This window comes from Micromonospora sp. NPDC005299, from assembly GCF_042872345.1.
GTDB lineage: Bacteria > Actinomycetota > Actinomycetes > Mycobacteriales > Micromonosporaceae > Micromonospora.
Map to the genome: position 1 here is coordinate 1 of NZ_JBIAKG010000011.1, position 57,671 is coordinate 57,671.

Annotated in this window: 48 protein-coding genes and 6 pseudogenes (1 of these 54 running past the window's edge); 29 read left to right on the plus strand and 25 right to left on the minus strand. The window is 68.3% G+C overall.

The genetic code is table 11. The annotated features are described in order from the left end of the window. Window positions 1-93: 93 nt before the first annotated feature. Window positions 94-489 (plus strand): annotated as a pseudogene (locus tag ACFYPD_RS26340) (transposase family protein); the annotation flags it as partial. Between the two features lie 50 nt (window positions 490-539). On the opposite strand, the pseudogene ACFYPD_RS26345 reads toward ACFYPD_RS26340, so the two are convergent. Then, a pseudogene (locus tag ACFYPD_RS26345) lies at window positions 540-878 on the minus strand (alcohol dehydrogenase catalytic domain-containing protein); the annotation flags it as partial. Between the two features lie 219 nt (window positions 879-1,097). On the opposite strand from ACFYPD_RS26345, the gene ACFYPD_RS26350 reads away from it, so the two are divergent. Then, complete coding sequence (locus ACFYPD_RS26350) at window positions 1,098-1,598, plus strand: hypothetical protein (RefSeq protein WP_387118787.1); 501 nt, start codon at window positions 1,098-1,100, stop codon at window positions 1,596-1,598. Between the two features lie 110 nt (window positions 1,599-1,708). Then, the gene (locus tag ACFYPD_RS26355) at window positions 1,709-2,167 is read left to right on the plus strand and encodes an SRPBCC family protein (RefSeq protein ID WP_387118790.1); all 459 of its coding nucleotides are present in this window, start codon (window positions 1,709-1,711) and stop codon (window positions 2,165-2,167) included. Window positions 2,168-2,379: 212 nt separating this feature from the next. Here the strand turns inward: ACFYPD_RS26355 and ACFYPD_RS26360 are convergent, their stop codons facing one another. Then, window positions 2,380-3,123: an alpha/beta fold hydrolase gene (locus ACFYPD_RS26360; protein ID WP_387118793.1), complete on the minus strand. Its 744-nt coding sequence runs from the start codon at window positions 3,121-3,123 to the stop codon at window positions 2,380-2,382. A 57-nt stretch (window positions 3,124-3,180) separates the two neighbouring features. Between ACFYPD_RS26360 and ACFYPD_RS26365 the strand changes: the two genes are divergently transcribed. Then, window positions 3,181-4,203 (plus strand): helix-turn-helix transcriptional regulator, encoded by a 1,023-nt coding sequence (locus ACFYPD_RS26365; RefSeq protein WP_387118795.1) that lies wholly within the window; start codon window positions 3,181-3,183, stop codon window positions 4,201-4,203. A gap of 189 nt (window positions 4,204-4,392) precedes the next feature. Here ACFYPD_RS26365 and ACFYPD_RS26370 read toward each other — a convergent pair whose 3' ends face one another. Together ACFYPD_RS26370 and ACFYPD_RS26375 are read right to left on the minus strand one after the other, a co-directional pair. Continuing rightward, the gene (locus tag ACFYPD_RS26370; RefSeq protein WP_387118798.1) at window positions 4,393-4,614 is read right to left on the minus strand and encodes a hypothetical protein; all 222 of its coding nucleotides are present in this window, start codon (window positions 4,612-4,614) and stop codon (window positions 4,393-4,395) included. Between the two features lie 6 nt (window positions 4,615-4,620). After that, complete coding sequence (locus tag ACFYPD_RS26375) at window positions 4,621-5,034, minus strand: contact-dependent growth inhibition system immunity protein (RefSeq protein ID WP_387118801.1); 414 nt, start codon at window positions 5,032-5,034, stop codon at window positions 4,621-4,623. A gap of 207 nt (window positions 5,035-5,241) precedes the next feature. Here ACFYPD_RS26375 and ACFYPD_RS26380 point away from each other — a divergent pair, with 207 nt between their 5' ends. Next, the gene (locus ACFYPD_RS26380; protein WP_387118804.1) at window positions 5,242-6,507 is read left to right on the plus strand and encodes an MFS transporter; all 1,266 of its coding nucleotides are present in this window, start codon (window positions 5,242-5,244) and stop codon (window positions 6,505-6,507) included. Window positions 6,508-6,611: 104 nt separating this feature from the next. Here the strand turns inward: ACFYPD_RS26380 and ACFYPD_RS26385 are convergent, their stop codons facing one another. Continuing rightward, window positions 6,612-6,833 (minus strand): hypothetical protein, encoded by a 222-nt coding sequence (locus tag ACFYPD_RS26385; RefSeq protein WP_387118807.1) that lies wholly within the window; start codon window positions 6,831-6,833, stop codon window positions 6,612-6,614. A 420-nt stretch (window positions 6,834-7,253) separates the two neighbouring features. Here ACFYPD_RS26385 and ACFYPD_RS26390 point away from each other — a divergent pair, with 420 nt between their 5' ends. The 3 genes from ACFYPD_RS26390 (at window position 7,254) to ACFYPD_RS26400 (ending at window position 14,375) form a co-directional block, all read left to right on the plus strand. Beyond that, window positions 7,254-8,294, plus strand: coding sequence for a LacI family DNA-binding transcriptional regulator (locus tag ACFYPD_RS26390; RefSeq protein ID WP_387118810.1), 1,041 nt, complete (start codon window positions 7,254-7,256; stop codon window positions 8,292-8,294). A gap of 351 nt (window positions 8,295-8,645) precedes the next feature. Then, window positions 8,646-12,479 (plus strand): carbohydrate-binding domain-containing protein, encoded by a 3,834-nt coding sequence (locus tag ACFYPD_RS26395; protein WP_387118813.1) that lies wholly within the window; start codon window positions 8,646-8,648, stop codon window positions 12,477-12,479. Between the two features lie 708 nt (window positions 12,480-13,187). Next, window positions 13,188-14,375 carry a low temperature requirement protein A gene (locus tag ACFYPD_RS26400; RefSeq protein WP_387118815.1) on the plus strand — a complete coding sequence of 396 codons (1,188 nt, stop codon included), beginning with the start codon at window positions 13,188-13,190 and terminating at the stop codon, window positions 14,373-14,375. Window positions 14,376-14,378: 3 nt separating this feature from the next. Here ACFYPD_RS26400 and ACFYPD_RS26405 read toward each other — a convergent pair whose 3' ends face one another. The 6 genes from ACFYPD_RS26405 to ACFYPD_RS26430 form a co-directional block, all read right to left on the minus strand. After that, window positions 14,379-15,563: a low temperature requirement protein A gene (locus ACFYPD_RS26405; protein WP_387118818.1), complete on the minus strand. Its 1,185-nt coding sequence runs from the start codon at window positions 15,561-15,563 to the stop codon at window positions 14,379-14,381. Window positions 15,564-15,949: 386 nt separating this feature from the next. Beyond that, a complete protein-coding gene (locus ACFYPD_RS26410; protein ID WP_387118820.1) occupies window positions 15,950-17,179 on the minus strand; it encodes an MFS transporter in 1,230 nt (409 codons plus the stop codon). Window positions 17,180-17,919: 740 nt separating this feature from the next. Then, window positions 17,920-18,393, minus strand: a complete 474-nt coding sequence (locus tag ACFYPD_RS26415; protein WP_387118823.1) for a GNAT family N-acetyltransferase — start codon at window positions 18,391-18,393, stop codon at window positions 17,920-17,922. Between the two features lie 36 nt (window positions 18,394-18,429). Continuing rightward, complete coding sequence (locus ACFYPD_RS26420; RefSeq protein WP_387118826.1) at window positions 18,430-18,891, minus strand: GNAT family N-acetyltransferase; 462 nt, start codon at window positions 18,889-18,891, stop codon at window positions 18,430-18,432. A gap of 156 nt (window positions 18,892-19,047) precedes the next feature. Then, window positions 19,048-19,965: an NADP-dependent oxidoreductase gene (locus ACFYPD_RS26425; RefSeq protein ID WP_387118829.1), complete on the minus strand. Its 918-nt coding sequence runs from the start codon at window positions 19,963-19,965 to the stop codon at window positions 19,048-19,050. Between the two features lie 218 nt (window positions 19,966-20,183). Then, window positions 20,184-20,354, minus strand: a complete 171-nt coding sequence (locus tag ACFYPD_RS26430; RefSeq protein ID WP_387118832.1) for a hypothetical protein — start codon at window positions 20,352-20,354, stop codon at window positions 20,184-20,186. 405 nt (window positions 20,355-20,759) lie between these two features. Between ACFYPD_RS26430 and msrB the strand changes: the two genes are divergently transcribed. From msrB to ACFYPD_RS26445, 3 genes are all read left to right on the plus strand, one after another. Then, window positions 20,760-21,239 carry a peptide-methionine (R)-S-oxide reductase MsrB gene (gene msrB / locus ACFYPD_RS26435; protein WP_387118835.1) on the plus strand — a complete coding sequence of 160 codons (480 nt, stop codon included), beginning with the start codon at window positions 20,760-20,762 and terminating at the stop codon, window positions 21,237-21,239. Between the two features lie 9 nt (window positions 21,240-21,248). Continuing rightward, window positions 21,249-21,755 (plus strand): peptide-methionine (S)-S-oxide reductase MsrA, encoded by a 507-nt coding sequence (msrA, locus tag ACFYPD_RS26440; protein WP_387118838.1) that lies wholly within the window; start codon window positions 21,249-21,251, stop codon window positions 21,753-21,755. A 596-nt stretch (window positions 21,756-22,351) separates the two neighbouring features. Then, window positions 22,352-23,008, plus strand: coding sequence for a TetR/AcrR family transcriptional regulator (locus ACFYPD_RS26445; RefSeq protein ID WP_387118841.1), 657 nt, complete (start codon window positions 22,352-22,354; stop codon window positions 23,006-23,008). Between the two features lie 7 nt (window positions 23,009-23,015). Here ACFYPD_RS26445 and ACFYPD_RS26450 read toward each other — a convergent pair whose 3' ends face one another. Further along, window positions 23,016-23,342, minus strand: coding sequence for an Ada metal-binding domain-containing protein (locus ACFYPD_RS26450; RefSeq protein WP_387118844.1), 327 nt, complete (start codon window positions 23,340-23,342; stop codon window positions 23,016-23,018). Beyond that, window positions 23,339-23,452, minus strand: a pseudogene (locus tag ACFYPD_RS26455) (Ada metal-binding domain-containing protein); the annotation flags it as partial. The pseudogene ACFYPD_RS26455 and the gene ACFYPD_RS26450, both read right to left, overlap by 4 nt. A gap of 390 nt (window positions 23,453-23,842) precedes the next feature. On the opposite strand from ACFYPD_RS26455, the gene ACFYPD_RS26460 reads away from it, so the two are divergent. From ACFYPD_RS26460 to nhaA, 3 genes are all read left to right on the plus strand, one after another. Next, complete coding sequence (locus ACFYPD_RS26460; RefSeq protein WP_387118847.1) at window positions 23,843-24,271, plus strand: OsmC family protein; 429 nt, start codon at window positions 23,843-23,845, stop codon at window positions 24,269-24,271. Between the two features lie 591 nt (window positions 24,272-24,862). Beyond that, the gene (locus ACFYPD_RS26465) at window positions 24,863-25,081 is read left to right on the plus strand and encodes a hypothetical protein (RefSeq protein WP_387118850.1); all 219 of its coding nucleotides are present in this window, start codon (window positions 24,863-24,865) and stop codon (window positions 25,079-25,081) included. A gap of 80 nt (window positions 25,082-25,161) precedes the next feature. Beyond that, window positions 25,162-27,189 (plus strand): Na+/H+ antiporter NhaA, encoded by a 2,028-nt coding sequence (nhaA, locus tag ACFYPD_RS26470; RefSeq protein WP_387118853.1) that lies wholly within the window; start codon window positions 25,162-25,164, stop codon window positions 27,187-27,189. A gap of 161 nt (window positions 27,190-27,350) precedes the next feature. Here nhaA and ACFYPD_RS26475 read toward each other — a convergent pair whose 3' ends face one another. Continuing rightward, window positions 27,351-28,340 carry a CehA/McbA family metallohydrolase gene (locus ACFYPD_RS26475; protein ID WP_387118856.1) on the minus strand — a complete coding sequence of 330 codons (990 nt, stop codon included), beginning with the start codon at window positions 28,338-28,340 and terminating at the stop codon, window positions 27,351-27,353. A gap of 83 nt (window positions 28,341-28,423) precedes the next feature. On the opposite strand from ACFYPD_RS26475, the pseudogene ACFYPD_RS26480 reads away from it, so the two are divergent. Beyond that, a pseudogene (locus ACFYPD_RS26480) lies at window positions 28,424-28,816 on the plus strand (transposase family protein); the annotation flags it as partial. A gap of 33 nt (window positions 28,817-28,849) precedes the next feature. Here ACFYPD_RS26480 and ACFYPD_RS26485 read toward each other — a convergent pair. After that, window positions 28,850-29,026: a hypothetical protein gene (locus ACFYPD_RS26485; protein WP_387119403.1), complete on the minus strand. Its 177-nt coding sequence runs from the start codon at window positions 29,024-29,026 to the stop codon at window positions 28,850-28,852. Between ACFYPD_RS26485 and ACFYPD_RS26490 the strand changes: the two genes are divergently transcribed. Both ACFYPD_RS26490 and ACFYPD_RS26495 read left to right on the plus strand, forming a co-directional pair. Next, entirely contained in the window at window positions 28,953-29,888 is a 936-nt protein-coding gene (locus ACFYPD_RS26490; protein WP_387118859.1) for an ISAs1 family transposase, read from the plus strand. The two genes, ACFYPD_RS26485 and ACFYPD_RS26490, sit on opposite strands and share 74 nt — an antisense overlap. Beyond that, window positions 29,840-30,043 (plus strand): annotated as a pseudogene (locus ACFYPD_RS26495) (IS5/IS1182 family transposase); the annotation flags it as partial. The gene ACFYPD_RS26490 and the pseudogene ACFYPD_RS26495, both read left to right, overlap by 49 nt. Window positions 30,044-30,092: 49 nt before the next feature. Here ACFYPD_RS26495 and ACFYPD_RS26500 read toward each other — a convergent pair. Then, window positions 30,093-30,770 (minus strand): DUF4396 domain-containing protein, encoded by a 678-nt coding sequence (locus ACFYPD_RS26500; protein WP_387119383.1) that lies wholly within the window; start codon window positions 30,768-30,770, stop codon window positions 30,093-30,095. A 213-nt stretch (window positions 30,771-30,983) separates the two neighbouring features. Here ACFYPD_RS26500 and ACFYPD_RS26505 point away from each other — a divergent pair, with 213 nt between their 5' ends. The 3 genes from ACFYPD_RS26505 (at window position 30,984) to ACFYPD_RS26515 (ending at window position 32,545) form a co-directional block, all read left to right on the plus strand. Beyond that, on the plus strand, window positions 30,984-31,211 hold the full coding sequence (locus tag ACFYPD_RS26505; protein WP_387118862.1) for a hypothetical protein: 228 nt from the start codon (window positions 30,984-30,986) through the stop codon (window positions 31,209-31,211). Window positions 31,212-31,231: 20 nt separating this feature from the next. Next, entirely contained in the window at window positions 31,232-31,666 is a 435-nt protein-coding gene (locus tag ACFYPD_RS26510; RefSeq protein WP_387118865.1) for a hypothetical protein, read from the plus strand. A 510-nt stretch (window positions 31,667-32,176) separates the two neighbouring features. Beyond that, window positions 32,177-32,545, plus strand: coding sequence for a DUF2267 domain-containing protein (locus tag ACFYPD_RS26515; protein WP_387119386.1), 369 nt, complete (start codon window positions 32,177-32,179; stop codon window positions 32,543-32,545). Between the two features lie 359 nt (window positions 32,546-32,904). Here ACFYPD_RS26515 and ACFYPD_RS26520 read toward each other — a convergent pair. After that, window positions 32,905-33,540, minus strand: a pseudogene (locus ACFYPD_RS26520) (extracellular solute-binding protein); the annotation flags it as partial. Between ACFYPD_RS26520 and ACFYPD_RS26525 the strand changes: the two are divergent. Beyond that, window positions 33,492-33,626 carry a hypothetical protein gene (locus tag ACFYPD_RS26525; RefSeq protein ID WP_387119406.1) on the plus strand — a complete coding sequence of 45 codons (135 nt, stop codon included), beginning with the start codon at window positions 33,492-33,494 and terminating at the stop codon, window positions 33,624-33,626. The pseudogene ACFYPD_RS26520 and the gene ACFYPD_RS26525 sit on opposite strands and share 49 nt — an antisense overlap. Window positions 33,627-33,666: 40 nt before the next feature. Here the strand turns inward: ACFYPD_RS26525 and ACFYPD_RS26530 are convergent, their stop codons facing one another. Beyond that, complete coding sequence (locus ACFYPD_RS26530) at window positions 33,667-34,086, minus strand: hypothetical protein (RefSeq protein WP_387118868.1); 420 nt, start codon at window positions 34,084-34,086, stop codon at window positions 33,667-33,669. Window positions 34,087-34,133: 47 nt separating this feature from the next. Between ACFYPD_RS26530 and ACFYPD_RS26535 the strand changes: the two genes are divergently transcribed. The 3 genes from ACFYPD_RS26535 to tnpB are packed head-to-tail and all read left to right on the plus strand — an operon-like array spanning window position 34,134 to window position 36,387. Continuing rightward, complete coding sequence (locus ACFYPD_RS26535; protein ID WP_387118871.1) at window positions 34,134-34,712, plus strand: IS607 family transposase; 579 nt, start codon at window positions 34,134-34,136, stop codon at window positions 34,710-34,712. Then, the gene (locus ACFYPD_RS26540) at window positions 34,712-35,008 is read left to right on the plus strand and encodes a hypothetical protein (protein WP_387118874.1); all 297 of its coding nucleotides are present in this window, start codon (window positions 34,712-34,714) and stop codon (window positions 35,006-35,008) included. Before ACFYPD_RS26535 ends, ACFYPD_RS26540 begins: the two co-directional genes overlap by 1 nt. Window positions 35,009-35,013: 5 nt before the next feature. Then, complete coding sequence (gene tnpB, locus ACFYPD_RS26545; protein ID WP_387119389.1) at window positions 35,014-36,387, plus strand: IS607 family element RNA-guided endonuclease TnpB; 1,374 nt, start codon at window positions 35,014-35,016, stop codon at window positions 36,385-36,387. A 12-nt stretch (window positions 36,388-36,399) separates the two neighbouring features. Here tnpB and ACFYPD_RS26550 read toward each other — a convergent pair whose 3' ends face one another. The 7 genes from ACFYPD_RS26550 to ACFYPD_RS26580 form a co-directional block, all read right to left on the minus strand. Then, window positions 36,400-36,915 carry a hypothetical protein gene (locus ACFYPD_RS26550; protein WP_387118877.1) on the minus strand — a complete coding sequence of 172 codons (516 nt, stop codon included), beginning with the start codon at window positions 36,913-36,915 and terminating at the stop codon, window positions 36,400-36,402. 87 nt (window positions 36,916-37,002) lie between these two features. After that, entirely contained in the window at window positions 37,003-37,443 is a 441-nt protein-coding gene (locus ACFYPD_RS26555) for a DUF4190 domain-containing protein (RefSeq protein WP_387118880.1), read from the minus strand. Beyond that, the gene (locus tag ACFYPD_RS26560) at window positions 37,440-37,841 is read right to left on the minus strand and encodes a hypothetical protein (protein ID WP_387118883.1); all 402 of its coding nucleotides are present in this window, start codon (window positions 37,839-37,841) and stop codon (window positions 37,440-37,442) included. Before ACFYPD_RS26560 ends, ACFYPD_RS26555 begins: the two co-directional genes overlap by 4 nt. Next, a complete protein-coding gene (locus tag ACFYPD_RS26565) occupies window positions 37,838-40,327 on the minus strand; it encodes an AAA family ATPase (RefSeq protein ID WP_387118890.1) in 2,490 nt (829 codons plus the stop codon). The genes ACFYPD_RS26560 and ACFYPD_RS26565 overlap by 4 nt, the downstream gene beginning before the upstream one ends. Window positions 40,328-40,754: 427 nt before the next feature. Continuing rightward, a complete protein-coding gene (locus tag ACFYPD_RS26570) occupies window positions 40,755-41,573 on the minus strand; it encodes a ribonuclease HI (protein WP_387118893.1) in 819 nt (272 codons plus the stop codon). A gap of 10 nt (window positions 41,574-41,583) precedes the next feature. Further along, on the minus strand, window positions 41,584-42,270 hold the full coding sequence (locus ACFYPD_RS26575; protein ID WP_387118896.1) for a hypothetical protein: 687 nt from the start codon (window positions 42,268-42,270) through the stop codon (window positions 41,584-41,586). Between the two features lie 80 nt (window positions 42,271-42,350). Next, complete coding sequence (locus ACFYPD_RS26580) at window positions 42,351-42,884, minus strand: DUF4352 domain-containing protein (protein WP_387118899.1); 534 nt, start codon at window positions 42,882-42,884, stop codon at window positions 42,351-42,353. A gap of 99 nt (window positions 42,885-42,983) precedes the next feature. On the opposite strand from ACFYPD_RS26580, the gene ACFYPD_RS26585 reads away from it, so the two are divergent. From ACFYPD_RS26585 to ACFYPD_RS26605, 5 genes are all read left to right on the plus strand, one after another. Then, window positions 42,984-44,903, plus strand: coding sequence for an N-6 DNA methylase (locus ACFYPD_RS26585; RefSeq protein WP_387118903.1), 1,920 nt, complete (start codon window positions 42,984-42,986; stop codon window positions 44,901-44,903). 180 nt (window positions 44,904-45,083) lie between these two features. Beyond that, the gene (locus tag ACFYPD_RS26590; RefSeq protein ID WP_387118906.1) at window positions 45,084-46,151 is read left to right on the plus strand and encodes a serine/threonine-protein kinase; all 1,068 of its coding nucleotides are present in this window, start codon (window positions 45,084-45,086) and stop codon (window positions 46,149-46,151) included. Between the two features lie 13 nt (window positions 46,152-46,164). Further along, complete coding sequence (locus tag ACFYPD_RS26595) at window positions 46,165-48,966, plus strand: helicase-related protein (RefSeq protein ID WP_387118909.1); 2,802 nt, start codon at window positions 46,165-46,167, stop codon at window positions 48,964-48,966. Next, window positions 48,963-53,882, plus strand: coding sequence for a class I SAM-dependent DNA methyltransferase (locus ACFYPD_RS26600; RefSeq protein ID WP_387118912.1), 4,920 nt, complete (start codon window positions 48,963-48,965; stop codon window positions 53,880-53,882). The genes ACFYPD_RS26595 and ACFYPD_RS26600 overlap by 4 nt, the downstream gene beginning before the upstream one ends. After that, window positions 53,879-57,671, plus strand: the 5' portion of a protein-coding gene (locus ACFYPD_RS26605) for a DEAD/DEAH box helicase (protein WP_387118915.1). It continues 2,636 nt past the right edge of the window; only the first 3,793 of its 6,429 coding nucleotides appear in the window; it begins with the start codon at window positions 53,879-53,881; its stop codon lies beyond the right edge, outside the window. Before ACFYPD_RS26600 ends, ACFYPD_RS26605 begins: the two co-directional genes overlap by 4 nt.

The window sequence follows — 57,671 nt, forward strand, 5'->3', positions numbered from 1 at the left end:
ATGCGTACGGCAACCGATACTGAGCCACACCCGACGCCCCTGGATCTCCCGGACCCTACGACTGGCCCGCTCAACCTTGAAAGAAGGTAGGACCGGTACTCGACGAACCTGCAGGTCGCCATCGACGCCAGCACCCGCCTGGTCATCGCCGTCGGCGACCCACAGCCCGGCAACCGCAACGACACGATCGTCTACCGCAGCTCAGGGATCGAGGAGAAGTTGGACGGGCGGCCGGTGATGGCCGACGGCGGCTACCGCGGCAACCCCGAGGTGATCATGCCGTACCGCAAGCCCTCCGACGGCAGTGACCTTCCGGACTGGAAGCAAGCCCTCAACGCCGAACACAGGACCGTTCGAGCAGGGGTCGAACACGCCCTGGCCAGGATGAAGTGCTTCAAGATCCTGCGCGACTACCGCCGCGCCGCCCACACATTGACCGACGCCGCTTCCGGCATCGCCAACCTCCACAACATCATCCTCGCTGGCTGACCGCCGGTCTGGCCCCGGGCAACGCCTTCACCCAGTTACGAGACGTCCCTTAGGCCGTCCGGCACCGGCATGATCTCCTCGACGTTCGCGACGACTCGTTCGGCGTAACCGGCGCTGGTCCGTACGACCACCTGCCGACCGGTCCATGTCGGGTCCACCCTGTCGCCGGTCTCCACCACCGCGCCCGCTCCGCCACCACCCGGCACGTACGGCAACGTCCGCGGGAAGAAGTCCTGCCCCCAACCGCCGCGAAGCAGGGTGTCGAGGAGAATGACGTCCGCTGCGGCCATGCCGACGACAACCTGACCGGGTCCGGGCACCGGGTCAGGCAGTTCCACGGGCGACAGCACATCCGGATCGCCGAACGCAGCCACCTGGATTGCGCGCATGTGTAGTACCCCTTACGTGAGACAGCATCCTGATCAGTGTTCAAGCTGAACCTTGGTTGAGGTCAAGATGCGCGCCCAGGTCATGATCAGGTGCACACATTTGCCGCCGAGCGGGCGTCGGGGTCCGCACCTGCGAGACCGACAAGTCAGCCGACCGCTCGTGCCGATGAGCGCGTCCCTATGCTGTCGCACTAAGCGCTAGGTGGGGAGGCCGTTGGGGTGTCGGCGATTGCATCGCTGTACGTGCTCCATCGAGATCGGGTGGTGGAACTGGCCGGTCTGGTCGATCGGACGTCGTGGTGGGCTCGATTGTCTCGCTCCAGCGCCACCACCGACCGAAACGCCGCGTTCTTTCAGGTACTGGCTGAGCATGCATGCCCCGTGCGGCCTGGGTACGAGTGGTCGGGATACTGCATGCTGGCGCTGGTGGACTATCTACAGCGTCACGGCGTACGACTGCGGCGCTCTGATCTCAGAGCTGAGTCGTCGGCCATCAACAGGGTCTACGGCGAGACACTCCTGCTCACTCCGGTGCACAAGAAGTATCTGGGCAAGCTCGCTCCCGACGCGCATCGCGAAGACGAGCTCCGGGCCTACTTCGAGAACAAGCGTCTCGGATTCGAGGAGGCCGGGATGGCGGCCATGGATGGCCTGGAGCTTCTCCACGACACGTTGTCCGGATTGCAACCGGACGAGGTCCTGCTGCTCAACGTCGGCTAAGGCTCGCCCACTGCAACGCACTCATTTGCCGCTGATCGCGCATCGCGGAGGCGCGACTTTAGCCGATGTGAGTGAACCTTGATCCCGGCGCCCGGCACTAGATTCACTTCATGTACTCGACCCAGGTATCCCAACTCGTCAAGGCACCGCGCTCAGCCGTCTATCGGGCACTGCTCGACCCGACCGCGGTCGCCAAGTGGCGGGTGCCCACCGGCATGAGCGGCCACGTGCACGAGTTCGACGCGCGCGAGGGCGGCTCGTTGCGCCTCTCGCTCACCTACGAGGCGCCAGACAATACCGGCAAGTCGACGGCACACACCGACAGCTACCACGGCCACTTCGTCAAGATCGTGCCCGACCAGCAGGTGGTCGAGGTCGTCGAGTTCGAGACCGACGATCCCGCGCTGCGCGGCGCGATGACCATGACCACGACGCTCACCGACGTGGACGGCGGCACCGAAGTCGTCGTCGTGCATGACGGCATTCCCGACGCGATCCCGGCCGAAGACAACGAGACGGGTACGCGCATCGCCCTGGCGAACCTCGCCAGACTCGTCGAATTGGGCTAGCGCCGCCCTGTCATAGCCGCCGGTCGGGCGTTGGCTGCTCGGCAGGTGGGGCGCATCCGACCATGCCGATGAGCGGACGTTGATGTCGCGAGACCGTGACCTATAGGGGGTTTGTGGAGGTCGTGAGGCTGCGCGGTTGGTTTCGATGCCCATCCTCGACTGCGCACCGGTGCCCGGGTGACCTCGGTGGGCGGTCACCCGGGCACCGCAGGCTATGCCGTCGGCCTGGCTTGGTGCAGGATCTGGGCCAGCTCGGCCGGTCGGCTGAGCATTGGCCAGTGCCACGTCGGCAGTTCCTCGTATCGCCACGAGTCGCCGGCCATGTGCTGGCACAGCGGCATGGTGGCGGCCATCTCGCGTACCTGCTCGACGGTGAAGCTCGACAGCACGCCGAGGCGGGGCAGCTTCTCCCACGCCCCGGTGAGCCGCACCGGGGCGGTGGCGGTCGCCCACGGTTGGGCCGCCGACCGCTCACCGAGCAGCGCGACGACCGACTCATCCACATCTGCTGCTCTCGCCGCCAGTTCGGCCCACGGCGGGGGCGGCAGCCGCCAGCCATCGCCGTGTTCGGCGACAACCGCCGCGTTGCGTTCACGCTCCTGGGGTGGGCTGAAGTCTTCGTTAGCCATTCCGTCGGGTAGTGGGCCGGTGTCGACGAAAACCAGCTGGGCTATGCGGTCGGTCATGCGGTCGGCGGCGGCGGTCGTCACGACCGCGCCGGCGTAGCTGTGCCCGACGAGGACCACGTCGTGTAGGTCCTCGTAGCGAAGCAGGTTGACCACGTCGGTGACGTGGACGTCGAGGTCGGTGTCCGGGCGGGCCAGGTGGGCGCGCTCGCCCAGGCCGGTCAGACTCAGCGGGTACACCTCGTGGCCGTGCCCACGCAGAGCGGCGGTGACCGGGCGCCAGGCCCACGCGCCGAGCCAGAACCCGGGAACCAGTACGAATGTCGTCATGCCACACACGCTACGATCAATACTGGACAGATTCCGCCCGGATTAGGAGTCAGATCATTGGCCCGGCCCACCGCGCGTGTATTGGCGTTGCTGGAGATCCTCCAGGCCGGTGGCGGCTTCACCGTCGCCGACCTGGCCGGTCGGCTGGGCGTCGACGAGCGCACGGTCCGCCGCTACGCCGGGCACCTCGCCGACCTCGGCATCCCGGTCGAGGCCCGGCGCGGTCGCTACGGCGGGTACCGGCTCGCGCCCGGATACAAGCTGCCGCCACTCATGCTCACCGACGAGGAGGCGGTCGCCGTCATGCTCGGGCTCGTCGCCGCTACCCGGGCGGGGCTGGTCACCGCCGAAGGCGCGGCCGCCGAGAGTGCGACCGCGAAGATCCGCCGGGTACTGCCGGCCGTCCTCGCCCGGCGGATCGATTCGCTGCTGGCAACCGTGGACTTCACCGCACCGGTCCGGAAGCCCGCCCCGCCCGGCATCGAGGTGCTGCTGGTGCTCGCCGAGGCGGCCCGACATCAGCAACCGGTGAGCATCGCCTACACCACCTGGCGCGGCCGGTCCGGCGAGCGGCGGCTCGACCCGTACGGGCTGGTCTTCCACGCTGGCCGGTGGTACGTCACCGGTCACGACCACAACCGCCGGGCCGTGCGGACGTTCCGGCTCGACCGGATCGGGACGGCCCGCCCCGCCCAGGGCAGGTTCGACATCCCGGCCGGCTTCGATCCCACCACGCAGGTACTTGCCGGTCTGGCAGCCGTGCCGTACGCGCACGACATTTCCGTGGTACTACACACCAGCCTGGGGCAGGCGCAGCGACGGATCCCGCCGTCGGTCGGCACGCTTACCGAGGTGCCCGACGGAGTGCGCCTCACAGCCCGGGCCGAACGGCTCGACGGTGCAGCACAGATGCTCGCCGGGCTCGGCTGGCCATTCACGATCGACCGACCGGACAAACTCAAGGATGAGATACGCGCCCTAGCCGCCCGACTGCTCACCGACGCCAACCCGGAGGGTAAGCAGCAGCCGGGCCCCGCCCGAAACGACCCGGGAACCTCCCCCACGACAAGCGACGAGTGAGCCGGCCAATCAGCCTAGAAATGAACGCTCATGCCGCGTACCGCGTGCTACGCGGCGTTACGCCGAGCTGGCCCTGGATGCCGTCTGGACGTCCCGATGCCAGCGCACCCGAGTAAGCAATCGCGACAACGCTGGGGGAGGGACCGCCCCGCTCGACCGGGGGGATAGTGCTGCCCGCACCTCTCGTCGTCAATCCGCTGAAGGGGCGACCGGGCGGCCTGTGCCGACCTCCACGACGTACGCAGTGAAATCGGTCGTGTCCTGGAGTCGAAATGCCTGGTCGTCATACTCGGGCTGTCCGCCTTCGCGCAGGCGCAGCGCCTCACGAAGGACCCTGTGCCAGCGCTCGTCGTAGTAGGAGAGACCCCAGCGGCCTGCGCCCGACTTGGTGGTCATCTCCCCGGTGACCATCCGCTCTCATCGACCAAGAAACCGCACGATGGCATCGCGAAGCAGTCGTTCAGGGTCACGAGACTTGAGGCCAGGGTCGGAGAACGGGGGGCTGGCAACGAGCTCAGCCAGGACAGATGCCAGCCGCTTCCGTTCCGTTCGTAGGCTCGACCACGCGGAGTCAGGTAGCCGCAGCACGTTGGAGAGCAGGTCGCCCGGGTAATAGTCGCCCTCAGCCAACGGATCGCGGAGCAGAACTTGTACCGCGCGGGGCAGCAGGGCGGGCACGCCAATTTCTTGCCCGAGCATGATGCGCAGGTCTTCGACCGTGAACTCAGCCAACGGCTTGCGTCGCAGCTCCGTGCAACGCCTGACGAGAGAGGTGGCGTCCGGGCCGGGGTCCGGCCAGACGTCCCGTTCAAGCTGCTCGATCGTCGTCACGGCGGTCAGGGTAGTCCGCACCGCGATTCTGGGGCCGCCCGGAAGGCTGGCGGGCCATCCACGGGCCAGTAGCCACACGGCCCAGCGGTCACGAGCGGGCACGAGACGTAGTTGAGTCGGCCGTTCGCAGCAGGCGTTTCGGGCATCACGACCGGTTGAGGACGCTCTTCCAAACTGACGCTCGCTTCTAGGGGGTTGACTCAGGGCATGACGAGTACCGCACCGGTCACATACGTCGGGTTGCTCCGCAGCCTGCCGGCGCTGCGCCGGCTCTGGGCGGGCGGCGCGATCTCGACGTTCGGCGACGCCGTGCAGGGCGTCGCGCTGATCTGGCTCGCCACCCGTACCTCGTCGCCCGGCCTGTCGGTGTCGATCATCGCCACGGCGCTCTACCTTCCCGCCGTCGTCATCGGGCCGTTCGCCGGCACCATCGCCGACCGGCTCGACCGCCGGCGCCTGCTCCTCACCGCCGACGTGCTGCGCGTCGCCACCGCGTGCCTGGTGCCGCTCGCCTTCACCCACGCCGGACTGTGGCTGGTGGTCGCGATCACCCTGGTGCACTCGGCCCTCACAGCGCTGTTCAACGCCGCGCAGACGGCCGCGCTGCCCGACCTGACCGGGCCCGGATCGCTAGTGCGCGCGAACGGCCTGCTGTCGTCCACCAACTACGCGATGCAGGTGGTGGGCCCGGCGGTCGGCGGCTTCCTGGTGGCCGGCACGCCGACGGCGATGCCGTTTCTGCTCAACGCGGCGACGTTCGCGTTCTCGGCCGGCGCGGTGCTGCTCATCCCGGCGGCCGCGCTGGCCGGGCCGGCCCGCGACGGGCACGTCACCTTCGTCGCCGACCTGCGCACCGGCGTGCGGTACGCGCGCCACCGGCCGCCGATCGTGCTCTACATGCTGATCGGCATCGTCGCGACGCTCGGTTTCGCCCCTGCGCCCGTGGTCCTGCCGGCCTTCGCGACCGAACTCGACGTGGGCAGCGTCGGCTTCGGCCTGCTCTCCAGCCTGGGCGGCCTCGGTTACGCCGTCGGATCCGTCCTCGTCGGCATGCTGGTCAAGCCGGAGCGGGCGGCGACCGCGATGGCAGTCGGATTCCTGGCGATGGGCGCCGCTACGCTGGCCCTCGCGGTCGCGCCGGGCCTGGCGCTCGCGGCGGTGCTGGTCGCCCTGCGGTCGGGGTGCAACGCCGTCACGCTCGTCACGGGTATCAGCATGCTGCAGCGGATAGTGCCGAGCGCCCTCCGTGGGCGCATCATGACCCTGACCAACAGCGTGCAGGAGCTGCCCCGCCCGTTCATTCTGCCGTTCGCGGGCGTCGTCGTCGACACGGCCGGCGCACGATGGGTCTTCGCCGCCATGGGGTTCTTCATCATGCTGTCCGGCGTCATAGCGGTCGCGGCCCGCGGGACGCTCCAGTCGGCGCAGGACGCCGAGGTCGCCCAGACAACCGAGGCAGGGGGTGCCGCATGACCGGCCCGGCCGTCGTCCACTTCCCGGCGTCCCTGGCCCAGCAGCGCTTCTGGTTCCTGCAGGGTCTGCAGCCGGACAGCCCGGTCTTCAATCTCACCGCGGCGCTACGCCTCGACGGCGAGCTCATCGGAGAAGTCCGTCCATCCGAAGGCACGGGCATCGGGGTTACTTGGCGTGATGCCCACCGATATCCCGCCCAGGACGCGATCGACCTCCACAGTCGCGACCCCGGCCAACTCCTTTGCCAACTGCCTCGCGACTTTCAGAGTTGGTGTCCGGGGCGGCTGGTCGGTGTCGGGTTCGTCTTGGCCGTGCTCATCTGTCACGCGGTGAGTCTGCCAAGCATCAGGGGTAGGGCGGATCCTGCGGTCACGTCTGCTTGTCTCCTGACCGTGCGCGGTCCGCATCTGGTCCGCAAGAGGTCGACGGACGGCGGGGGAGTGGTGTGAGATGTCGAGAGGTGTTTCCGCTGCTAGGACCACTTGCGCCCAGATCATCGGGGCGGGCAGTTTGATCTCATAATCCCCCGGTCGCTGTAGCAACTAACCGTGTCGCTACCTCAGGCCGATGCCACGTCGCTTGGCAGTCACGGTCCGGCCGTCGCCAAGACGCCGCCGCCCCCATCACGGGCAGTATGGTGGCCTGACACCACACACCGACCCTGTCCGTCACAGCGGGTCAACCCCAGTCGTCGGCATTCGCAGGATCTAGGTTGGGAAACGTCCCCGTAACCTCGAGGAGGCCCGGTGGCAGCTTCGACCGGCAGTGACGGGCGGGCGGCGCCAACCATCTACGATGTGGCGCGAGCGGCGGGCGTTGCCGCGTCGACGGTGTCCCGGGCATTCGCCCGCCCGGGCCGGGTCAACGCCGATACCGCCGGGCGGATCCGCAGGATCGCGCTGGAGATGGGCTACCGCGCCAATCCCGTCGCCCGCGCGCTGCTCAGCGGGCGTTCCTCGATGATCGCGTTGGCCATCTCCGACATCACCAACCCGTACTACTTCGAGATCATCCGTGGTGCTCAGGCGGCGGCGATGGGGGCCGGCTTCACGATGCTGCTCGTCGACGCGCAGGAGTCCGACCAGCTCGAGCGGGAGGCGTTGGACCGGGCCGTCCAGACGGTGGAGGGCATCGTGCTGGCCAGCACCCGGATGTCCGACACCTCGATCCGGATGACGGCCAAGCTCCGGCCGCTGGTCGTGCTCAACCGGGCCGTCGCGGGTGTGCCGTCGGTGGTGACCGATCACCGGCGCGGCATGCGGCAGGCCGTGGATCACCTGCACGGCCTTGGTCACAGCCACATCACCTATCTGGCCGGGCCGGAGGCGGCGTGGTCGGACGGGATCCGCTGGCGGGCGTTACGTGAGGCCACCGTCGAACTGGGCCTGCGACTGCACCGTCTCGGCCCGTATCCGCCCACCGTGCTCGGCGGCGTCGCCGCTGCGGACGACTTCTGGCGACGACCGACCAGCGCGGTCATCGCCTACAACGACCTGATGGCCCTGGGCCTGCTGCGCGGCCTCTCGACCGTCGGCCTCCGGGTGCCGCAGGACGTCAGCGTCGTGGGGTTCGACAACATCTTCGGTACCGACCTGGTCACGCCCGGCTTGACCACCCTCGCCGCGCCGCTGCACCTCCTTGGCCGCACCGCCGTACAGGGCCTGCTCACTCTCATCTCCGGCGCCCAGCCGCCGGTCGACAAACCGGTCACGATTCCGACCCACCTGGTGGTCCGCGCCTCCACGGGTCAACGGCGTCCGGCCCGGATCGCACCCCATGCTGACTAGGCGGAACTCCCTGGCCCGCAGCAAGACCGTCGGCCGGGATCACCACCGGATAGGCCAGGCCGGACCCGCAGCGGACCGCCGCCGGCACGGTAGCAACTGAGTGTGAGCGGCCGCCGGCTGCTGCGCCCACTGCCCACGATGTGCGGAGGTCGAGTGTTGATCTCCAGCAGACCTCACCTCCGGGCGCGACCCTTGACCTCCATCCCGACCGGCTGCTCCCGGCGGATCCGGGCGTTCGACGCCCATCCGGTCGCAAGGTACGGCAGCGTCACCACCTCTGGCCTCTTAGCAAGCGCCAGGGCAACTCACGGCAACTGATGGTCTGCGGGCCCGCAGCGGAACTACGGTCACGTGCGACTCCTTCTCGCGGTCGGCGAGCCGACGCTGCCGGGCAGATCGAAGGTGGAGGTCGAAAACGTGACGAACGCCAGCCGCACGACATTCCTGGGAAGCGCTTTGACGGCGCTGGTGCTGTCCATCGCCCCACCCGCCTTTGCCGCAGGCGGGCAGGTGCCTGACGCGGTGCCCGCACCGGTCAGCCGCGCCACTGCCCCAGATTCCGTATCCGTCGTCCCCTCGGCAGAGGGCATCCACATCCTTGACATCTCGAGCAACACGATCACCCTGGCTTCAGGTGGCACGTTCATTTACACAGTGGACACCCCCGAGGGTCAGGGACGCACCACGCTCGAGGTCAACTCGGTGGACCAGCTGCTCAAGGAAATCACCGCCAAGGACGGGTCCACCCAGACCTACACGGTCGAGGACTCGCAGGGTGCTCAGAAGCGGCCCACGGACCGCGTCGTGGCGGGCGACGTCCTCACCGTGACCGCAGGGCACAAGACACACCACTACACGATCGACATCGTCAAGGGCGCCGTGCGCGGCCGGCTCGAGCTGCAACAAGAAGAGATCACGGCGAATGCCACTTCCGACGTGGTCGTGAACTTCACCTCCGGTATGAGAAGTCCCGCCACCGACGTGCGCGTGAAGGTGCCACGGGGAATCCGCGCCACGATGGACAACACGACCGTCAACGTCATCGGTCGGGGAGAGGTCAAACTGTCCGGGCTCGCGACGCAGCCGGTCGGCAGGGTCGGAGCGGGCTACCGGTTCCAGAGGGTTGGGACGGCCACGATCGAGGGCCTTCAAGACGGCGGCCAGATCATCACGTTCCACGGGCTCGACCTCAGGCCGTCGAACGGTGTCGACCTGCAGATCCGGTTCACGCACGTCTCGGTCAAGCAAGGCAGCTACTCGTTCGAAGCCTCCTACACCACCTCGGAGTCCGAGGAACTGACGAGCCCGCCAGCCGCGGCCACCCTCCAGGTCGTCAGGACCGTCAGCGACCTCCACAGGGTGCTGGACAAGAGCCTGACCTACCGGGAAGCCCCGGATACCTACACGAAGGCGCGATTCCGGTGGACGACGCCCCAGCACGCGGCGTCCGTCAGGTTGCTGCAGTCGACGGACCGGGGCGCAACCTGGACGCAGAGCACGGCTACGGTCGACGCCCGCGCCGGCGAGGTCGAGGTCGAGGACCTGACACCGGACACCGAGTACAACTTCAAGCTGGACGTCAGAGGCGGTCGGACCAACGGCGAGTCGAACGTGGCATCGTTCTACACCGGCAAGCTGAACGCCAAGCTGATGGGGGCCAAGGGCGACGGGCTCGCCGACGACACGGAAGCGATCAATCGGGCGATCCGCTACCTCAACGAAATCGGCGGCGGGACCTTGCTGTTCGAGAGCGGCACGTTCACCGTCCGGACCGTGCATCTGCTCAGCAACGTCTACCTGTACGTCGACAAGGACGCGACCATCTCCGCGATCAAGGGCGCCGACGCGCCCGAGGCCCTGTACTTCTCCGACAAGGCCTATCGTTCGGGTACCTCGCCGACCGACCCGGGGCCCTACGAGGATCCCGAGAACTACACGACCAAGCAGGATGTCGGCCACACCTACTTCCGGAACAGCATGTTCTTCGGTGAGAGGGTGGACAACATCAAGATCATCGGGAACGGCCGGATTACGGGCAACGGCAACATCGTGACCACCGACAAGGTCATGGACAATGCCCCGGATCTCAGGGCCGACAAGATGGTGACCCTGAAGCTCAGCACCAACGTCGAGTTCGGCGGGCTCAACAACGGCTTGGACCTCTGGTACGAGGAGACGGACTCACCCACGACCGACCAGCCGTACTACATCAAGAGCCTGGCCAAGGACGGCACAACCGAGTCGAAGCAGACAGACATCAGCAACATGCTGAAGGTCGACAACGCCGGACACTTCGCCCTGCTGGCCACCGGCACGGACCACATCAACACGCACGACTTCTACTACGACAAGGGCAAGGGCGGCCAAGCCCGGGACGTCTTCGACTTCATGCAGAGCAGCTACGTCACCGTCAAGAACATCTACGCCAAGGGGACGTCCGACGACATCGTCAAGCCTGGTAGCGACTCTTCCTTAGGGTTCACCAGGCCGGCGACCGACTTCTACGTCCGGAACGTCATCGGCGACACGAACTGCAACCTCTTCCAGATCGGGAGCGAGACAGCCGACGACATCAGGAACGCCTACGTCGACAACATCTATGTGCTGGCCGGCAACAAGGCCGGGTTCTCCATCTCCACGAACGACGGCGCGACCGTCGAGAACATCTACCTGAACTCGGGTAAGACCGGGCCGGTCCACCACCAGGCGCAGATGCGACGCACGCGGGCACCCTTCTTCATCTCGATCTCCAACCGCGGCCGGGTGATCGGCGGGCAGGCGCAGCGAACGAAGTTCATGGAAAACGGCGTGCAGCGGGACGAGTTGCTCAGCACCAACGTCAACATCGGCCATGTCCGCAACGTTCACATCAAGGACGTCAACATCGAAGAGGTCTACGGGGGCAGCCAGTACAGCGACCCCTCGAAGCGGTGGGTCCCCTACACCAACCAGAACAAGGCGACGCCGATCATCGCCGGCTACAAGGTCGGCGAGGGCGGACCGACCCTCCCGGACGGTCGCACCATCGGCTACGTCGAGAACGTCACGTTCGAAAATGTGAACTTGCTGGTCAAAGGCGGCAACAGCTACGAGGACTCGCAGATCAGCCCTCCGGAGCTGGGCGTGGGCAAGTACAACGTCGCTGACTTCGGGGTGCAGCCCTCCTATGGGTTCTGGGCGAGGCACGTGCAGGGGTTGAGCTTCAAGAACGTGACGACGAACTTCGAGAGCAACGACGACCGCTACGCGTTCGTGCTCGACGACGTCAAGAACGCGGAGCTCGACGGTCTGACGATGGTGAGGGGAACGAACAACCCCAGCGTCATCCAACTGAAAAACGCCAGCAACATCACCCTGCGTGACTCCGCCTTCTACGACGGCACCTGGGGGGAAGAACTGACCCCTCTCCAAGACCTCACCAACGTGACGGTGCCGGACGCCCAGGCCTATCCGCCGATCGTGAAGGACCCGCACAACGTCGCCATCCAGCTCAAGCGGAGCGGGCACGAGAACGTGACGGGCTTGGACACCCCGCCGAGGGTCGTCACGACGGTACTGGGATCCACGGTGGCCGACCTGACCACGCAGATCGAGTCGACGGACGGCACCGCCCAGACGTATGCGGTCGCCGATCCCGACGGCAGGCCGAGGAGCGCGGACGCGTCGCTCGACAGCGGGGACACCCTGGTCGTCACGGCGGAAGACGGCACGACGCGAGCGGAGTACCGGATCGTCGTCACACCTGACTTGGTGATCGAGGGAGAGTCGCAGCTCGGCTTCGTCGAGAGGAGCGTCCCCAGCATCACCCTGTCAACCTCCTCGACGAACGGGAGGACGTACCTGCAGACCAGCTCGGTGCCTGCCGGGGAGTGGATCCAGTTCCTGGTCGATGTTCCCGTCGCGGGCACCTACGACGTCTTGTACCAGTACAAGACGAACACGTCCGGGAGGGCGACGGTCCAGGCATACGCGGACGGCGCCGCGAGAGGGGCGGCGGTCGACCAGAACAGCTCGACGGCCAACCAGTACGTCCCGGTGAACCTGGGGCGGCTCACCTTCGCGGACGCCGGGCAGCATCCGGTCCGCTTTGAGGCCGTGAGATCAGGGTCGATCGTCATCGACTACATCAAGCTCACGAGGGTGGTGGGCGAACAGGCACGTTCCGCGGCCCATAGCAAGGCGTAGCCCGTGTTGGGAAACGGTCTGTGTCGATGCTGGCACACGAACCGAATTCCAACGACAGCGCCAGTCGGTTGGCTCTCGCTACCGGGGCGCCAGTTGCCGATCACCGTTGATGACGACCATGAATGTCCGGATGCCGTGGCCCCTCGGACACGAACCACAATCCCACCGTGCCCGCTGAGATCCATTGAAGCGTGCATCGTTTGCGTTTCCGGCTGGTAGGTGAGCCCAAAGGCCAAGCTGCCGTAGCGTTACACCGATCGTTCGACAGGCCCCCACTTCGGCCCAGGCGGACAGTGGTCGGGTCTGTGTCACGTACGGAGCCGACGCGTCGCGGAGTCCCACAGCGTCTACGGCACCGACCAGGGCAACCTCGCCACCGTGACCTCGCCAGCCTCGCCGACGGCTTCGAAGGCTCTTCCCGGCTGTGCGCCAGGTCAGGACCGTGGTGGTCACTGCGTGGCGCAGGAGCGGGCAGCTGATCTACCTGCCCAGCACTGTCATCACCGCCGGCGTCGCCGGCGGCCGAGCGGCCCGTCGCTATCCCGACGGCGCCGCACGGCGCCGGGGGCGGCAGCCATCGCGCACCGGGCCGGTAGGACCGAAAGATCGCGCGGTAGGGGGTTATGACGCCGAAGGCGAGTCTGCGGCCGGGCCGGTGTCCGTAGGGTGTCATCAGTCGAGGGCAGTGCGGGGGTCCGGAGGACATCGATGGTGACCGAAGGCGGCGCCAACGCGGCGGCTCCGACCCCACGGGACCCCGGCCGCCCGGCGTTCCTGGAACTCTTCTTCGACCTGGCGTACGTCTTTGCGATGATCTCCCTGGTCAGGACACTCGCTGCCGACGTGAGCTGGACCGGCGTCGGCGAGACGCTGGTCCTGCTGCTCGCGTTCACCCTGGTCTGGGCGGTGACCACGTGGGCGGCCGACACCCTGGACCTGATGCGGCCCGCGGTCCAGGTGCAGTTCATCGGGGTGGCGGCCGGCAGCCTGCTGCTGGCAGCCGCGGCACCCGACGCGTACGACGGGCGTGGCCTGCTCTTCGCGATCACCTACTTGGCGATCCACCTCGGTTCGAGCATCTACTACCTCCTGCTCCGGCCGAGTGCGAACGAGCCGGTCCGCAGCGGCCGGATCTTGTTCTGGTACAGCATCGCCGCCGTCGGCTGGATCGGCGGCGCGCTGGCCACCGGCCCCACCCGCCTCGTGCTCTGGGCGGCGACTGTCGCCATGGAGTACGTCGCCGCCTCGCTGGGCTGGCCGCTGCCGAGGCTCGGGCGGGCGCAGCCGCAGGAGTGGCGGCTGGTCGGCGAGCGGGTGGCCGAGCGGTACCGGCAGTTCGTCATCATCGCGCTCGGCGCGTCCATCTTCGTCATCGGGACGACCTTCAGCCGGAGCGACTACACCATGGACCGGGCGTGGGCGCTGCTGGTGGTGTTCACGATCGTGGTGCTGGCCTGGCGGATCTACATCTACCGGGCCGGCGAGCTGCTGACCGAGGCCATCGCGCGATCGGCGAACCCGTCCCTGCTCACGCAGTCCGCCGCGGTCACTCATCTGATCATGGTGGCGGGCATCGGCGGCATGGCGGTCACGAGTCACCTCGTCGTGATGCGTCCCTTCGGGGAGACGCCGCCCTCGTGGGCTGCGGTCATCCTCGGCGGACCGGCGCTGTTCCTGGTCGGCCGCGGGGTGCTGGACTACACGGTCTTCGGTCGGCTGTCCCGGTCCCGGCTGGCCGGGCTGGTCCTGCTGGCCGGCGCGGCGCCGACCGCGGGCCTGCTGCCGCCGGTGGTGGTCGCGCTGCTCGCCATGACCATCCTGGCCCTGGTCGCTGCGGCGAATCTGGTGAGCACCCACCGGCACGCCCGGGCGCCGATGCCACCGGCGCTCGGGTGAGCCTCACCCGGTCGGCACGGTGACCCGGACCGGCCGGGCGTGTGCGGGCAGCGTCTCCCAGGCCAGGATGAGCAGCAGCACCAGATTCGCCACGACCAGGATGGCCAACGGCGGAAGCAGCGCCATCACGGGGCCGATGACGCACAGCACCACGATCCCCAACGCCCGGGACCGGAGGACCCGTCCGGTGACCACGGCGTCGAACAGACAGCTCCCGAGCAGGAACAGCGCCGGCCCGCCCAGGATGGCGGCGATCCAGGCGGCCGGTGCCGCACCGAACGGCTGATCGATGACCAGCGAGACGCTGGTCGACACCACCAGCACCCCGGCCACCATCACCAGGTGGCTGTACGAGGTGGAGGTGCCGGGCCGGACCCGCTCCACCACCATGACGGCCGGCGGTGCCAGCAACTGCTGCACCCGGTGGAAGTAGAGCTGAAAGAGCACGACAGCGCTGGCGAACCCGACGAAACTCGTGGCCACCCGGCCGGCTTGGAAGCCGCTGCCGGCCAGTCCGATGCCGCAGCTCAGGATCAGCTCGCCGAGGGAGATGATGAAGATTTCTCGATGCCGCTCGGACAGGTGGGAGCCGGTGAAGATCTGACTGGCCAGTTCGGTGCGACCAAGTTTCGGCGTCGGCCAGCCCAACCGAGCCGACCCGAGGTCGACCGCCACCGCGACCGACCAGAGCAGCAGCCGGGCCGTTGCGTGCACGAACACCCCGGCCACCCACGGCAGCGCCGTCACGCCGAACCAGAAGAACACCCGGATGCTCCGGGCCTGGATCGGGCGATTCACCCGGGTACCGGGAATGAGGACGGCGTCCCGGACGAGATGGATGCCGAAGTACGCCGCGACGAGCAGCCAGCCGTATTCGGCGAAGGCGTACGGCACCGCGATCGCCATCAACAGAGTGCCGAACATGACCGCCAGGACGGTGGCCTGGATGACCGGCAACCGCGGGTTGAACAGATCGGTGAGCCACGCGGTCAGTACCCAGACCCACCAGGCGGCCAGCAGCAGGACGGCGGTCTGGGCGGCGCCCCGGACGGTGAGGTCCTCGGCCAGCGCCGCCGAGAGTCTGGAGAGCATGAAGATGTAGACCAGGTCGAAGAAGAGCTCCAGGAACGTCGGATAGCCAGGCTCGCCGCGCCGGCGAAGGATCCGGGGGAGCGGGCTGGGCCTCACGCGTCTGCCTCCTTCGGCACGCCCCTCGGGGAGCGGAGGCACGTTTCTTTCGCCAACCTACAAAAGCGGGGGTCGCCGGAGAGCGGAAACGGAGCAGCAGGGCGGAAGCCGTACACCGGTCATCGGCCCGACACCCCGACCGTCGGCGTTGTAGTCCCATGGATGGCCGCCACGAGATGGCGGGGTGGGCGATCAGGCCAGCCAGGTCCGCCCGGTAGGCCCGCGCACGCCCTCCCGGCAGGCCCGGTCTGCGGCCGCGGGTGACCTCGTAGCCGGGCTGGCGCAGCCTCGCCAACACCTCTCCCGCTCGTCGCGTTCCGATCCCCGCAGCTCAATCAGAGCAGGGGGTGAACCGGCTCGAGAGAAAGTGAAGAGTGATTGTCATGTCATCCGCGTCGAAGCGCTGGTGGCGCGCCCGGCCGTGATCTCGCTGGGTCTGCGGCTTTGATTAGCTCACCATGCTGGCTGTTCCTGGTCGTGTCGATGTACGGATTGCGTGCAGCGAGGACAGTGAGCAGGGTGGCGACGATGGCAAGTCCGCCGTATCCGAGGGCGATCTGCGGTAGCGAGAAGGTGTTCGAGAGTTCCCCGGAGATGAGGCTGGGGAAGGCGGCGCCGCTGTAGCAGAGGAGGTAGATCGCGCTGAAGATCGGTGCCCGGTCGGCCACGGTGCTGTCATGCAGCAGACCGCGGGTGGCGGCGCTGATGGCGATGCCTTGACCGGCGCCGGCGACCATGGTGGCGGCGATGAACAACGCCAGTGTGCCGATGGCGATCGCGGTGATGATGCCGATCCATCCAGCCATGAAGATGATCATGCCGACGCGTTGGGCCGCCGCGGAGGTGAACCGGCCGCCAAGGGGAGCGCCGAGAACGCTGGGGGCCATGTAGGCGGCGAACACCAGTCCGAGGATGAGCGGGCTGTGGGTGTGGAGCTGATCTTCGACCAGCGCGGGCACGAAGGCCTGGTAGAAAGCCCCGGTCGCCCAAGTGGCCAGGAACACCGCTGCCGCGACAGGGAGCAGACGCCTGACCCCGGCCGGTACGCGGACCCGGGGTAGCAGTGATCGCCAAGCGCCCGGCGTCGGCTGTGCGGTTTCCGGGCTGATGACGATGAGTGCGGCAGCTAATACGAGGAGACCGGCGCAAACCAGGTAGATGAGGTCGCGTGGCCAGGGGCCGAACTGGACCAGGGCGCCGGAGGCGATGGCACCGAGGGTGAGACCGAGCATGGGTCCCTGGCTGGAGGCGACGGCGGCCAACCATTGCGGCCTGGTGGGTGCGGCGTCGACGATGTAGGAGGTGAGGCTGCTGCTGGCCAACCCGGTACCGACGCCCATCAGTAGCCGACCGGCCAGCAGGGTGCCGATGTCGTGCACGTTCAGCAGCAGCAGACAGCCCAGCAGGAGCAGGCCGAGGCTGGCGATCGCGGTGAGCCGTCGGCCCACATGATTGGACAGTCGCCCCAGCACCAACAGTGCGGCGATAGTGCCGACGGCGGTGGTGACGACGGCCATCGAGATGCCGGCGTTGGTGAACCCTTCCTCAGCCCGGTAGATGTTGAACAGGGGGATCGGCGCGGCCGACGCGGCAAACGAGGCCACCAGGGAGACCACCGCAGATAAGAATGCCAGCCGGAGCGTTCTGCCCCGGCGAGCCTGGTTGATCACTGGTGCTATGTTGTGCATCGATACGTGCCTTTCTCTTAGTCTGAACCGCCCCGGAGCTTCTGGAGGCTTCGCGTGGGTGCGCACCAGGCACTTGACCAGTCCGCTGAGGTGTTCCCTACGAGTCGTCCGACCCTGACCACGTAGCTGACGCTGATCATCGAAGGCCCGGAACTGTTTCCGAGTCCTCATGGGCGAACGCGGATGATCGTCTTCGCCTTGGTCCGCTCGGTCGGGTTGAGGGCGGCGACGGCGTCGTCGAGGGCCGCGACGTTGCCGATGTTCGTCCGCAGTCGCCCATCCCGACCCGCTGGACGACAAACGACCGACGCCCGAACGCCGGACTGCTACCGAGGTGCGGGCCAGTGCTCCGCCCTTCAGGGCGGGGGTGAAGGCCGGTGCGGTGAGGGCCGCCAAGGCCCGAGTCGTGCCGTTGACCTGACGTCAGTAGGCGGTGACAAGGTGATCATGTGCGGGGCGAAGGGTAGTTCCGGAAGCTCCGAAGCGTCACGACCGACACAGCGTGGCATTGTCGCCGCAGGGCTTGCGGAGACGGTAAACGCCTGTGGAGCGGACGTAAGACCAGGACTTGTCCCGGCTGGCCGCGGTGAAGCAGGAACCCGCCTGGGCGTTGCGCGTTCCGCGCGCAGCGCGGAGGGAATCCCCGCCGTTCATGGCAGTGGAGGATGTCAAGTCAGGTCGTTCTCGAACGCGGTGAGCTCCTCGTCGTGGTCGCCTTCCGCGGGTTCGTGCTGGGGGTAGGCGCCGGCGCCGGGATGGACCTTGTCGATGAGATCGAGGTATTCCGGGTTGCGGGCAATGAACTTACCCACGACCGGGCAGATGACGGTGATCTTCTTCCCGCTCTCGCGGATCTCGTCCAGCACGCGAGCGACGAGCTCCGTGGCCACCCGATTGCGTCGGTAGGCGGGGTCGACCCAGGTCGTTAGCAGCACGACACGGCCGCCCACGAACCGGTACGGGAGTTCAGCGATCGCTTCGGCGCCGAGGGCGGCGATCCAGCGACCGCGCTCCGCGTCGTTGATGACATCGAGCTCCCAGCTGGATTCCACCTCGCTGAGACTTGTCTCGTTCAGTGCTGCGATGAGCGCCGCGTTGTTCTCTTCCCGGGTGGCCGCCTCGGCCTCGAGATTGATCGTCATTGTCACACCTTCTGTCCGGGGAGCTAATAGGTGGGTTTAGGACAATTGGGTGTGACCCTGGGTTACTCCCGGGTGCTCGGGGTCGATGAGGTCGGCGTACTCGGGGTTGTGGTCGATGAAGGTGCGCACGATCGGGCACATGATGGTGACCGTCTTGCCCTGCACGCGCACGTCGTCCAGGACGCGTCGGATCAGCTCGGTGGCGATGCCCTGCTTGCGGAACTCGGGGAACACCGAGGTGGCCAGCAGCGCGAGTCGGTCGGCTCCGGCGACGTTGTAGGTCAGCCCGGCCACCGCTCGGTCCCCGACGATGGCGTCATAGATGCCGAGTTTCTCGTCGTTGACGACGTGGAAGTCGAACGCGGGCGCGTGGGGATCGTCGATTACCTCGTCGATGAGGACGGCCTGGTCCTGGCTGAGGGTGCCTTTCTCGTCGGGGTATCCGGCCTCGTCGGGGTACTCGAAGGCGGAGCGGGTCGGCTCGGTTGGGTCGGTCATGGGGGTGTGCTCGTTAATGGTCATCAGATCAGTCCCGGGTCGTGGCGGTAGTCGTACTCGCCCAGCCGCATGTCGTCGACGGCAGGTGAAGGCCCAGCCATCGACGTACTCCTCGCTCCTGCGGGGGGCGTTCTCGCGCTTGGGTGTGCCGAGTCCTTACGAGCGAACGCGGATGATCGTCTTCCCGGTGATCCGCTCGGTCGGATTGAGGGCGGCGACGGCGTCGTCGAGGGTCGCGACGGTGCCGATGTTCGTCCGCAGTCGTCCGTCGCGCACCCGCCGGACGACCTCACCCAGTTGAGCGCGATCGGGCAGGACGACGAAGTCGACCGCCAGGCCGTCCGCGGGCCGCGCCTGCGGCGGCCCGACGACGGACACCAGCGTTCCTCCGGCTCGAATCAGGCCTGCGGACCGCTTCCCGATGTCGCCGCCGATGACGTCGAAAACCAGATCGACTCCGCCGACGTCTTCCAGGGCATCGTTGGCGAGGTCGACGAACTCCTGCGCGCCGAAGTCGAGCGCATTCTGACGGTCGGCAGCGCGTCCGGTGCCGATGACGTAGGCGCCGGCCTCGCGTGCGAGCTGCGTCACCATCGACCCGACTGCGCCGGCCGCGCCGTGCACGAGGACGCTCTGCCCCGACTGAAGGCGGCCGTGATCGAACAGTCCCTGCCACGCGGTCAGGCCTGAAATCGGCAGGCTCGCGCCCACCGTGAAGTCGACGTCGCCGGGCAGCGGCGCGAGGTTGCGTGCCTCGACGGCGACATACCCCGCCAGGGTGCCGTCGCGATTCCAGTCCGTGATGCCGAACACCCGCTGTCCCACCGACAGTCCCGTCGTGCCATAGCCGAGAGCGCTGACCACTCCGGCCAGCTCGTGCCCAGGGATCGACGGCGTCCGGTCACGGCCGAGGCGATCGGTCCAGGTCGAGGGCCACGCCAGCTCAGTCGGAACGAATCCCGACGCATGAACCTGAACGACGACGTCGTTCAGCGCCGGTTCCGGCTCGGGCCGCTCCACCAGCGTCATCCCGGCCGTTCCCGCGGCCTCGTCCGTCACCACAATCGCCTTCATCCGGCGCCTCCCTGTATCCAGTCCTCGTTCGCACGGTCACGAGGTGCGAGTTTCGTTTTATCAGCATTTGCGGCGCCAGGCCTCGGTGTCTTACCACGTTGATCGGTAGCGGTTGTGGCGCGAGGGTGCCGAGGAACGAGCGCGATAGCGAAGTCGTCGGTAAGGCGGCGCCGGGGTCGAGGTCGCGACGGCGCGATCCCGGCGTTACGTTTCGAGGGTCAGTTGCGGCCGGCCATGATGCCGCCGTCGACGTCGACGATGGCGTCCTGGTCTCGGCCCGTGATCACGGCGGTGCCGCCCCCGGCGACGACTTGGTGGGCCGTGGCGAGGCCTATGCCGTTGCTGCCGTCGACGACCACGACCTTACGGCCCTCGAAACTCTCACTCATGACAGTTGTTTCTTCCCCACCGAATCGCGATTGGTGTTGGCAACACCCGGTTCCCCGGGAGTGGCGTGACGTCCGTAGAACCCGGCGCCGGTGGGCACGCGGACAGTTCGTCGCTAGCGGAGGCACCGAGTTGGACGCCCCGAACCTAGTCGCTGCGAAACTGGTCGGTCAAGTCCAGTCTTGAGGTTAAGCGGGTGCTACTGTGGCAGTGACTTTCCCAGGCCATACCCCGTAACGACGGCACCCGGCCAGCCACTTCTGGACATCTCTTTCGGACTTGATGGTCCACGGAAGGTAGGGGCTGCGGGAACACAACTGGCCCGTAGGGTGTCTGTACATTTGCGCGTCCAGGTGCGTTTCACCTGGTTCCCCAGCTTCGCGCCGAAAGGCCGGGAAGGGAGAGCTGTGCCACAGCAGACCCAGTACCACAAGAACCCGGAAGCCGTTTCGCGGCTCGACCCGGAGCAGTACCGCGTGACCCAGCAGGACGGCACCGAGCGCCCGTTCGCCAACGCCTACTGGGACAACCACGAGCCCGGCATCTACGTCGACGTCGTGTCCGGCGAGCCGCTGTTCGCATCGGTCGACAAGTACGACAGCAACTCCGGCTGGCCGAGCTTCACGAAGCCGATCGCCACGACGAACGTCGTCGAGCGCGAAGACTCCAGCCACGGGATGATCCGGACTGAGGCCCGCTCGCTGCACGGGAGCAGCCACCTCGGCCACGTCTTCAACGACGGTCCCCCCGACAAGGGCGGACTGCGCTACTGCATCAACTCCGCGTCGTTGAGGTTCATCCACCTCGACGACCTGGAGAACGCAGGGTACGGCGAATACCGCACCCTGTTGACGAGTGACACCAGCACTGAGACCGACGACGAGTAAGGAGACGACGTGAGCACCGAAAGGGCGATTCTCGCCGGCGGCTGCTTCTGGGGGATGGAGGAGCTGTTCCGCCGCCAGCCGGGCGTCGTGTCCACGCGCGTCGGCTACAGCGGCGGCGACGTCCCGAACGCCACCTACCGCAACCACGGAACCCATGCGGAATCCATCGAGGTCGTCTACGACACCGAGAAGACCGACTTCCGCGCGCTGCTCGAGTTCTTCTTCCAGGTCCACGACCCCTCGACGAAGAACCGCCAGGGCAATGACATCGGCACCAGCTACCGCTCGGCGATCTTTTACACCAGCGACGAGCAGAAGCGGGTCGCCGAGGACACGATCGCCGACGTCGACGCCTCGGGCCTGTGGCCCGGCAAGGTCGTCACCGAGGTCACCCCGGCAGGCGACTTCTGGGAGGCCGAGCCCGAGCACCAGAACTACCTGCAGACCTACCCCAACGGTTACACCTGCCACTTCCCCCGCCCCGGGTGGAAGCTGCCGAAGCGGGCGACGGCCTGACACCTCCGGCGCGCGGACCCCGGGTCCGCGCGCCGGCCCGGGCCGAGGTGCCAGTGACAGCAAGAGCGATACCGTGCCGGGTCGTGGCGTCGAGAGTGCGGCTAAGGGCGCCCTGAAGATCATTCCAACCGTTCAGTACGGCCGGGCTGGTGGACAGGGCGCGACGCATGTTCGGAACGACACCCAGCTGCTCCTCGGTGGCCTGTGGAACAGGCCGCGACGTAGCAGGGATGTCTTCGTCTGCCGGGCGGGATACGCGACATTGTTGTTTCATGGCCGGAGCCAGGATCAGCTGCGGGTGAGGCGTGTGACGGGCAGACGAATGTCAACGAGCGTTGACACACGCTGATCTCCGGCGCGCCGCTCACGACGCATCGCCGAGCAACTCCTGAGCAGTAGCTTGGCGCAGCGAGGACCAAATAGTCCGGGAAAAAGCTCGCCCTATCGATGATCTCCCGGGCATAGCACCCGTTCAGTCAAGCTGGCGGCGCATGCGTTCGTCCTTCACGATCACGCGAATGCGACATAACGTCCGATGGACTCCAAGGTCCCATCCTCCATGGATTATCTGGCGCGCCGGTGGATACACTTGACCGATGAGCGACGAGCAGGTGGCTGCGCCGTCGAAGCAGCGGAGGATCAGTCAACGGGGCATCGCGACCCGAGAGCGGATCCTCGAGGCGGCGAACCGGCTGATGTTCGTGCGCGGAGTGAACGCGACGACCCTTGACGACGTCCGCGAGGCAAGCCAGACCAGCAAGTCTCAGCTTTACCACCACTTCGCCGACAAGCAGGAGCTCGTGCGCGCGTTGGTCAAATATCGAGGCGCGCTTGTCCTTCAGCGCGAGCGCGGAGGGCTCGAACGACTGAGATCGTTCTCAGGGCTGGTCCGGTGGCGCAACGCGCTGGTCCAGGCCAACTCGCTGAGCAACGGCAAATACGGGTGCGGCCTCGGGTCGATGGCGGTCGAGCTGTCCGATCAAGATGAGCAGGCTCGATCGATGCTGTTGGAGACCTTTGCGGCATGGGAAAAGCTGATCAGTGATGGTCTGCACCGGATGCGGGACAGCGGTGCACTGCGCCAGGACGCCGACCCGGTGAAGTTGGCCACGGGGTTGATGGCAGCTTTGCAAGGCGGCTACTTGCTGGCGAACGCCGCGCACAACGTCGCACCCATGGAAGTTGCGCTGGACATGGCGCTGGAACACATCAAATCGTTCCTCTCGGAGCCGTCCGGCGAGCCGACCCGTTGATTGAGCCCTAGTCGTCGTGATCAGGCTGGTCACGGCGGGTGCGAGCAGCCCGGAGATCGATGACGGCGAGGCTCCAGGTAAGGCAGCAGTCGAACCACGATCCGATGCCCCGACCGGGGCCTCGCCGTGCTGTCTCACCCCGCCACGATCCCGCTGCGCCGGCATCGATGAGCGCTCCAGCACGCCCGACGAGCGTCGACTGGCCAGGCGCCGGCCGGGTCGGGGGCGCTGCGTCGGGGGAGCAACGCTTGCAGGCTCGGTATCCAGCGAACTGGGCGCTGGCCGCCCTCGGGTGAAAGTCGACGGGTCCCGTGGGAGGGTCTTGGCGCGACACGATGGCCGACAGTAGGTACCGGCCGTCTTCACCGCGGTGAGAAAGCTGCCATCGAGTCGTTCCTCGCGTCGCTGGATCGCCTCGTACCGCGACTGCGGATCACTGAGCACCGATGTTCCTCACGTTGTCCGGATTTGAGTCCGCCCGAGTCGCGGGAGACGTCGCCGCCCTGATGCGTGAACGACGGCATGCCTTGGCCTTAACGGACTGATGAGTCCATCTCTGGGTTGGGCGTTGAGCGAGCTCAGCTGGGGGCGTCTTGGTCTTAACCGCCTCTCAGTGCAGCTTAGAACACCCCAAGGGTGATGGTTCACGAGGCCGAGTGGTTCTGGCAACGAGCGACCAACTGGACGATCCAGTCCGCCGAAGGCTAGCCTGCGGAGGTACTCGGTCACGGGGTGATACGCCCGGCCACAGCCCCCGCTCAGACTGCGGCTCTGCTGCTGCTGGATCCGCGTACCTGGACCGTCACTACCAGGATCTACAGGAAGGCGCGGCTGATGGAAACCGATCAGGATCGTGTCGTCGCATCCGCCCGAGCTGTCCTTCCGGCCACTGAGCGCCGGCGCACGGACATGATCACCCGCGGCTTCACGTTCGTCGCCGATGAACCGCACAACGGCGCACTCGGCGAAGGCCCGACGCCGACGGAGTACCTGTTGATGGCGCTTGCGTCGTGCACTGCTCAGACGCTGCGGCAGTATGTCGACTACAAGTACGACACCGCCGGTGACATCACCGTCGAGATCGACTACCACGAACCCGAGCAGGAAGGCGCACAGCGTTACCTGCAGCGCACAATCACGCTGAGCGAAGAACCTGACCCCGACGACTTGAAGGTGATGCATGAGATTGCCGAGAAGTCCCCGGTGACCCTGCTGATCCAGTTCGCATGGAGCGTGAGGACCGAGTTCGTCGGGCCGCGCTGAAATCAGGCCGCTTGCTGCTCGGCGATCACGGCCGATCAGCAAGCGGTTGTCGTTGCGCCCCAGGCGGCGACAGGGTTTCCGTCGACCGCGACACCTTGAACGCGATGCGGCGCCTTGCATGCGGCGCAGGTCCTGGTCCTGGCGGACGGCCGGTGACTCGTTCCGGCAGCTCAGAACAGAGTCGGTGCGGTCGGCTCGGTGACGCTGGAGCGTCTGCCGAGCAGGGCGAACGTGTCGGAGGTCGTGTCGTCGGGGATCGGCAGCCCGTGACGTGCAATGCCAGGTTCACCCGTGCCCGGACGAGGTCGCGGTAATGACGGGGCGTGCGCGAGCCGGGCGCGTAGAGGTCGGCGTACGTGCCAAGCAGTTCGGGATGCTGGCGGCGCAGCCAGGCGAAGAACACCGGCGCGACGAACACGGTGGGGGTGAGGCCGGCGTCGCGCGTGGCTCGCAGTGTGATCGGCCGGGCCACGGTGGGCGGTGCGCCGGGTTCCAGCGAGCGTTGCAATGTCTCGTCGAGGAAGGCGATGGACATGCCGAGCTCGACGTTGACCCGGTGAGCTGCGACAGCGAGCTGATCCAGGTCACGGCTTGGCCGCGCTGATCCTGCTGGCCGGCGCGCTCGGCGACCGCTACGGCCGCAGGCGAATCTTTCCTCGTAGGTATCGCGGGTTCACCATCGCGTCGATCATGTGCGTGGTCGTCCCGACCATGAGCTCACTGATAGTCGCCCGCATCCTGCAGGGCATCGGCGGGCCTCGGCGCTCTCTTCGCAGCCGGCCACAGCTGGGGCAGCGCGATCAGTACTGAACCGAGCGGTCGCGTGCCCGCATTGCGGCACGTGATCAAGCTAGCCCTGCTGGCCCGGCCAGCGCATCGGAAGGTGACGTGTGACCGAAACCAAGATGAGCGGCCGAACGATCTGGAAGCGGAATCTAGCGGCACCGCTGCGAGCCTTTCTGCGCACTGAGTCCGGCAGCGCCGGCGTGCTCGTGGCCGCCATCGTCGCCGCACTGCTCTGGGCCAACATCGACCTCGGCTCCTACGAAGCCGTCTGGCGCACCCAACTGTCCCTGCGCCTCGGGCACCTCGAGCTCTCCCGCGACCTGCACACCTGGATCAACAGCGGCTTGATGACACTGTTCTTCCTGGTCGTCGGCCTTGAGACGCGGCGCGAGTTCGACCTCGGCGACCTACGCGACCGGCGACGTTTCGTGCTGCCCAGCGTGGCCGGCGTGATCGGAATGCTGATCCCGGTGCTGATCTTCCTGGCGATCAACCACGGCGGGCCGGGCGCGCACGGCTGGGGCGTGGCTATGTCGACCGACACCGCCCTCGCGTTGGGCCTGCTGGCACTGCTCGGTCGGGACGTGCCCGACCGGGTCCGGATCTTCCTGCTCACCGTGTTCGTGGTCGACGACTTGATCGCACTCATCGTCATCGCCCTGGTCTACAGCGACGACATCAAGATGATGCCCATCGTGGTGGCCGTAGCGGCGTTCGCGGTCATGCTGGCCCTCCGCGCAGCCAGCGTCCGACGTGGCTCGGCGTACGTGCCGGTCGCCATCGTGATGTGGGGCGCGCTGCTGGTCAGCGGAGTCGACCCGGTGGTGGCCGGACTGGCCATCGGGTTGACCGCGTTCGCCTACTCTCCCGGCCGAGCTGAGCTCGAGCAGGTCAGCGGGCTGTTCCGGTCGTTCCGTGAGCAGCCGACGCCCAAGCTCGCGCGTACGGCCGCGATCGGCCTCGCGAATACGCTATCGCCCAACGACCGCCTTCAGCGCATCTACCACCCTTGGTCGGCCTACGTCATCGTGCCGCTGTTCGGCCTGGCCAACGCTGGCATCAGCATCGACGGTCCGTTCCTGGCCCAGGCGTTCGCTTCGCCTGTCACCTGGGGCGTGCTGCTCGGGTATGTCGTCGGCAAGCCGCTCGCCGTGATTGGCACCTCGGCCGGGCTCACCTGGATCTCACACGGCCGCATCCGTCCGGCCGTGGGCTGGGCGGGCGTGCTCGGCAGCGGCACGATCGCCGGTGTCAGCTTCACGGTGTCGCTGCTGATCGCCAGCCTGGCCTTCACCGGCGACCAACTGGCCGAGGCCAAAGTCGGGGTGCTCAGCGCAGCGATCGTATCCTCAGCGCTGACCTGGAGCGCGTTCCGCGTCACCAACATGTTGCCCAAGGACAAGCGCACCCGGGCGCTCTTCGGCGACATGACGGAGCTGATCGACCTCATCCCAGAGGTCGACGAGAAGCAGGACCACGTCCGCGGCCCAGCCGGTGCGTCGGTAACGCTGGTGCAGTACGGCGACTTCCAGTGCGCGTACTGCGGGAAGGCCGAGCCAGTCCTCCGGCAGTTGCTGGGCCACGCCGACCTGCGTTTCGTGTGGCGTCACCTGCCTCTGTCAGACGTGCACCCGCAAGCCCTGCTGGCAGCCGAGGCCGCCGAAGCAGCGGCCGCTCAGGGCAAGTTCTGGCAGATGCACGACCTGCTGCTCGAACACCAGGACAAGCTGAACATCAATGATCTAGTCAAATACGCCGGCGACCTCGGTCTGGATCAGAAACGCTTCCACGACGATCTGATAAGCCAGGCCCACGTCGGCCGCATCGAAAGCGACATCGACTCGGCCGACAACAGCGGAGTGTCCGGCACCCCGACGTTCTTCATCAACGGCCGCCGCCACTACGGCGCCTACGACATCAAGTCCTTGACCGCCGCCATTCGTATGGCCCGAGCCCGGGCCCGCCTCGGCCGCGAGGCGCCAGCGACCCGAAAAAAGGTGCGTTCCGTTGACTCGACAGCACGCCGGTCGGCCATCACCAGCAGCGGGTCAAGCAGGGCGGGCAAGCCGCCGGGGGGCGGCGACGATGAGCCCGTTCGGTTTGGCCAGATCCGAGCCGATCTTCACCGATGAGTTTCGAAGCGCCTACGCCAATGAAGGCGGTGACTCCTCCGCAGGGCCCCGGCGAGTTCGTGTTCTGTCCTGATTCGCCGTGATCGCCATCAGGATCCGTCGCTTCCCTGGCGGTACCGCCCGCCGTCTTCCCTCGCAGCGGTGACGTTGGCGTTGTGCATTCAGGTCAGGATGATCGGGTTGCTGAGCGCCGCCATGTGCCCTTCGGGGTGGCGCACCTCGATGCGGATGAACGCCGATTCTTCGGCGTTGGTGTGCCACTGCACGGCCCCGGCACCTGTGCCGGGCAACGGTGCGCTGTGCATCTTGCCTTGCACGGTGTGGAAGCTGACGGTGCCGGAGGGCACGCCGCGTACCTCCGCTCGCGCCACGGCCGGTTCACCGCCGGTCGTCAACCGCTCGCCAATCCCGGCGTTGTGACTGCCGGCTGAGATCGTCAAGGACAGCTCGACGGCGGCCGATTCGGCGATCCAGCTGCGGCCGGCCCGGATGCCGGCGAGGATCGCGTTGGCGCTGAGTTCCTCGGCGAGTACGACGGTGTGCGCGATGCCGATCTGGCCCTCAAGGTGGGTATCGCTGTTGCCCACCGCCGGCCGCCACCGCCCCTGGTGGATGTCCGCGGCCAGGGCGCGCCCCCATTCGGCCAGGGCTGCCTCATTGTCGGCCTGCCAGGGCACATCCGAGCTCCACGGTCCGTTCCACACCTCCACCGCGTCGAGCCCCTGGTACGGGTACATGAACGTGCCGGAGGCGTAGGGCGCATGCGGATGGGCCGCCACACACAGCCCACCGGCTCGGTGGACCTCATCCAGATGCCGGTCGAGCATCCCGTCAAACACGCCGTAGTCCCAGCCGACCACCTGTCCCGCGGGTAGGCCGAGCGCGAGCCAGTGCCCGGTGCGGGTGGTGACCTCTTCACCCAGGATCACCAGCAGATCGTTGCCGGCGTGCCGGCCCCAGGCGCCATGCGCGTCGGGCGTGTTGTGCTCGGTGGTCGCGAGGAAATCCAGCCCAGCCGCACGGGCGTCGGCCGCAAGCTGCTGCGGCGTGAGCTTGCCGTCCGAGTGCACCGAATGCACGTGACAGTCGCCCCGGTACCAACCACGCCCCCGACCAGCCACCCGTATCGGGGGGAAATCCAGTTCCGACATCCATTCCCCCCTCGTGCACCTGCCCCGGCAGCGCACGCGTCGTTCGCAGCGCTTTGACGTGACGGGCACGGCGCGTGTAGATCGTGAAGTCTCTGACGCTCCATAACCGGGAGTCGCCGGGCCCGCCCCGACATCATCGCCCATCAGCCCGACCGCCGAGAAGACCGGCCCGGCCGGCCTGGCCCCCGACCAGGTCGCAGGCCCGGCGGCGGCCTTTTGCCGATATCCCGGACCCCCGCTCCCGGCGAGGAAGGTGGCATCCGCTGACCGCGATCCTGCTGATCGCCGCCGGCGCGGTGACCTGCGACGCGGACGGTTTCACCGCGATCTGGCAGTGGGCCGATGTCGCCCCGGCCGTCGTCCTGACCCGGCTGCACGTGCGCTGCGATCCGCTCACCGCAGTGCCACGGCCGCCGTCGGAACGCACGATCCGCCGCACCCTGGCGCTGCTGGACCCGGCCGCGCTCCAGGCTGCGGCCGGCCGGTTCACCACCGTCGCGCGAAAAGCCTCAGGTCTGGGCCCGATCCGTCCGCCGGTGGTCGAACGGGAACAGCGACGCGCCGAGCGCACCGGCCCGGGACAGACCCGGACTCGCCGCACCCTGGCCTTCGATGGCAAAGCCCTTCACGGAGCCCGACGCCCCGGACGCAACAAGCGCGTCAACCTGCTCGGTGCTGCCGACCACGCCACCGGCACCATGGACGCCCAACGGCAGATCGCCGCCAAGACCAACGAGACCCCCGGAACTGCGCGCCATACTCACCGGGCTGGACCTGACCGGATGCCTGGTCACCGCCGACGCCGCGCACTGCCAGCACGCCACCGCCACCGCGATCATCGAGGCCGGAGGCGCCTACCTGCTCACGGTGAAAGCCAACCAGGCCGCCCTACTCGAAGCCCTGATTCCCCTGTTCACCGGTGCCAACGACGACTGGGACTCCATCGGCGCCCTGCACACCAACTGTGATCGGGGCCACGGCCGCACCGAAGAACGCCACGTGCGACTCACCGCCGCGGTGGGCGTCGAGTTCCCCGGCGCTGCCCAGGCGTTCCGCCCCATCGGCTACCGCGGCGGCCTGGACGGGCCCGCCGCAGCAAACAAGTCGTCTACGGCATCACCAGCCTGGACGCGGACCAGGCCGGACCCGCCGCCATCGCCGCTGACCAGCGCGGCCACTGGACGGTCGAAGACAAGATCCACGATGTCCGCGACACCACCTTCGCCGAAGACCACTCCCAAGTCCGCACCGGCACGCACCACACAACATGGCGACCCTGCGCAACCTCGCGATCAGCGCGTTCCGCGCACACGGGCGGGCCAACATGGCCCACGCCCGCCGCCACCACACCCACGACCAGCATCGAGTCCTCGATCTCTACGGACTCTGATGGAAAATCAGGACCAATCAGGACAGACAGCGAACTCGCCGGGGCCCTGCGACTCCTCCGGCGGCCGCCGCGATCGCTTGGCCTTCCAACGCTCAATGCAACAGGGCCCCGCAAGCCCTCCGACGGCAGTGCCCTGCCGGCCTGGAAGGAAGACCTGAACAAACAGCACCGCACCGTCCGAGCGCAGGTCGAACACGCCCTGGCCAGGATGAAGACCCGGAAGATCCTGCGCGACTACCGCCGCGCCGCCCGCACATTGACCGACACCGCTTCCGGCATTGCCAACCTGCACAACATCATCCTGGCAGGGTGACCGCCAGCCCGTTGCCGGGCAGCGTCTTCACCCAGTTACGAGACGTCCCTTAATGAGGCGTGCCCGGCGTTTCCATTCTGATGCCGCGACGGATCAGCCACAAGGTTGCCGGCCAAGCGGCAAAGAAACCGATGATCAACCCGATCTGGTGAATGAGCCAAAACACCGGACTGCTAGGCCGCACGACATCCGGGAAAACAAGATGTTCCACTAGCGCTATCCAAATAAAAAGGGTGAGCTCGACTGCGGACACGGTCAGCAAGTCCTCCCTGACAACGCTCCTTATTGCAGCCCACACTTTTCGGCCACCTGTGTGAGCCTCGGTGGCGTAGCGGAATGCGACGCCTACGGCCACCGCGCCTACGAAGTCGCCGACGTACAAGGGCCGCAACGTTTCCCCGGCAATGTTGATGTCAAAGCCGAAGATAATCACCGTAGCAATGACGGCGCCTAGGGTGCAGTGGGCAAGACAGTGGCAGAGCCCGAATACAACATCAGCATGTCGCGGTTTCTTGGGCGGGTTGCCGTATCGCTGCCGCCATCGGGCAGACTGCGGCCTACCCCACTCCCTGTAAGCCATGATGGCTGCTGGGCCGAAGTACAGGGCGGTGACCGGCCAGACTAACTCCATGACCTTAGCCGGCTGACGATTGCCACCAATAAAGGAGTCGACAACGATAACGGCGGCGCTGGCTAACCCCAACACGAGCGTTGCCCACGAAAGCATCACGAGCCACGTTGGTTGCAAACATTATCTCCCTTCACTCCAGGCCACTCGGCTGGGGTATAGATCGGGCGTTAGCCCAAGGCGGGGCTTGGCTGCGTACCGAGCGGTTGCCGAAGGTGACGTGTGGGCCGACCTAGTTCCGCTTCAACGTATGACAATCGAGCCGAGGAGCGGGGAATGACCGCAGAAGGTAGGCGTGCTTCCATGACGGGCATGACCAAGCCGGACGGCCGACCGACCCCGAAGCAGGTCGCTGGGTTGGGCGATTGGTTCCAGGCCTTCGGCTTGGCATTGGACGCGCTGCCGCCCCGTCAGAAGGCGCTCGACTCCGGCGCGCAGGAGTTCGTCGACCTCGCCAACGACGTCCTGGAAGACATCGGCGGAGTCGATCTGGTGTTCGATGTCATCGGCGGCGACATCGGGAAGCGGTCCGCAGGCTGATTTGAGCTGGAGGAACCCTGGTGTCCGTCGTCGGGCCGCCGCAGGCGCGGCCCGCGGACGGCCTGGCGGTCGACTTCGTCGTCGTGCCCGATCGTGCTCAACTGGGTGAGGTCGTCCGGCGGGTGCGGGACCGACGACTGCGGACGAACATCGGCAGCATGGCGGTGCGTGAGCTGACAGCCCAGCGTGAGCGAGCGTTGTTGGCGCTTGACGGTGTAAAGGATGAGCTGGAGGAGCTGGAGTCGGTCTTCGTCGCCGTGGTCGAGGCGAGCGATGAGTTCGCGCGTGAGCAGGAGATCCGCGAGGCTACGCGGCGAGCGGAAGACGTGCTGGCCGGCTTCGCCGCGCCCGGCCCGGTGAACCCCGAGGACGAGTCTGACCGACTGGCGAACCACACGCTGGCGGTGGTGGAGGGATACCGCAGCCTGACTCACCAGTACGCCGATAAGGCGTAGCCCGCATGGCGAGCCGGATCAGGCAGGCGCACGCCCGTGGCCACCAGCCGGCGGTCACCGCGGCCGTGCCGAGCGGGCCGGCGCCCCGCAGCATCTGCTCGGCCGCCGCCACGCAGCCCCGCTTCGCGCCGAGGTCGCCCGCCTGCAGGTGGTTCGGTCACGACCTGGACCAGCGCACCACCGACACGCTCGACCAATACGACGCGGAACGATTCCAGGCCGAATATCTCCCCGCTCGCCCTCCGCGCTGGCGCTTCGTCAGCAGATCGCCCGCCGATCCCGTTCCATCGGAATGCCGAGGATGTCGCCGTAGCACGTCACGGTGGTCGCCCGATCCGAGTGAGGCAGGGTCACCCGCCGTTATAGGAGGCTGTCAGCAAGGCACACCGAAGTGAACCTGGGCGCGAACGATGTCAGAGTTCCATAACTGGCGGTTCGACCGGATCCGGTGGGGAGGAGATTCAGTTGGAGTACCAGGACTTCATCAATGCAGTGGCCACGCGGGCAAAGGTGTCCACCGATCAGGCGGCGACAGTCACCCGCGCGACGTTGGAGGCATTGGCGGATCGGATCAGCGCCGGCCAGGCTGAGGACCTTGCCTATCAGCTTCCCGACGGGCTTGACGACTGCCTGCGCAAACCGCTTAGACAGGACCAGGTCAAGGCGTCTCTCGGGTTCGAAGATTTCGTGCAGCGGGTGGCGGATCGCCCGGACGTCGACCGTGCGCTCGCCGATGCCGGGGTCGGCGCGGTGCTCACCACGCTGCGTGAGGCTGTCACCCGCGACGAGTTCGAGAACGCGGTGGCCCAGCTTCCGAAGGAGTTCCGGCAGGCGATCGAACCGGTGGGTGCCGGTGGCGGGCGGCGTCTCGGCTCGTAGCACGCACAGTCGAGGCAGGAGCAGGGGTGCCGGCCGGCCGGTTGCCTGGTGAGGCAGCCGGCCGGCCGGCGCGTCGGCCCGTCGCGCCGCGAGCGCTGGGAACGGGCCGACGATGGGTCCGGACTGCGGCGGTCAGCCGGCCACGGACTGGTTGTAGTCGTTGATCGGGCCAGCGCCTGCTGCTGCTCCAGTGCCGCCTGCGGGTCGGTGCCGCTGAGCACCGGCGCCTGCATGGCCTGCTCGGCGGCCTTGCGGGCCTGCGGCATGGCGCCCAGCAGGCAGCCCTGGGTGGCCTTGCTCAGCGGGGTGGTCTGCAGCTGGGTGATGGCGTTCTGGAACTGCGGCCGCTGGGCCACCCACTGCTTGTCCGCGTCGGTGTCCAGGGTGCCCTTGCTGATCGGGAAGTACCCGGTCGTGGTGTGCCAGGTCGCCTGAGAGTCCTTGTCGGACAGGAACTTCACGAACTCCCACGCGGCGCGCTTGTGGGCGTCGTCCTTGCCCTTGCCGACCACCCACAGGGAGGCGCCGCCGATGATCGGGTCGCCGGTGTCGGTGGCGTTGATCTTCGGGTAGTTGCCGGTGCCGATCTCGAATTTATCCTCGGTGTTCTTCAGGAAGCCGCCCAGCGAGCCGGTGGATTCCAGGGTCATGGCCACGGTGCCGGCGGTAAAGGTGTTGTCGGCGGTGGTGGTGGTGTTGCTGTCCAGCTTGGGCGCCAGCCCCTCGTCGACCATCTTCTTCCACCAAGCGAGCAGCTTGACGTGCTCGTCGGTGGCGAGCTGCACGGTGGTGCCCCGGCCGTCGCGGCCGTTGCCTTGGTCGCAGTACTCCTGGTTGCCGGCGGGGGTCCACTGCTCCAGGAACCAGCCGTAGAGCGCGGCGCCGAAACCGTACTGCCCACCTGCCCTGGATCCTGCTGGCCGGCCAACCGAACGGGCTCGGCCGGGTGCTGCTGATGCTCGCCGGCTGGGTGATCCACCTGGCCGTCGTTGAATGGGCGCTGCGCGGGCGGCCGACCACACCAACCCGCAGCATCCAGCGCCGTGCCGACGCTCCCGCCGGCGTTCCTGCCAGCCAATGACGGGGATGCGCACGCAGCTATCCGGATATCTCGACGGCGGTCAGGTCAGTCGCTCGTCTCCGAAGAACACCCGGACCGCGGTCAGCACCTCCTGCGCGTCGTTGGCCATGGCCGTACGCGCCTGGACGAGCAGCACCTCGGGTTCGGCCTGCCGCTGCCGGTCGAGGTGGGCCAGCAACTGGTCAACGTCCGGCACTTGCCGCTCGCCGGTCAGCGCGCGGGCTGGTGGCCGGAGGTCCATGAGGTGGCAGAGCAGTCGCAGCGGCCGGTGCCCGTACACCCGGGTGCCGCTGGGCAGCGCGGGCAGGCCGTAGGTGAGCAGCCGCGTCACGGCGCAGTCGAGCAGCGGGGTCGCCCAGTGGTCGTTGTCGAACAGGCTGTTCCAGGTTGCCCGCGGCAGGCCGAGGCCGGCCACCACCTGGTCGACCTGGCCCGCGGCGGCTTCGGCGACGACGAACACGGGGGGCTGTCAGCAGCTGTCCATTGATGATGCTTTATGTTGCGTGGGTGAACTTGAAGCAGTGGGCGGAGCGCGAAGGCGTGCACCACGTCACCGCATGCCGGTGGTTCCGGGAAGGCCGGTTACCCGTCCCTGCTCGTAAGGTCGGACGGCTGATCCTGGTGGAGGTGTCGGGCTCGACGGAGCCCGTGACGGAGTCGGTCGTTGTGTATGCGCGGGTGTCCTCGGCGGACCACCGCGCCGACCTGGACCGCCAGGTTGCCCTGGTGACCGGGTGGGCCACTGGCCAAGGGCTGGCGGTGTCGCGTGTGATGACCGAGGTAGGCTCCGTACTCAATGGACACCGGAAAAGGTTCCTCGCCCTGCTGCGTGAGGCGTCGGTCACCACGATCGTGGTGGAGCATCGCGGCAGGTTCGCTCGCTTCGGTGCCGAGTACGTCGAGGCGGCGCTGGCTGCGCAGGGGCGGCGCCTCTTGGTCGTCGACCCCGCGGAGGTTGACGACGACCCGGTCCGGGACGTGACCGAAATTCTGACCAGCCTCGGCGCCCGCCTGTACGGGCGTCGTGCGGCGGCGGACCGTGCCCGCCGTACAGTTCAGACCGTCACCGGACCGGGCGAGCGCTGATGGCTGCACGGAAGGTCGTGGTGAGGTGCACTGGCTGCGCGAAGACGCAGACGCTCAGACCGTCCAAGATTGAGCCGTGTGACGGCTACTACTGCACACCGGAGCACGGGCCGAAGGACGACCAGCCCCCAGGGCTGGTACGTGAGCAGATCATCAACGCTGCCGGCGGATTTTGGGGTTGGCGTGACGTCGTGCCGACTCAGGAGGACATGGACGCGATCGCTCGTGCTCGGGCGATGATGGCTCTCGGCCAGGCCAAGCAGATCGTCGACGAGGCCGTGGGTGGCGTCGCGTGAAGGTGATGCAGGCGTACCGCTTCGCCCTGGACCTAACCCCCGGTCAGGAGCGGGACCTGGCCCGTCACGCTGGTGCGGCAAGGAAGGCTCACAACTGGGCCCTGGACCGGGTGAAGGCGGTGATGGCGCAGCGGGCCGCCGAACGTTCCTACGGCATCGGCGACGACCAGCTCACCCCGGCCGTTGGTTGGACACTGCCGGCGCTGCGCCGTGAGTGGAACCAAGTCAAGGACGAGGTGGCGCCGTGGTGGCGGGAGTGCTCGAAGGAGGCGTACAACACCGGCCTGGATGCGCTCGCCCGCGCGTTGAAGAACTGGTCCGACTCCCGCTGCGGTAAGCGCGCCGGTCGGCGGGTCGGTTTCCCCCGGCGCAAGTCGAAGCGCCGCACGACCCCGTCCGTGCGATTCACCACCGGGGTCATCCGCGTCGCGCCCGACCGCAAGCATGTGATCCTGCCCCGGTTGGGAACGATCAAGCTACACGAGTCCGCCCGCAAGCTGGCCCGCCGGCTCGAGGCCGGCACCGCCCGAATCCTGTCCGCCACGGTGCGGCGCGAGGCGGGCCGCTGGCACGTGGCGTTCACCTGCGAGGTCGAACGATCAGATCGTAAGCCGAGCAGACCGACGGGGGTGGTCGGTGTCGACGTCGGCATCCGCCGTCTGGCGGTGCTGTCCACCGGCGAGGTCGAACCCAACCCCCGCCACCTGGATGCCGCCCAGCGAAGCCTTCGTCGCCTCGGACGCGCCCTGGCCCGCAAACGCGGCCCCTACGACCCGGCCACCCGCACCCGCATCACCGCCTCCCGCCGCTGGGAGCGGACATCGAAGCGGCTGTCCCGACAACATGCCCGGGTGGCGAACCTGCGCCGCGACGGACTGCACAAACTCACCACGCGGTTGGCCGGTGAGTACGCCACGATCGTGGTCGAAGACCTCAACGTGGCCGGGATGGTGCGCAACCGTCGCTTGGCCAGGGTCATCAGCGACGCCGGGTTCGGGGAGATCCGCCGGCAACTCGCGTACAAGACTGTCTGGAACGGCGGCCAGCTCGTGACCGCCGACCGGTGGTATCCATCTTCCAAGACCTGTTCGGGCTGCGGCGCGGTGAAACCCAAACTGCCGCTGCGGATCCGGACCTTCACCTGCCAGGCGTGTCTTCTGGTCCTGGACCGGGATCTCAACGCCGCACGCAACCTCGCACAACTCGTGGTCGCCGGGAGTGGCTCGGAGACTGTAAACGGACGTGGAGCCGACCGTAAGACCCGCCCCGGCGGGCCGGTGGCTGTGAAGCGTCTACCCGGCACTGCCTCGGCGGGTCAGACCGGGACCGCCCCACCGCGAGGCGGGACTGCCGATCATGCGCTTACCAGCGCTTCATGAAAGGCAACGGCGTTATGCGAGGCGCTCACGCGAGGGTCCCTCCTGGTCGTTGTGACGAGCGATGTCGAGCAGTCGGCTGAGGACTGCGCGGGTCCGGCCGGTTGCGGTGGCGAGGGCACCGAGCGGGTCGGCGTGCTGGCGGCCGGCCAGGTCTTCGTAGACCGCGAGCAGGTCGGCCTCGAAGCCGTCCGCGGTCGCACCGCGGGCCTGGGCCAGCTCGGCGAGCCGGCCCTCGATGTAGCGGCCCACCATCACCTGGTACGCACCGACGCGCGGCATGGCATGGAACTCCGCCACCATGTCGTCGACCCGCCGGCCCATCCGGTGCAGGACCGCCGACGTGATGCCGTGCCGACGTACCTCGGGGGCTGCCTCGTCGGAGATGCGGATGACGACCTCGTCCGGCCCGTTGATCTCGTCCGATCCGGTGTCGCTGTTCCAGCGGGCCGTGACGACAAAGCCGTCGTCCCGCCGGGACAGTTCGAGGAACCGGTCGGGCACGGCGTGGAGGGGATTCTTCTGGGACATGCATTCCTGTCTTTCCGGCGGCCTCGTGGGCGCCTGTTTCCGGGCCGCGGTGGCGGCCGCGTGTCACACCTGTTGTTCCGCCCCGGTTCAGGGCGTCGGGGTGGCGGCGCTCAGGACGCTGCCGAAGAACACCATGACGGTGAACAGGATCATCGGGCCGACGAACACGTAGCCCAGGACGAGGCCGGCGACCGCCATGCCGTGCCCCGCCCGCATGCCGTCCCGGGTCTCCCGCAGCGCCAGGTGGCCGAGGATGACGGCCAGGACGCACGGCAGGCCGAACAGGCACCAGCCGCCGAGCACGCCGAGAATCCCGAGCACCAGCGACGCCGTCGCCATGCCCGAGGTCAAGACGGGCTGGACGGTGAGCCGCTGCCCGACCGGCGGGTAGAGGCCACCCTGGTAGGGCATGACCGAGAGCGGCGCGTACCCGCCGGTGGGCGCGGACACCGGGGGATACGGCCCCAGGACGGCCGGCAGCGGCGGCTGCGGACGGGTGGGGTCGAAGCCGGGCTGCGGGTAGGTCATTGAGGTTCCGTTCTTCCGTCGAGTTGGGTGAGCAGGGCGCTCACCTCGGTGTGCAGGCGACGCAGCTCGGCGGCCGTCGGCGCCAGCTCGTAGCAGTGGTGGTGGGCGGCGGCCGACAGGGCCGCCCAGGTGAAGGCGACCCGCCGGGCGACGGCCGGTCCGGGCCCGAACCGGCCGCGCAGCATCAGCTGCTTCGCCCGGCCCTGCCGGCACGCCGCCACCACCGGGCGGGTCCGCCGCCAGTAGGCGTCGATGCCGCCTTCGAGGGCTAGCCGGATCAGGCAGGCGCACGCCCGTGGCCACCAGCCAGCGGTCACCGCGGCCGCGCCGAGCGGGCCGGTGCCGCGCAGCATCTGGTCGGCCGCCGCCAGGCAACGCCGGGGCGTCGGCGCAGTCATGACCGGACCTCCGCGCTGTCACGGGGCGCGGGCACGGCCGCGCCCTGGACCCGCAGTGCCTCCGCGAGGTGGCGGACGTCCGCAACCAGGACGGGCAGGTCGAACAGGTACGCCCCGTGCACGCCCTCCTTGCACGCCTTGTACGCGCCCACCGCCCGCGACCCGTGCCGGCGACTGAGGTATCCGAGCACGTCGCCGCCCCTGTCGGCGTCGTCGAAGAGCGCCAGCGCGACGGTGGTGGTCAGCCTGCGGGACGCGGCCACGACGGCCGCCTCGATGTCGTCGTGCGGTACGCCCCGGGCGACCCGCCGGCGCCACACGATCCGGTGGCAGGCCGCCTCGATCGCCGAGCGGCACAGCTCTGCCACCACCGGCCCGCGCACCTCGGACGCGATCTCCTCGGTGCGGGCCAGCGCGTACGCGTCGTCCAGGTAGCGGGTCACCGGGTCGGAGCCGGGCCGCAGGGTCACCACCGACCGCTCCGCGCGGGTCACCTCAACGATGCGGGACCGGCCGAGGTCGAGGCGGGCGAGGGCGTCGGGCAGCCGGGTGTCGTGGGTGAAGACGACCACCTGCCGCTGCTCGGACAGTTCGGCGAGCACCCGGGCCAGCCCGTCCACCTTGGCCGGGTCCATGCTCTGCACCGGGTCGTCGACCACGATGAACCGGAACGGGCTCTCCGGCGCGCAGCCGCGCGGCAGGAACGTCGCCAACCCGAGGGCGTGCATCTCGCCCTGGCTCATCACCCCGAGGGCGGTGCCGTTGTCGGCGCCGTCCACGCTGACCGGGATCACCACCCGCCGCCGGGTGTTGATGCCCGCCAGGGTCATCGCGCCCAGCTCGACGTTGCTCTCCTGCCGCAGCTGCGCCCAGATCTGCTGCGAGTGCTCCGCGAACGGCGCCACCCGCTGGTTGCGCAGTTCCGCCCCGGTCTCCTTCAGCCACGCCCGCGCCGCCTTCAACCGCGCCAGGGCGCGTTCCCGCTCGGGCAGCGTCTCGGCCGACGCGATCCAGGCCCGCAGCTCGCCGGCGACCGCCTGCCAGCCGGTGTCGCGCTGGCGGAGCAGACCCCTGGCGTACGCCTGGACGGCCTGCGCCGCCGCGAGCACCGCCGGGTACCGCGCGGTCAGATGGTCGGCCAGCTCCTCTGGGCCGCCGGGTGTGAGCCGCAGCGCCGTCACGGTCGCGTGCAGGTCGCCGACCGGCATCCCGTCGGCGTCACCGACGGGCACGTCCAGGTCGTCGATCAGGTAGTGCGCCCGCTGCAGCAGCGCGGTCAGCCGGGAAGCGGCGGCCTGGGCGGCGAGGGTGCGGTCGCGCAGTTCCGCCAGAGAGGCGGCCGCGCTGGTCCGCCAGTCGCCGTCGAGGCGGCCCGTCGCGCAGACCGGGCACGGCCCGTCACCCCAGTCGTCGTGGTGCTCGATGGCCAGCCGGAGCAGCTCGGCGCTGCGCAGCGACGCCCGCGACCGGCCACCGTCGTGCCGGCGCGCCTGCGCGGCGGCCTCCCGCAGCTGTGCGGCCAGCCGGGTCACCTCGTCTGCGTCGGGCAGCTGCATCGCCGCCAGCCGCCGGCAGAGCAGCACCGCCTCGTCGGCGGTCGACTCGTCCGGCTCGTCGAGGATCGCCGTCAGCATCGCCAGGTCGGCCGCGCCCCGGGTGCGCAGCAGCGCGGCGGCCCCCCAGGCCCGGTCGCCGTCGATCCCGGCGAGGCTGGCGGCGAGGGCGGCGCGCTGTCCGCGTACCTCCTTGATGTTGGTGTCGAGGGGGCGCGCGGCGGCCATCAGCCGCCGGTCGGCGTCGCTGATCGCCTCCAGGCCGAGGATCGCGGAGATGGCGTCGAAGAGCTGGCTCTGCGTGCCGGCGGTGAGCCGGCCCAGCTCGGCGGCGGTGAGGAACGGCCGGTACAGCTCCAACGGCCGGGCCAACCCCAGCTCGGCGAGGTCCTGGTGGGTGCCGCGCGCGCTGGTGACCGTCACCTCGGCGTCGCCCAGTTCCGCCTCCGACGGCCAGGAACGGACCACCCTGGTGGGTGTGGCGACCCCGTCGACCCGCAGCTCGACGGCGATCCGGCACGGGTCGCCGGCGTGCAGGTTGCGCCATCCGGTACGCCACACGCTGTTGCGGTCCGCCCAGCGGGCACTGTCCCCGGTGAGTGCGAGTTCCACGGCCTCGGCGAAGCTGGACTTGCCGGAGCCGTTTCGCCCCACCACAACGGTCAGCCCGGGGCCGGGCTCGATGGCGAGGGTGCGCTCCGGGCCGACGCCGCGGAACCCGGCGACGGTGACCGAGGAGAGCCAGATCCGCTCCCGCGGCTCGTCCGCCGTCGGGCGCTGCGGCTCCAGCGTGGTCGGCGCGCCGGCGAGCGCCGCGTCCAGGTCGGCCTCGCCGCTCAGCGCGGCGAGGACCACCTCGGCGGTGTCATCGAGTACGCGATCAGCGGCGAGCCGGTCGAAGATCAGCTCGACCAGGGGTTCGGTGTGGTCCATCAGGCGACCTCCGGGCAGGGCAGGGAAGGTGGATGGTTCCGGTTCGGGCCGGTTCGCTCGTGGTGGTGGTGCGACGACGTTCCGCAATTGCCGTCTGTGAAGTGATCGGCGGTCAAGCCGGCAGTGCAACAGGACAGTCGGGGGCGGCCGGTCGCGTGAGCAGGCCGGCGACGGCCTGTCGATCACCGCGACGACTCGCCAAGCCGGCGGTCGGCGCGGCGGCCGGCAGTCCGACCGGCTGGCGCGGGCAAAATCCCGGACCGGCCCAGAGGGCTCGTACAGAGGTCATCGTCTTCTCCTCCAGGCGCTGGTGTCCGCGGGCCGATGACTCGTCGACCCGCCCGGTGGGTGGGGAAGCTGGTGCGCTGTGGTGCTCTGTCGGCAATGGATCAGCCGGCGTGCCCGGCGCATGGACCGGCGGGCCGGGTCAGTGGGGGAGGGCCGCGTGCCAGTCGTGCAGGAAGGCGTCGACCAGGGCGTGCGCCCGCGGACGTACGTCGAAGGTCTCCTCGAGCCGGCGGCGGGCCATGTGCGACAGGCCGTCGGCGGCCTCGTTGAGGGCGTGCCCGCTGTGCCCCTTCACGTGCTGGAACGACAGGTCCGGCCGGTGGCTCACCGTCTCGGCGAGCCGGACCAGCGTTGGCCGGTCGGCCCACCGGCGCTGGCGCAGGCTGTAGCCGGCCGGCATCGCCGACACCTCGCCCGCCTGCCACCGGCGCAGCCAGCGCAGGGCGACCGTGCTGTCCACCAGCACCGTCATCCCCGCCGGGGCCTCGTCGTACGCTGAGAGCAGGAAGTCGACCGCCCGCAGCTCGTTGATCAGCACCCGCGACGCCCCGGTCGGATCGAGCCGGCCGGTGCCCCGACCACGCAGGCCGTAATGGCCGTCGCTGACCACGTAGGCGATGCCGCCGACGCGGCCCTTCCAGCTGGCGTCGGTCGCGGCGACGACCGGCGCGAACGCCGCCGCCCAGCGCCCGACCCGGCCGCGACCACCCTCCTGATCCGGCTGCGGCCGGCAGGCCGTGCCGTGCCCGGCGGCGAGCCGCTCGGCGCTGTCCAGAAGCTCGCCGGCCGAGTCGAGCTCGTCGTACTTCGCCGCGGTGAGCGCGAGCGTGACCGCGTCGCCGATCCGCTGGCAGTCCGCGCAGGCGGTGCGGTGGACGTAGCGGCGCAGGGGGAGGGCGCGGGCGTGCAGGGGAGCGGGGAGCAGGTGCAGGGCGCGGAGGAACTCATCCGGACGCACGACTTCTCCCTCAGAACTCGGCGACGTCAGTGACCGCGGCGGTCAGCCTGTCCCCGGAACGCTTGGTGCTCGCCATCTCCTCCTCCTGCACGGAGGCGGAGTCGCCGGTCACCTCGAAGGTGTTGATGATCGGGTCCTCGGCGCCCTTGACCTGGTAAGTCACCTCGTACGTCTTGGACGGGTCGAGCCCGCTGCCGGTGTACGTCACGTCGACCCGGTAGGTGACGTTGCAGCCGGCGCTGCCGAAGCACTGCTTGCGCAGGATCTTCACCTTGAGCTTGAAGTCGTTCTTCGTCGGCGTGTCGTAGAGAGGAAGGGCGGGGGCCGTCGATGCAGGCGCGGTGGTCGGTGCCGACGTCGTGGGCGCCGCGCTGGTCGGAGCGGCCGTCGTGATGCTCGGCGCGACCGACGACGCAGCGTCGGCGGCCGGCTCGGCATCGCCGTTGCTCAGCGCGGCGATCCCGATCCCGCCGCAGCACAGGGCGATGACGAGGGCGATGCCGCCGACGATCCAGGCCCGGGCGTTGGAGCGCTTGGCGGGAATGGTCGGGCTGGGCGACTCGGCGACCGTGGCGTTCTGCGGCTGGGCGGGGAACGGGGGAGCCGGGGCACCGCGCGGCGTCGGCGCCGACTGCGGCGGCATGGCGGCCTGGTCGTCAGGCTGATGGGGCGGCATGGGCTGGGTCGGGTCGGACATGACGGTCTCCTCGGTGAACAGTGGTGGGGACAGGGAAGGGCGGGGCGGGCGGTGGCGCCCGCCCCGGGTTGAGCGGTGGATCAGGCGAGGGAGACGGTCACGCCGCCGGAGAACGGCGAGTCGTGCAGCTCGAGCTTGGCGAGCTTGACCTTCTTCGGAATGTCGAACACGACCACGCCGGTGACCTGATTGCCGGGGTTGATGTCGTTGAGAAACGTCTCGGCGTTCTTGTTGGCGTAGATGGCTGCCCCGCCGTCGGCGGAGTACTCGGTGCCGTCGGGGGCGTACGCCTTCTGGCTGCTGCCGTCGAACATCTGCGACTCCTTGCCGATGTTCTTGACGTTGAGCGTGACCAGGCAGAACTGGCCCTGGGCCTTCGCGCCGATCAGATTGGTGCCGATCTTGGCGACGCCGCACTTGGACGACTTGACCGTGAACTCGAACTTGCCGTCCCGGGCCGCCTGACCGATCTTCGCGACCTTGGCGGGCTTGTCCTCGCCCTTGGCGCCGCCAGCGTCGGCCTTGCTGCTGGTGGTGTCCTCGGTGGAGCCGGCGCTGCAGCCCAAGGCGACGAGACCGGTGGCGATCAGGGCGAGAGTGGTGGCCTTGCGCATCGTTTTCCTCCTGCTGTGAACGTGGCGGCGTCAATGAGAGCATCATCTGTGAACGCTGTCAACAGGCATCATGCTTGACAGGTGTGACACACTCCGAACGTGCAGGAGACACCGACCATCACCGCAGCGGAGATCGCCCGGCTCGCCGGTGTCGGTCGGGCCGCAGTCAGCAACTGGCGTAAACGGCACGCCGACTTCCCCGCCCCGGTAGGCGGCACCGCGGCCAGCCCCGAGTTCGACCTGGGGCAGGTCGAGCAGTGGCTCCACGCCCAAGGGAAACTTCCCGAGCTGGCCAACGCCGACCGGCTGTGGCGGCACCTCGCCGCCGCGAGCCAGTCACCCGCCGCCGGCCTCGCCGCCGTCGGTGCCCTGCTCCTCGCCCGGCAACGCGGTCAACGCCCCGGCCGATCAGCTGATCCGCAGCTCAAGTCGCTGCTGCCCGACATCGACGCGCTCGCCGACGAACTCGGACCACAGGGCGCCTTCGACGCGCTGTGGCAACGGTTCTCCGCCCCCGGACCCGGCCGCCCCTTCGCCACCCCGGACGACCTGGCCGATTTGATGGTCGGGCTCGCCGGCGTCGGTGGCGGCTCCGTCCTCGACCCGGCCGCCGGCTCCGGCGCCACGCTCCGCGCCGGTGTCCGCGCCGGATGCACCTCGGCCTACGGGCAGGAGATCGATGAGGACCTCGCCCGGCTCGCCGGATTGTGGCTGGCCCTGCGCGACGTGGCAGGGGAGGTCTGCACCGGTGACTCGCTGCGCGCCGACGCCTTTGCCGGTCGCACCTTCGACGCCGTCGTCTGCCACCCGCCGTTCGGGACTACCAGCTGGGGCGATGAGGAGCTCGGCCACGACCCCCGCTGGATCGTCGGCACCACCCCACGTACCGAGCCGGAGCTGGCCTGGGCCCAGCACGCCCTCGCCCATCTGCGCGCCGGTGGCCACGCTGTCCTACTGATGCCGCCCACCGTCGCCAGCCGTCGCGCCGGCCGCCGCATCCGCGCCGAGCTGCTGCGGCGCGGTGCCCTGCGTGCCGTCATTGCGCTCCCGCCGGGGGTGGCCGCGCCGCATGGCGTACCCCTGCACCTGTGGGTGCTGCGGCGGCCGGCGCCCGACGCGCCTCCGTCGGCGCGGACGCTGTTGGTGGACGCCGCTGCTGGCGACGCTGCCGAGACCTACGCGCGGGTCCTCGCCGTCTGGCGAACCTTCACTGCCGCGCCGGACGCCGACGTCGAGGAGGTCGGCTTCGCCCGGGCGGTGCCGGTCATCGAGCTGCTCGACGAGGAGGTCGACCTCACCCCCGCGCGCCGCCAACCCGCCGTCGGGGGCGAGGCGACAGGGGAGCATCTGGTACGCACCAGAGAGCGCCTCGCGGCCATCGTCGGCGACCTGCCGGGGCTGATGCCGCAGGTGACGCCGGCGCCCGAGGGGCCGGACGGGGAGTTCCTGTCGGTGGGGGAGCTGGCTCGCGCCGGCGCACTGCAACTGCTCGGCCCGATCCGGGCCGCGTCAGCGGAAGCCGGCGAGCCGACGGCCGGAGGGCCACCAGTGCTGACCGTGCAGGACGCGCTCAACGGCGAAAACCCCTCCGGCCGGGACGACGGGCGGTTGGGGCAGGAGATCCGGCTCGCGGCCGGGGACGTGGTGGTGCCGATGATCGCGCGGCAGCTCACCGCCCGGGTGGTGACGACTCAGGGGGCGCTGCTGGGGCGGAACCTCTACTTGCTGCGGCCCAATCCGGCGGCGCTGGACTCGTGGTTTCTCGCCGGTCAGCTGCGGACGTCGACGAACGAGAAGCAGGCGTCGAGCCTGTCCGGGACGCTGCGCTTCGACATCCGGCGGGCGCAGGTGCGGCGGCTATCGCTGGACGAGCAGCGCGCGCATGGGGAGGCGTTCCAGCGACTCGACGCCTTCGAGTCGGCAATCCGACAGGCAGCAGCGCTCGGCGCGGAGCTGGTCCAGCTCACCGCAGACGGTTTGGCCAATGGCGGCCTACGCCCTGAGCGTCGTGCGCGATGAGCGTCGGTCGCAGAGTTCAGGCTGAATCGAAAATCGTGACTCCCGGCCATCAGGCCAGCACAATGCGCCAAAGGGTGACTAGCAGCGTGATCATCCAACGTTGTACGGTCATGCGTCCGTCAGGTGTGGGGCCGACATGACGGACCAGCAGTTTGGCGGGTGTCATCGTGAGGGGGACGAATGACGCTGGGCAACATCGGCGGCTATGAACTGGTCAAGCCGCTCGGGTCGGGCGGCATGGGCGACGTGTACTTCGCAGTGTCGCCGACCGCGGATCGCGTCGCGCTCAAGGTGATCAAGCAGCACCTCGTTGAGGAGCCGACGGTTCGGGATCGGTTCGCCGCGGAGGTCGACAGTCTCAAGCTGATCTTCGGCTCGCGGGTGGCTCGCCTCGAGGACGCCGACCCCTTCGCGAACCCGGCCTGGCTTGCTGTCGAGTACGTCCCCGGCGCCACGCTGCGCCAGCACGTCGACGCCCGTGGCCCGCTCACGCTGCCGGTGGCCGCCATGGCCGGCGCGATGCTCGCCGACGGGCTGGTCAGGGTTCACCAGGTCGGGCTCCTGCACCGCGACCTCAAGCCGCAGAACATCATCCTCGGCCCGGACGGCCCGAAACTCATCGACTTCGGTTTGGCGGTGCTGGTCGAACGCGAGCACTACCTGACCGAGGCCGGAGCCCTGGTCGGCACGCCCGCCTACATGTCTCCGGAGCAGGTCCGCGGCGAGCGGGAGCTCACGGCCGCGGTCGACATCTACGGCCTTGCCGCGACACTCGTGTTCGCGCTCACCGGGCATGGCCTCTATCCGCCGACGAACTCCTGGAACCTGCTGCTGCGGATCACCGAGCCAAGCGACCTGCCGGACCTTTCCGGCGTGCCGGCGGCGCTGGCGCCGTTGCTCGGCGCGATGCTGGCGTTCGACCCGACCTCCCGCCCCGGGCTGGACACCGTCCGCACGCGGCTGCTGGAAGTCGCCACGGCCACCAGCGGCAGGACGGCCGCCGAGTTGCGGCAAGAGGTCGCCGCGCTCACCTACGACGGAGACACGGAACTGCTTGTTCCGCCGGGCCTCGAAGATCCAAAAGAGGACCCCGAGGATCTGCCGGTCGTCGAGGAGCAGAGCACCGTGGAGGTGCCGGAGACGACGCCCACGAGGGTCGACCCCGTGGGGGCCGTCAATCCGCCTGTCGATGTCAGTTGGCTGGTCGACAAGATGCGCCGCCAGTACGCCCGCCGCTCGACCCTGTAGGAAGGCTCCACCGATGACCACCTCCCAGGACGCCACCTTCGCCCCGGGCTCCCGCATCGTCGTCCGGGACGAGGAGTGGCTGGTACGCAGCGTCAAGACCGGCACCGCGGACCGCACCATGATCAAGGCCGTCGGCGTCTCCGAGTTCGTGCAGGACGTCGAGGCGACCTTCTTCACCGCGCTGGACGAGATCCAGGCAATGCGCCCCGAGGAAACGGTCCTGGTCCCGGACACCTCGTCCCGGTTCCGGCAGAGCCGGCTCTTCCTGGAGGCGGTGCTCCGGCGTACGCCGCTGCCCCGCACCGAGCGCGGCCTGGCCCTGGCCGACCGATTCCTGCTCGACCCGCTGACCTACCAGCAGCGCCCGGTCGAGCTGGCACTCTCGGGCTTGCGGCCGCGGATCCTGCTCGCCGACGTGGTCGGTCTCGGCAAGACCCTGGAGATCGGCCTGATCCTCGCCGAGCTGATCCGCCGGGGCCGGGGCGACCGGATCCTGGTTGTCTCACCCCAGCAGGTGCTGGAGCAGTTCCAGCGGGAGCTCTGGACCCGGTTCGCCATCCCGCTGGTACGGCTCGACTCGACCGGCATCCAGCGCATCCAGCAGGAGATCCCCGCCGGGCGCAACCCGTTCACCTACTTCAAGCGGGCCATCATCTCGGTCGACACGCTCAAGGATGCCGGCCAGTTCGGCCACCACCTCGACGCCACGACCTGGGACGTCGTCGTCATCGACGAGTCGCACAATCTCATCAACAAAGGCACCAAGCGCAATGAGCTGGCCCGCCGGCTCGCCGCGAAGACCGACGCGCTGCTGCTGGCCAGCGCCACCCCGCACAACGGCAACAGGGAGTCCTTCGCCCAGCTGATCTCGCTGCTCGACCCGGCGGCCATCGCCAACGAGAAGGACTACGACGCCAAGGACATCGCCCACCTATACCTGCGACGCACCAAGATCAGCCCGGAGGTACGGGACCAGATTGGCGACCGGTGGGCCGACCGTGGCCCGTCCCAGGCGCTGCACTGCCAGGCCAGTCCGCTCGAGGAGCAGATTTTCGACGAGCTGACCGACGTGTGGCTGGCGGGCAAGTGGACCGACGAGGCGATCACCGGCCAGCACCGGCTCTTTCCGTACACGCTGTTGAAGTCCTTCCTCTCCTCGCACCGGGCACTGCACGAGACGGTGACCAACCGGCGGAAGAAGGCCGCCGGCACCGAGCGGATGGCGCTGGACCGGCTCGCGGAGCTGACCTCCGCGATGACCGACCGCGACTCCAGCAAGCTGCGGAAGCTGGTTGAGGAGCTGAAGAAGATTGGCGTCGGCAAGGGCAGCGACACCCGGGCGGTGGTCTTCTCCGAGCGGGTGCCGACCATCAAGTGGCTTGCCGAGGTGGTCCCCGGCCTGCTCGGTCTCAAGCCGAGCGCCGTGCGGGTCCTGCACGGCGGCATCGCGGATCAGGACGAGCAGAAGATCCTGCAGGAGTTCGAGCTGGCCGGCAGCGAGGTGCGGCTGCTGTTCACTGGCGACGTCGCCTCCGAAGGTGTGAACCTGCACCAGCAGTGCCACCACCTGATCCACTACGACATCCCGTGGAGCCTGATCCGCATCGAGCAGCGCAACGGCCGTATCGACCGCTACGGCCAGAAGCACCAGCCCCAGTTCCGCGCGCTCATCCTCAACTCCGACCGCGAGGACGCGAAGGACGACCGTACGGTCTCCCAGAAGCTGCTCGAGCGGGAGGAGAACGCCCACCGCAGCCTCGGCAGCGTGGAGGCCGCGACCGGCCAGTTCGACGCCAAGGCCGAGGAGGACCGGCTCGTCCGCGACCTGCTCAACGGCAAGACGGTGGACGAGTCCTACGAGGCCGCCCACGCCGAGATCGACGTGATGGCCGACCTCTTCGGCGACGTCGGCACCGCCCCCGTCGCGGCGGACGTCGCCCAGGCCCGGGTGCCGAAGCTCTTCGCCTCTACTCAGGATTTCGTCGACGCTGCCCTGTACGAGATCTATGAGGACCGGCCCGAGGACCACATCGACCTGCGTCGCGAGGACGAGCTGCTGACCTTCCTCGCCCCTGACGACCTGGTGCACCGGCTCACCGACCTGCCCCGCTCCTATCTACGCGCGCACCGCGAGGGTGAGGACCTGCGGCTCAAGGTCACCTTCGACCGCAAGCTCGCCCAGCGCAAGCTCGACCAGGCCCGGCAGAGCAAGACCCCGATGTGGCCGGAGATCGCCTTCCTCAGCGACGTCCACCCGATGGTCGACTGGCTGGTCGACAAGGTCCTCATCCGCCTCGGCCGCCAGCAGGCCCCGGTGCTCACCGCCGACGTGGCCGCACCGACCTATCTGATCCAGGGCGTCTACGCCAACCGCCTCGGCCAGCCGACCGTCGTTCAGTGGATGGCAGTCTCCGGCCTACCCGCAGCGCCCGAGATCCGGCCCATGGACGAGGTGCTTCGTGAGGCCAACGTCGGACCGTCGATGGTCAACCGGGCGGAGGCTGTCGCGCTCGAACCGTTGAGGCAGCTCCTGCCGCAGGCCGTCGATGCCGCCCGGGATTACCTCAAGGGCAAGCGCGCCGAGTGGGCGGAGGCCAACGCCGAGCCGCTACGGAAGTACCGCCAGCAGCTGACCCACTTCCAGCAGGCCAGTCTCTTCGACGAGTTGCCGGCGCCGCATCGTGAGAAGCGCCGCCAGCGTGTTGACGCCACCGTCCAGGAGCAGCACGACCTGCTTGACCGCTTGGAAGCCGACGGCGACCCGCTGCTGCGGGTGCTCGCCGTCCTCGTACCGTCCCCGGAGAGTGCAGCATGAGTTTCGAGTCGCTGACCAACCGCGGCGAATACCTCTCCGCGCACTACCTCGCCGAGATCCTGCCCACCACCCTCAAGGGCGGCCTGCTCAAGCAGTGGACCGAGCGGGAGAAGGCCGGCGAACCGACCCCTCGCACCGGCCTGCGCGGCCTGCGCCGGCCCTACTTCGAGGCCAAGACCGAGCTGGCCGACGACGAGTTCTTCGACCCGGAGCGGCTGCGCAAGCTGCACCAGGAGCTGCTTAAGGCGCTCGGGTTCGAGCCGCAGCCGCAGACCATCACCGTCGAGCGGGCCGGCCAGGAACACCAGATCACGGTGGCCCATGCCGAGTTGACCACCGCGCACGGCATCGTGGCGCTCGACTGTGGTTGGGCCGTCGATACCGAGGCCGCCCAGGATCCGGACGACGCCGGCCGACTGCTCGACCCGGTCACGCTGGCCGCGAACGAGACCATCGACACCGGCGCGAAGCTCGCCTCCTGGCTCTTCGCCGCCGAGACGCCACCTCGGTACGTGCTCATCCTCAGCGGCGGCGTCATCACCCTGGCCGACCGCGGCGCCTGGGGCGAGGGCCGGTACCTCGCCGTCAGCCTCGACACCGCCTACGGCCGCAACGACGACAAGGAGTACGACGTCGTCGCCGCCCTCTTCGGCGCCGACTCGCTGCGCCCGCCCGTCGAGGGCGGCACCGATCCCCTCGCCGACCTGGTCGCCGGCTCCCGCCAGCACGCCGTCGGCGTCTCCAGCGAACTCCGCGAGGGCTTGAAGGTCTCCGTCGAACTCATCGCCAACGAGGTTCTCGACCGCATTAGGCAGACCGGCTACCAGCCGCAGCAGGTGATGGACCTCGACGAGCTGGCCAAGGAGCTGGGCCGGGAGTCCCTGCGCTACCTCTACCGGATCCTCTTCCTGCTCTACGCCGAGGCCCGCCCCGAGCTGGGCGTCCTCCCGGTCAACGACCGCGAGTACGTCCAGGGCTACAGCCTCGCCCGCATCGGCGACCTCGTCTCCCGCCGGCTCGCCCCCTCCGCCGAGGGCGGCTTCCACCTGCACGAGTCGCTCGACCTGCTCTTCCGGATGGTCAACGGGGGCCACCGGCCGCGCGGCGGCGCGGAAGTCGACGACAAGGCCAGCGAGGGAGAGGGCCTACGCTTCGAGCCGATGCGCTCGGACCTGTTCCTGCCGGAGAAGACCAAGCTCATCGGTCGGCTGATCGCCGAGCCGGGCAGCGACCCCGATGACCCCGACGGTCCGAAGATCGACACCCGACTGCGCAACAAGGTCCTCTACCAGGTGCTGCGCCGGCTGATGCTCACCAAGGGCGCCAAGAAACGCCGCGGCGGCTTCATCTCGTACGCCCAGCTCGGCATCAACCAGCTCGGCGCCGTCTACGAGGGCCTGATGTCCTACACCGGCTTCGTCGCCACCGAGCAGCTCTACGAGGTCGCCAAGAACGGCGACCCCAAGGACGGCTCGTGGATGATCCCCGCCTCCAAGGCCGAGGAGTACGAGGATGGCGTCTTCGTATACAAGGAGGACCCGTATACCGGCGTGCGCAGCCGCGTCAGCTACGCCCCCGGCGCGTTCGTTTACCGGCTCGCCGGACGGGACCGGCAGACCAGCGCCTCCTACTACACTCCGCAGTCGCTGACCGAGGTCACCGTCCAGCTCGCGCTCAAGTACCGCCTCGACCAGGACGGCACGGTAACCCCGGCTCGGGATCTGCTGGACTGGACGATCTGCGAGCCGGCGCTCGGCTCCGGCGCGTTCCTCAATGAGGCGATCAACCAGGTCGCCGCCGAGTACCTGCGCCGCCGCCAGAAGGAACTCGAAGTCACGCTCGACCCCGAGCAGTACCACCTGGAACTCCAGCGGGTGAAGGCGTACATCGCCCTGCACAACTCCTACGGCGTCGACCTCAACCGCACCGCCGTCGAGCTGGCCGAGGTCTCGCTCTGGCTCAATGTCATGCATGCCGGCCTCCAGGCGCCCTGGTTCGGCCTGCACCTGCAACGCGGCAATTCGCTCATCGGCTGCGGTCGCAGGCTCTACGACCCAAATCAGCTCGTCAACAAGTCGTGGCTCTCCACCGCTCCGATGGAGAAGCCGTTCCGAGACGGGCCAATCGACGAGGGCACCGTCCATCACTTCCTGCTCCCCGCCGACGGGTGGGGCGCGGTTGCGGGGCAGAAGGAGGCCCGCGAGCTGGCACCGGAGGAGACCGCCAAGCTGAAGGCATGGCGTACGGCGATGAAGCGGGCGCCGTCGGCCAAGGGGAAGAACTCGCAGGTCAAGCGGCTGCAGGCGCTCGCCCGGCGGGTTGAGTTCCTTTGGGGCCTCGTGCAGCAGCGGCTCGCCATCTCCGAGCGGGAGATCCGCCGCGAAATCAAGGTCTGGGGCGCCGACGACCTGCCTGAGGTGCGCGACGCGGTGCCTCGGGAGAAGATCCTCGCCGACCTGACCGCGCCCGGCACGCCATACTGGCGGCTCAAGACGCTGATGGACGTGTGGTGTGCGCTGTGGTTCTGGCCGCTCGACAAGGTCGGCCTGCTCGACGGCTCCCACCCGGCATACCCGGCCGAGCCCGTCCAGGTGTCGCACGTAAAGGACGTGCCTGCGTACGAGGAACCGGCCGCCTACGAGGTCGCGGACCTCTACGGGAACGTGCAGCCGCAGCAGATGAAGCTGCCGACCAAGGCGACCGGCACCCGCCGGATGAGCGTGGCGGAGCAACTTCGCCGGCAGGTGACGCTGACCAACCTTGACGACTGGCTCACCTTTGCCGAAGCGCTCATCGGTCGCAGTGACCTGGACGAGAGCACCGAGCGGTTCTACGGCCGGAAGCTCACGAGCCTGAGCGAGATGAGCGATTTCGAGCAGAAGCTCGACGGCATCATTGGTGTCGACGCGCCCTGGACGCTCTCCGACCGGTTTCCCTGGCTCCTCGCCGCCGACCAGATCGCCGACCAGCAGGGCTTCTTTCACTGGGAACTCACCTTCGCCCAGGCTTTCACGCGAGGCGGCTTCGATCTTCAGGTGGGCAACCCGCCGTGGGTCAGACCCGATTGGCTGGATAGCTCTGTGCTGGCTGAGGTTGACCCATGGTTCATGATTGTCGAGGATGTCGACTGGGAGATCTACGCCCAGCGTAGGCGTGACTTGTTGGGGAACACCGGCACGCGCCAGTTCTACCTCAGTGAACGTGCGGTGATTGGCGGCCACGCGGCCTTCACGGGGTCCCCAATTTGCTATGAGGTTCTGGGCGCTGCGCGGGCCGACTTCTATCGTTGCTTCATCGTTCAGGTATGGCGGAATGCGGCCCCGGCGGGCATTTCGGGCTTGCTTCATCCTGACACGCACCTCAGTGGGCCTCAGGAGGGGGCCCTTCGCCCGGAGGCGTACCGGCGCCTGCGGATACATGGAAGCTTCGTCAACGTATCTAACTGGGCATTTGCGCATCCCGTAGGTAGGAAGCAAGAGTTCGGCCTAAACATCTACGGAACCCCTGCAGCGGTCTCCTTCATTCATGCCAGCAAGTTGTACTCGGTCGAAACCTTTATGGCGTCGCTCGAACATGACGGACGTGGTGATCTTCCGGGTATCAAGAATGGCCGGGGCTGGGACCGTAGACCTCATAAAGAACGCCTAGTCCATGTTGATGTTGCTCGCCTCGAAACGTGGCGGCGGCTTCTGAATTTGGGCGAAGTGCCGGTTGACGAGACGCCGCTTCTTCATCCTGTTACAACTGCGGAGAATGCGGCAATGGAAGTGTTGGCTGAGGCTGCGCCGAGGTTGCGGGATTGCAGGGCCTCCATTAGCTCTGGCCTGAATGAGCGGACCGACAAGGCGGCGGGTTACTTCTGTGAGAGTGTTGGGCGCCGGTCTAACTGGAAAGAGGTGATCCTCAAGGGCCCGAACTTCGCGTTGGCTACCCCATTCGCAAAGCAGGAGCCGCACACAGGGAACTTTGATCAACCGGTAGATCTTGAAGTGCTTCCAGAGGACTTTCTGCCTGCTACTAAGTATCTTCCATCAGGACTGCGAGATGCATATGAGCGCAAACTTGACAAGTGGCCTGATGCTGGTGGCAGTACCCGTCTTTGCACTGATTTCTATCGCGTCTTTTGGCGCGAGATGACCAAGGCGGAGAATGAGAGGAGTCTTTTCGTCGCGCTGCTTCCGCCAGGACCAAGCCATGTTCATGCCGTCCGAAGTATGGCGATGGAAAGCGATTTGCGGACCGCGCTAATTGCCGGATTTTGGTCGGCGATGCCTCTAGACTACTTGCTAAGAGTAACTGGCAGAGATCACATGAGTCGCGCCGAGGCCCTCGTTATGCCGGTGCCCAACGAAGGTCACCCCTTGCAGTCTGCGCTTCTGCTTCGTGCGCTCAGGCTGAACGCTTTAACTGTGAGCTATGAACGGCTTTGGGAAAGCCTGTACTCGGACTCTTGGCGGCAAGAGGAATGGGCCTTGCCATGGCCTGTCTCCATGCCGCTCGGCAATGTGGCCCAGCGTTGGTCACCGTCCGCACCGTTTCGCAATGAGTTGTCGCGACGAGCGGCGTTGGTGGAGATTGACGCCCTGGTGGCAGTGTGGCTTGGTATGAGCGTTGATTCGCTGTTGGCGATATACCGATCTAGGTATGGCACGCTTGCAAAGTATGAGGCTGATATGTTTTTTGATGCTGACGGACGGAAGATCGCGGCGGACCGAATCGTTTGGGGGCGGCGGCAGCGGCCTGAGACTTTTGTGCAACTAGCAAAGTACGCGGCCGATCCGGAGCGGAATCCGGTGCCGGAGGGGTATATCGCGCCGTTTTACAAAGTGGATCGGGAGAGCGAATACCGGCAGGCGCACGCCGTCTTCAGTAAGCGCCTACAGGACGCCGTCGACGCTGGCTGGCAGCCGTCGTGAGGCCAAGCATCGCCGCCGACACCTTACGTCGGAACCTCACCCAATACCTGACCACCACCTTCGGGCTGACCGAAGAGGGCGTACGCCAGGGCCTGGAAGGCTTCCTATCCCACCCGGAGCAGGGCATCTTTCGCGGTCCGTATCTGCGGATCCGCACCCCCTTCCGCCCGGCGGAGGGGCACTGGCGGGCGTGCCTGGAATGGGCCCCGGCTGACTTCACCCCCTACCTGCACCAGGCGAAGGCGTTTGCCCGGCTGTCGACCAGGGGAAAGGCGGCCGAGCCGACGCTGATCACCACTGGCACCGGTTCCGGCAAGACCGAGTCGTTCCTGATCCCCGTGGTCGACCACTGCCGCCGGCAGCGGCAGCAGGGGAAGCCCGGCATCAAGGCAATCCTGCTCTACCCGATGAACGCCCTCGCGACTGACCAGACGCAGCGCATCAACGAGCTGCTAGCCGATCCGGCGCTCAGCGGGGTCACCGCCGGCCTCTACATCGGCGACGTTGCGGCCATCGAGTACCAGCACGTGATGACCAAGCGGTCGGAGATGCGCCGGACCCCGCCGGACATCCTGATCACCAACTACAAGATGCTGGACCTGCTGCTCCAGCGCGCCGACGACCTTCCGCTCTGGGAGGAAGCCGAGCCGGCGTACGTGGTGCTCGACGAGTTCCACACCTACGACGGCGCGCAGGGCACCGACGTGGCGATGCTGCTCCGCCGGCTCGCCGCCGCGCTTTGCCTCGACGAGCCGGACCGGCCGTTGGGCCCGATCTGCCCGGTCGCCACCTCCGCCACCCTCGGCGAGGGCGGCGGCCGGGACGGCCGTACGGCCATCCGTGAGGTCGCCGAGCAGGTGTTCGGCGTCGCCTTCGACGCCGAGTCGTTGGTGGGGGAGGACCGCTACGAGCCGGGCGAGTTCATGGTCCACCAGGACTTCAGCCTGCCGCTGCCCAGCCCGGAGCAGCTCGCCGCCGTCGACGACCGGGACCCCGAGCGGATGATGGCCGAGGTCGCCGAGCTGGTGGTCGGTGAGCCCTGCCTCGACAACCCGGAACGCCTCGGTGGGCTGCTCCGCCAGCACCCGCTGACCAAGGCGGTGCTCGACTCGCTCCAGGCGCGGCCGTGCACCCTCGACGAGATCATCGACGTGCTACCCCGGAAAAACGCCACCGGTTGGGGCAGCGCCATGAAGACCCGCCCCGAGGTCACCGCGAAGGCGCTCGCCCGTTTCGTCGGCCTGCTCTCGATGGCGCAGAATCCGCAGGCGCCGGGCCGGCCGCTGCTCAACATTGAGACCCACCTGTGGGTACGAGCCGTCTCCCGGTTGCTGCGCGGCACCTCCCACCAGCCCGCCTTCGGCTGGTACGGCGAACCGCCCCGCGAGCTCGACCCGTACGCACCCGATGCCGACGTCGTGGTCGCCGACAACCGCTACCCGCGCCTGCCCGCCATCTACTGCCGGCACTGCGGACGGTCCGGCTGGATGGCGCTGTCGCCGGAGAAGGACCCGCAGGAGCTGGAGATCGACCCGGATAAGATCTACCGGGCCAGCGTCGGCCGGGACAAGCGCCGCGTCCGCGCGTTGATCGCAGCGACCGACGACGAGATCCGGCAGCGCTCCGGCGGCCTGCTGATCCTGGAGTACGGCCGGCGGGTGCGCCCCTTTGACGAGCACCGGGACCGGAAGCCGAGTGAGGACGCGATCGTCGTGCTCGGAGACATCCTCGCCATCGACGCGGCCGAGAAGGACCGCTGCCCGTCCTGTCAGATGGACCACGGCATCCGCTTCCTCGGCGCCGGCCTGGCCACCCTCGCCTCGGTGACGATCACCCAGCTCTTCACCGGCGGCGAGCTGGACGAGCGCGAGAAGAAGACGCTGCTCTTCAACGACTCGGTGCAGGACGCCGCGCACCGCGCCGGCTTCGTCGCCAACCGCTCGTATACGTTCTCTCTGCGCTCTCTGCTCGCCAGCCGGCTGCACCCGGGGCAGCCGGTCGGGCTGGACGACCTCCTCGCCGAGATGATCGAGGCGGCGGCGCGGCCGGAGATCCTCTCCACCGTCGTCCCGCCCGACCTGCACGACCAGCCGGGAGTCGACGCTCTGCTCGCGCGAGAGCACACCGGCAGCCGGGAGACCTGGTCGCTGATCAGCGAGCGGCTCGTGTTCGCCACCGTGATGGAGACCGGGCTGCGCTCCCGCCAGGGGCGCACCCTGGACCTGACCCGCAGCGTCGCCGTCGAGGTCGCCCTCGACGACCCCGCCAAGGCCGCCGCGATCTGCCGGGACGTACACCTGACCGGCCCTTGGCAGTTGGGCGGCACGCCGCCCGACGACGCCCGCTACCTCGCCTTCCTTCGCGGCCTGCTGGAACGGCTGCGGACGCGCGGCGCCGTCTACCACGAGTGGCTGGCGCCGTACCTGAAGCGGGGCGGCACCCGGTGGCAGGTGTGGGGCGGTCGCCCGGCCGGGATGCCCGCCTTCCCGAGGGGGGTTTCGGCGCCCGCGTTCCTGCTCGCGACGCCGAAGTCCCGCTCCGAGTTCGACGCGATTACCGCCCGCGGCAACTGGTACCAGGACTGGACCTTCCGCTGCCTGGGCCTGGACCTCGGCGACGCCGGCAGTTACCTCGGCCGGCTGCTACCGGCCCTGGCCGCCGCCGGCATTGTCGCCGCCGGCGAAACCGAGGACAACAACCAGGTGTACGGGTTGATGCCCGGCCACCTGCGCGTCACCCGGCTCGACGACACCGCCGCCGTGCTGGCTGGAGTCGGCTGCGACACCTGCCACTGGCAGCAGACCGAGCATCCCGACCGGGTCGCCGACTGGATCGGCCAGCCCTGCCGGCAGTACCGCTGCCGCGGGCGGCTGCAGCCCGCCCACGACGACACCGCACCCGACGACTACTACCGGCGGCTCTACCTGGAGAGCGACGTCTTCCGCGTGGTGACCGGCGAACACACCGGCATGCTCACCCGTGTCCAGCGGGAAACCGTCGAGCAGCAGTTCCGCCAAGGGGAGCGGTATACAGATCCGAACGTCCTCTCCTGCACGCCGACCCTGGAGATGGGTATCGACATCGGGGCGCTTTCCGCGGTCGTGCTGGCGTCGCTCCCGCAGGGGCCGGCCAACTACGTGCAGCGGGCCGGTCGGGCTGGCCGCAAGAGCGGCAACGCGCTCGTCCTCACCCTGGTCGGCCGCAGCGAGCGGGACCGCTACTACCTGACCGAGCCGAGGGACATGATCGCGGGGCAGATCGTGCCACCCGGCTGTTTCCTTTCCGCCGTGGAGATCCTGCGCCGGCAGTACCTTGCGCACCTGATCGACCTGGCTGCGCGCGGCCGGCTGCCCGGGGTGCTGCCGATGCCCCGGCGGGCGCACGTGCTCTTCGGCCCGAGCGGCTGGCTCACCAACCTCGCGGAAGCTGGCCGGCGCGACGGGGCCCGGCTGGTGGAGGACTTTCTGACGCTGTTCGGTGACAAGGTTCTGCGGGCCGCCTCCGACCAGCTTCGAGAGTTCGCGGTGGACGGCATCGTGCACCGGGTGAAGGAGGCCGACGAGACCTGGGAGGAACGGCTGGCCGACCTGCGGCGCCGGCTCCAGGAGATCGCCAAGGCCCGCGGCACCCTGGTGCCTAGCGACCCGGACCACGCCCGCGAGATCAAGATGCTCAAGGCGGAGGAAGGCGCGGTCCGCCGCCGGCTGCGGGAGGTCAGCGCCGCCGCTGCCCACGGCACCCTGGTCGAGTTCGGGCTGCTGCCGAACTACGCGCTCATCGACAGCCGCA

Bases quoted from the DNA above. Each gene is read 5' to 3' on its own strand.
- ACFYPD_RS26445 (WP_387118841.1), top strand. From the start codon at position 22,352: ATGAGCGACGAGCAGGTGGCTGCGCCGTCGAAGCAGCGGAGGATCAGT.
- ACFYPD_RS26590 (WP_387118906.1), top strand. From the start codon at position 45,084: ATGACGCTGGGCAACATCGGCGGCTATGAACTGGTCAAGCCGCTCGGG.
- ACFYPD_RS26355 (WP_387118790.1), top strand. From the start codon at position 1,709: ATGTACTCGACCCAGGTATCCCAACTCGTCAAGGCACCGCGCTCAGCC.
- ACFYPD_RS26505 (WP_387118862.1), top strand. From the start codon at position 30,984: ATGACCAAGCCGGACGGCCGACCGACCCCGAAGCAGGTCGCTGGGTTG.
- ACFYPD_RS26550 (WP_387118877.1), bottom strand. From the start codon at position 36,915: ATGTCCCAGAAGAATCCCCTCCACGCCGTGCCCGACCGGTTCCTCGAA.
- ACFYPD_RS26460 (WP_387118847.1), top strand. From the start codon at position 23,843: ATGGAAACCGATCAGGATCGTGTCGTCGCATCCGCCCGAGCTGTCCTT.
- ACFYPD_RS26360 (WP_387118793.1), bottom strand. From the start codon at position 3,123: ATGACGACATTCGTACTGGTTCCCGGGTTCTGGCTCGGCGCGTGGGCC.
- ACFYPD_RS26490 (WP_387118859.1), top strand. From the start codon at position 28,953: ATGGCAAAGCCCTTCACGGAGCCCGACGCCCCGGACGCAACAAGCGCG.
- ACFYPD_RS26475 (WP_387118856.1), bottom strand. From the start codon at position 28,340: ATGTCGGAACTGGATTTCCCCCCGATACGGGTGGCTGGTCGGGGGCGT.
- ACFYPD_RS26560 (WP_387118883.1), bottom strand. From the start codon at position 37,841: ATGACTGCGCCGACGCCCCGGCGTTGCCTGGCGGCGGCCGACCAGATG.
- ACFYPD_RS26370 (WP_387118798.1), bottom strand. From the start codon at position 4,614: ATGGTCACCGGGGAGATGACCACCAAGTCGGGCGCAGGCCGCTGGGGT.
- ACFYPD_RS26580 (WP_387118899.1), bottom strand. From the start codon at position 42,884: ATGCGCAAGGCCACCACTCTCGCCCTGATCGCCACCGGTCTCGTCGCC.
- ACFYPD_RS26600 (WP_387118912.1), top strand. From the start codon at position 48,963: ATGAGTTTCGAGTCGCTGACCAACCGCGGCGAATACCTCTCCGCGCAC.
- ACFYPD_RS26595 (WP_387118909.1), top strand. From the start codon at position 46,165: ATGACCACCTCCCAGGACGCCACCTTCGCCCCGGGCTCCCGCATCGTC.
- ACFYPD_RS26420 (WP_387118826.1), bottom strand. From the start codon at position 18,891: ATGACCGACCCAACCGAGCCGACCCGCTCCGCCTTCGAGTACCCCGAC.
- ACFYPD_RS26555 (WP_387118880.1), bottom strand. From the start codon at position 37,443: ATGACCTACCCGCAGCCCGGCTTCGACCCCACCCGTCCGCAGCCGCCG.
- ACFYPD_RS26415 (WP_387118823.1), bottom strand. From the start codon at position 18,393: ATGACGATCAATCTCGAGGCCGAGGCGGCCACCCGGGAAGAGAACAAC.
- ACFYPD_RS26425 (WP_387118829.1), bottom strand. From the start codon at position 19,965: ATGAAGGCGATTGTGGTGACGGACGAGGCCGCGGGAACGGCCGGGATG.
- ACFYPD_RS26400 (WP_387118815.1), top strand. From the start codon at position 13,188: ATGGTGACCGAAGGCGGCGCCAACGCGGCGGCTCCGACCCCACGGGAC.
- tnpB (WP_387119389.1), top strand. From the start codon at position 35,014: ATGCAGGCGTACCGCTTCGCCCTGGACCTAACCCCCGGTCAGGAGCGG.
- ACFYPD_RS26380 (WP_387118804.1), top strand. From the start codon at position 5,242: ATGACGAGTACCGCACCGGTCACATACGTCGGGTTGCTCCGCAGCCTG.
- ACFYPD_RS26565 (WP_387118890.1), bottom strand. From the start codon at position 40,327: ATGGACCACACCGAACCCCTGGTCGAGCTGATCTTCGACCGGCTCGCC.
- ACFYPD_RS26500 (WP_387119383.1), bottom strand. From the start codon at position 30,770: ATGCTTTCGTGGGCAACGCTCGTGTTGGGGTTAGCCAGCGCCGCCGTT.
- ACFYPD_RS26430 (WP_387118832.1), bottom strand. From the start codon at position 20,354: ATGAGTGAGAGTTTCGAGGGCCGTAAGGTCGTGGTCGTCGACGGCAGC.
- ACFYPD_RS26575 (WP_387118896.1), bottom strand. From the start codon at position 42,270: ATGTCCGACCCGACCCAGCCCATGCCGCCCCATCAGCCTGACGACCAG.
- ACFYPD_RS26540 (WP_387118874.1), top strand. From the start codon at position 34,712: ATGGCTGCACGGAAGGTCGTGGTGAGGTGCACTGGCTGCGCGAAGACG.